Source organism: Pseudothioglobus sp. nBUS_23, from assembly GCF_051201565.1.
In the GTDB taxonomy this organism is placed as follows: domain Bacteria; phylum Pseudomonadota; class Gammaproteobacteria; order PS1; family Pseudothioglobaceae; genus Pseudothioglobus.
Genome location: NZ_CP179200.1, coordinates 916,550 through 971,429, shown reverse-complemented (window position 1 = coordinate 971,429; position 54,880 = coordinate 916,550). Strand labels below are relative to the sequence as shown.

Annotated in this window: 73 protein-coding genes, 2 tRNA genes and 1 riboswitch (2 of these 76 cut by a window edge); of the genes, 13 read left to right on the top strand and 62 right to left on the bottom strand. The window is 36.5% G+C overall.

Annotation, left to right across the window (positions count from 1 at the left end; all coding sequences use genetic code 11):
* From tolB to ACMAZA_RS04960, 3 genes are all read right to left on the bottom strand, one after another.
* On the bottom strand, positions 1–448 hold the 5' portion of the coding sequence (gene tolB, locus ACMAZA_RS04970; RefSeq protein WP_435187530.1) for a Tol-Pal system beta propeller repeat protein TolB. 830 nt of this gene lie to the left of the window's left edge; the window shows 448 of its 1,278 coding nt (coding positions 1–448); the start codon lies at positions 446–448; the stop codon falls past the left edge of the window.
* Positions 445–642 carry a Fe-S cluster assembly protein IscX gene (gene iscX / locus ACMAZA_RS04965; protein WP_435187528.1) on the bottom strand — a complete coding sequence of 66 codons (198 nt, stop codon included), beginning with the start codon at positions 640–642 and terminating at the stop codon, positions 445–447. Before iscX ends, tolB begins: the two co-directional genes overlap by 4 nt.
* A gap of 73 nt (positions 643–715) precedes the next feature.
* Complete coding sequence (locus ACMAZA_RS04960; RefSeq protein ID WP_435187526.1) at positions 716–2,821, bottom strand: RelA/SpoT family protein; 2,106 nt, start codon at positions 2,819–2,821, stop codon at positions 716–718.
* 141 nt (positions 2,822–2,962) lie between these two features.
* On the opposite strand from ACMAZA_RS04960, the gene ACMAZA_RS04955 reads away from it, so the two are divergent.
* The 3 genes from ACMAZA_RS04955 to ssb are packed head-to-tail and all read left to right on the top strand — an operon-like array spanning position 2,963 to position 5,396.
* A complete protein-coding gene (locus tag ACMAZA_RS04955; RefSeq protein ID WP_435187524.1) occupies positions 2,963–3,733 on the top strand; it encodes an outer membrane protein assembly factor BamD in 771 nt (256 codons plus the stop codon).
* Between the two features lie 20 nt (positions 3,734–3,753).
* On the top strand, positions 3,754–4,923 hold the full coding sequence (locus ACMAZA_RS04950; protein WP_435187522.1) for an MFS transporter: 1,170 nt from the start codon (positions 3,754–3,756) through the stop codon (positions 4,921–4,923).
* Positions 4,924–4,928: 5 nt separating this feature from the next.
* Positions 4,929–5,396 carry a single-stranded DNA-binding protein gene (ssb, locus tag ACMAZA_RS04945; protein WP_435187520.1) on the top strand — a complete coding sequence of 156 codons (468 nt, stop codon included), beginning with the start codon at positions 4,929–4,931 and terminating at the stop codon, positions 5,394–5,396.
* Between the two features lie 14 nt (positions 5,397–5,410).
* Here ssb and acpS read toward each other — a convergent pair whose 3' ends face one another.
* From acpS to ACMAZA_RS04905, 8 genes are all read right to left on the bottom strand, one after another.
* The gene (gene acpS, locus ACMAZA_RS04940; protein ID WP_435187518.1) at positions 5,411–5,806 is read right to left on the bottom strand and encodes a holo-ACP synthase; all 396 of its coding nucleotides are present in this window, start codon (positions 5,804–5,806) and stop codon (positions 5,411–5,413) included.
* A complete protein-coding gene (gene pdxJ / locus ACMAZA_RS04935) occupies positions 5,803–6,534 on the bottom strand; it encodes a pyridoxine 5'-phosphate synthase (RefSeq protein WP_435187516.1) in 732 nt (243 codons plus the stop codon). Before pdxJ ends, acpS begins: the two co-directional genes overlap by 4 nt.
* An 8-nt stretch (positions 6,535–6,542) precedes the next feature.
* Positions 6,543–7,226: a DNA repair protein RecO gene (gene recO / locus ACMAZA_RS04930; protein ID WP_435187515.1), complete on the bottom strand. Its 684-nt coding sequence runs from the start codon at positions 7,224–7,226 to the stop codon at positions 6,543–6,545.
* On the bottom strand, positions 7,219–8,103 hold the full coding sequence (gene era, locus ACMAZA_RS04925) for a GTPase Era (protein WP_435187514.1): 885 nt from the start codon (positions 8,101–8,103) through the stop codon (positions 7,219–7,221). The genes recO and era overlap by 8 nt, the downstream gene beginning before the upstream one ends.
* Positions 8,103–8,765 (bottom strand): ribonuclease III, encoded by a 663-nt coding sequence (gene rnc / locus ACMAZA_RS04920; protein WP_435187512.1) that lies wholly within the window; start codon positions 8,763–8,765, stop codon positions 8,103–8,105. The genes era and rnc overlap by 1 nt, the downstream gene beginning before the upstream one ends.
* Positions 8,766–8,768: 3 nt before the next feature.
* Complete coding sequence (locus tag ACMAZA_RS04915; protein ID WP_435187511.1) at positions 8,769–9,563, bottom strand: thymidylate synthase; 795 nt, start codon at positions 9,561–9,563, stop codon at positions 8,769–8,771.
* Complete coding sequence (gene lgt / locus ACMAZA_RS04910; protein ID WP_435187509.1) at positions 9,560–10,348, bottom strand: prolipoprotein diacylglyceryl transferase; 789 nt, start codon at positions 10,346–10,348, stop codon at positions 9,560–9,562. The genes ACMAZA_RS04915 and lgt overlap by 4 nt, the downstream gene beginning before the upstream one ends.
* 113 nt (positions 10,349–10,461) lie before the next feature.
* Positions 10,462–10,938, bottom strand: coding sequence for a DUF1643 domain-containing protein (locus ACMAZA_RS04905; protein WP_435187507.1), 477 nt, complete (start codon positions 10,936–10,938; stop codon positions 10,462–10,464).
* Positions 10,939–11,000: 62 nt separating this feature from the next.
* On the opposite strand from ACMAZA_RS04905, the gene ACMAZA_RS04900 reads away from it, so the two are divergent.
* Positions 11,001–11,984: a D-cysteine desulfhydrase family protein gene (locus ACMAZA_RS04900; protein WP_435187505.1), complete on the top strand. Its 984-nt coding sequence runs from the start codon at positions 11,001–11,003 to the stop codon at positions 11,982–11,984.
* A gap of 9 nt (positions 11,985–11,993) precedes the next feature.
* Here the strand turns inward: ACMAZA_RS04900 and ACMAZA_RS04895 are convergent, their stop codons facing one another.
* The 40 genes from ACMAZA_RS04895 to ACMAZA_RS04700 form a co-directional block, all read right to left on the bottom strand.
* Positions 11,994–13,490, bottom strand: a complete 1,497-nt coding sequence (locus tag ACMAZA_RS04895) for an ABC transporter permease (protein WP_435187503.1) — start codon at positions 13,488–13,490, stop codon at positions 11,994–11,996.
* On the bottom strand, positions 13,483–14,547 hold the full coding sequence (locus ACMAZA_RS04890; protein WP_435187501.1) for a quaternary amine ABC transporter ATP-binding protein: 1,065 nt from the start codon (positions 14,545–14,547) through the stop codon (positions 13,483–13,485). The genes ACMAZA_RS04895 and ACMAZA_RS04890 overlap by 8 nt, the downstream gene beginning before the upstream one ends.
* Positions 14,548–14,615: 68 nt before the next feature.
* Positions 14,616–15,578, bottom strand: a complete 963-nt coding sequence (locus ACMAZA_RS04885; protein WP_435187499.1) for an ABC transporter substrate-binding protein — start codon at positions 15,576–15,578, stop codon at positions 14,616–14,618.
* 155 nt (positions 15,579–15,733) lie between these two features.
* Positions 15,734–16,486, bottom strand: a complete 753-nt coding sequence (locus tag ACMAZA_RS04880; protein WP_435187497.1) for an alpha/beta fold hydrolase — start codon at positions 16,484–16,486, stop codon at positions 15,734–15,736.
* Positions 16,487–16,519: 33 nt separating this feature from the next.
* The gene (locus tag ACMAZA_RS04875) at positions 16,520–16,897 is read right to left on the bottom strand and encodes a (deoxy)nucleoside triphosphate pyrophosphohydrolase (protein ID WP_435187495.1); all 378 of its coding nucleotides are present in this window, start codon (positions 16,895–16,897) and stop codon (positions 16,520–16,522) included.
* Positions 16,898–16,926: 29 nt separating this feature from the next.
* Entirely contained in the window at positions 16,927–17,448 is a 522-nt protein-coding gene (locus ACMAZA_RS04870; protein WP_435187493.1) for a cytochrome b, read from the bottom strand.
* Positions 17,449–17,474: 26 nt separating this feature from the next.
* A tRNA-Arg gene (locus ACMAZA_RS04865) sits at positions 17,475–17,551 on the bottom strand.
* Positions 17,552–17,782: 231 nt separating this feature from the next.
* Positions 17,783–18,190: a hypothetical protein gene (locus ACMAZA_RS04860; protein WP_435187491.1), complete on the bottom strand. Its 408-nt coding sequence runs from the start codon at positions 18,188–18,190 to the stop codon at positions 17,783–17,785.
* A 24-nt stretch (positions 18,191–18,214) separates the two neighbouring features.
* The gene (locus tag ACMAZA_RS04855) at positions 18,215–18,811 is read right to left on the bottom strand and encodes a hypothetical protein (protein ID WP_435187489.1); all 597 of its coding nucleotides are present in this window, start codon (positions 18,809–18,811) and stop codon (positions 18,215–18,217) included.
* Between the two features lie 13 nt (positions 18,812–18,824).
* Positions 18,825–19,328, bottom strand: a complete 504-nt coding sequence (locus ACMAZA_RS04850) for a tetratricopeptide repeat protein (RefSeq protein WP_435187487.1) — start codon at positions 19,326–19,328, stop codon at positions 18,825–18,827.
* Positions 19,318–19,524: a hypothetical protein gene (locus tag ACMAZA_RS04845; protein WP_435187485.1), complete on the bottom strand. Its 207-nt coding sequence runs from the start codon at positions 19,522–19,524 to the stop codon at positions 19,318–19,320. The genes ACMAZA_RS04850 and ACMAZA_RS04845 overlap by 11 nt, the downstream gene beginning before the upstream one ends.
* A gap of 536 nt (positions 19,525–20,060) precedes the next feature.
* Complete coding sequence (locus ACMAZA_RS04840; RefSeq protein ID WP_435187483.1) at positions 20,061–21,542, bottom strand: hypothetical protein; 1,482 nt, start codon at positions 21,540–21,542, stop codon at positions 20,061–20,063.
* 160 nt (positions 21,543–21,702) lie between these two features.
* Positions 21,703–22,332 carry a hypothetical protein gene (locus tag ACMAZA_RS04835; protein ID WP_435187482.1) on the bottom strand — a complete coding sequence of 210 codons (630 nt, stop codon included), beginning with the start codon at positions 22,330–22,332 and terminating at the stop codon, positions 21,703–21,705.
* A gap of 373 nt (positions 22,333–22,705) precedes the next feature.
* Entirely contained in the window at positions 22,706–23,002 is a 297-nt protein-coding gene (locus ACMAZA_RS04830) for a hypothetical protein (protein WP_435187480.1), read from the bottom strand.
* Positions 23,003–23,004: 2 nt separating this feature from the next.
* On the bottom strand, positions 23,005–23,442 hold the full coding sequence (locus ACMAZA_RS04825; RefSeq protein ID WP_435187479.1) for a hypothetical protein: 438 nt from the start codon (positions 23,440–23,442) through the stop codon (positions 23,005–23,007).
* The gene (locus ACMAZA_RS04820) at positions 23,439–24,038 is read right to left on the bottom strand and encodes a hypothetical protein (protein WP_435187477.1); all 600 of its coding nucleotides are present in this window, start codon (positions 24,036–24,038) and stop codon (positions 23,439–23,441) included. Before ACMAZA_RS04820 ends, ACMAZA_RS04825 begins: the two co-directional genes overlap by 4 nt.
* A gap of 4 nt (positions 24,039–24,042) precedes the next feature.
* Positions 24,043–24,489, bottom strand: a complete 447-nt coding sequence (locus ACMAZA_RS04815; protein ID WP_435187475.1) for a hypothetical protein — start codon at positions 24,487–24,489, stop codon at positions 24,043–24,045.
* A gap of 16 nt (positions 24,490–24,505) precedes the next feature.
* Entirely contained in the window at positions 24,506–24,901 is a 396-nt protein-coding gene (locus ACMAZA_RS04810) for a hypothetical protein (protein WP_435187474.1), read from the bottom strand.
* 1 nt (position 24,902) lies between these two features.
* Entirely contained in the window at positions 24,903–25,328 is a 426-nt protein-coding gene (locus ACMAZA_RS04805; RefSeq protein ID WP_435187472.1) for a tetratricopeptide repeat protein, read from the bottom strand.
* Between the two features lie 45 nt (positions 25,329–25,373).
* Entirely contained in the window at positions 25,374–25,670 is a 297-nt protein-coding gene (locus ACMAZA_RS04800; protein WP_435187470.1) for a hypothetical protein, read from the bottom strand.
* A 1-nt stretch (position 25,671) separates the two neighbouring features.
* Positions 25,672–25,887 carry a hypothetical protein gene (locus tag ACMAZA_RS04795; protein WP_435187468.1) on the bottom strand — a complete coding sequence of 72 codons (216 nt, stop codon included), beginning with the start codon at positions 25,885–25,887 and terminating at the stop codon, positions 25,672–25,674.
* Entirely contained in the window at positions 25,884–26,108 is a 225-nt protein-coding gene (locus ACMAZA_RS04790) for a hypothetical protein (protein WP_435187467.1), read from the bottom strand. Before ACMAZA_RS04790 ends, ACMAZA_RS04795 begins: the two co-directional genes overlap by 4 nt.
* A 14-nt stretch (positions 26,109–26,122) precedes the next feature.
* The gene (locus ACMAZA_RS04785) at positions 26,123–26,386 is read right to left on the bottom strand and encodes a hypothetical protein (RefSeq protein WP_435187466.1); all 264 of its coding nucleotides are present in this window, start codon (positions 26,384–26,386) and stop codon (positions 26,123–26,125) included.
* 255 nt (positions 26,387–26,641) lie between these two features.
* On the bottom strand, positions 26,642–26,827 hold the full coding sequence (locus ACMAZA_RS04780; protein ID WP_435187465.1) for a hypothetical protein: 186 nt from the start codon (positions 26,825–26,827) through the stop codon (positions 26,642–26,644).
* Between the two features lie 15 nt (positions 26,828–26,842).
* Complete coding sequence (locus tag ACMAZA_RS04775; protein ID WP_435187463.1) at positions 26,843–27,025, bottom strand: hypothetical protein; 183 nt, start codon at positions 27,023–27,025, stop codon at positions 26,843–26,845.
* The gene (locus tag ACMAZA_RS04770) at positions 27,025–27,294 is read right to left on the bottom strand and encodes a tetratricopeptide repeat protein (protein WP_435187461.1); all 270 of its coding nucleotides are present in this window, start codon (positions 27,292–27,294) and stop codon (positions 27,025–27,027) included. Before ACMAZA_RS04770 ends, ACMAZA_RS04775 begins: the two co-directional genes overlap by 1 nt.
* 134 nt (positions 27,295–27,428) lie before the next feature.
* Complete coding sequence (locus ACMAZA_RS04765; RefSeq protein ID WP_435187460.1) at positions 27,429–27,623, bottom strand: hypothetical protein; 195 nt, start codon at positions 27,621–27,623, stop codon at positions 27,429–27,431.
* A gap of 326 nt (positions 27,624–27,949) precedes the next feature.
* The gene (locus ACMAZA_RS04760; RefSeq protein WP_435187459.1) at positions 27,950–28,375 is read right to left on the bottom strand and encodes a DUF1810 domain-containing protein; all 426 of its coding nucleotides are present in this window, start codon (positions 28,373–28,375) and stop codon (positions 27,950–27,952) included.
* A 72-nt stretch (positions 28,376–28,447) separates the two neighbouring features.
* The gene (locus tag ACMAZA_RS04755; RefSeq protein WP_435187458.1) at positions 28,448–28,690 is read right to left on the bottom strand and encodes a hypothetical protein; all 243 of its coding nucleotides are present in this window, start codon (positions 28,688–28,690) and stop codon (positions 28,448–28,450) included.
* Positions 28,690–29,202: a hypothetical protein gene (locus ACMAZA_RS04750; protein ID WP_435187456.1), complete on the bottom strand. Its 513-nt coding sequence runs from the start codon at positions 29,200–29,202 to the stop codon at positions 28,690–28,692. Before ACMAZA_RS04750 ends, ACMAZA_RS04755 begins: the two co-directional genes overlap by 1 nt.
* Before the next feature lie 169 nt (positions 29,203–29,371).
* Positions 29,372–30,505 carry a hypothetical protein gene (locus ACMAZA_RS04745; protein WP_435187454.1) on the bottom strand — a complete coding sequence of 378 codons (1,134 nt, stop codon included), beginning with the start codon at positions 30,503–30,505 and terminating at the stop codon, positions 29,372–29,374.
* Between the two features lie 48 nt (positions 30,506–30,553).
* On the bottom strand, positions 30,554–31,555 hold the full coding sequence (locus tag ACMAZA_RS04740; protein WP_435187452.1) for a tyrosine-type recombinase/integrase: 1,002 nt from the start codon (positions 31,553–31,555) through the stop codon (positions 30,554–30,556).
* A 106-nt stretch (positions 31,556–31,661) separates the two neighbouring features.
* Positions 31,662–31,738: transfer RNA gene (locus ACMAZA_RS04735), tRNA-Arg, on the bottom strand.
* Positions 31,739–31,811: 73 nt separating this feature from the next.
* Entirely contained in the window at positions 31,812–32,258 is a 447-nt protein-coding gene (locus tag ACMAZA_RS04730; protein ID WP_435187450.1) for a DUF4396 domain-containing protein, read from the bottom strand.
* Positions 32,259–32,266: 8 nt separating this feature from the next.
* Complete coding sequence (locus tag ACMAZA_RS04725) at positions 32,267–32,671, bottom strand: c-type cytochrome (protein WP_435187448.1); 405 nt, start codon at positions 32,669–32,671, stop codon at positions 32,267–32,269.
* 23 nt (positions 32,672–32,694) lie between these two features.
* Positions 32,695–33,285, bottom strand: coding sequence for a hypothetical protein (locus ACMAZA_RS04720; RefSeq protein ID WP_435187447.1), 591 nt, complete (start codon positions 33,283–33,285; stop codon positions 32,695–32,697).
* A gap of 79 nt (positions 33,286–33,364) precedes the next feature.
* A complete protein-coding gene (locus ACMAZA_RS04715) occupies positions 33,365–33,556 on the bottom strand; it encodes a CPXCG motif-containing cysteine-rich protein (protein ID WP_435187446.1) in 192 nt (63 codons plus the stop codon).
* A gap of 76 nt (positions 33,557–33,632) precedes the next feature.
* On the bottom strand, positions 33,633–33,920 hold the full coding sequence (locus tag ACMAZA_RS04710) for a hypothetical protein (RefSeq protein ID WP_435187445.1): 288 nt from the start codon (positions 33,918–33,920) through the stop codon (positions 33,633–33,635).
* A gap of 58 nt (positions 33,921–33,978) precedes the next feature.
* Positions 33,979–34,761 (bottom strand): surface-adhesin E family protein, encoded by a 783-nt coding sequence (locus tag ACMAZA_RS04705; RefSeq protein ID WP_435187443.1) that lies wholly within the window; start codon positions 34,759–34,761, stop codon positions 33,979–33,981.
* A 1-nt stretch (position 34,762) separates the two neighbouring features.
* Complete coding sequence (locus ACMAZA_RS04700; protein ID WP_435187442.1) at positions 34,763–35,194, bottom strand: thermonuclease family protein; 432 nt, start codon at positions 35,192–35,194, stop codon at positions 34,763–34,765.
* Between the two features lie 150 nt (positions 35,195–35,344).
* Here ACMAZA_RS04700 and ACMAZA_RS04695 point away from each other — a divergent pair, with 150 nt between their 5' ends.
* Entirely contained in the window at positions 35,345–36,715 is a 1,371-nt protein-coding gene (locus tag ACMAZA_RS04695; protein WP_435187441.1) for a S41 family peptidase, read from the top strand.
* A 36-nt stretch (positions 36,716–36,751) separates the two neighbouring features.
* Here ACMAZA_RS04695 and lepB read toward each other — a convergent pair whose 3' ends face one another.
* From lepB to pheA, 5 genes are all read right to left on the bottom strand, one after another.
* Positions 36,752–37,666, bottom strand: coding sequence for a signal peptidase I (gene lepB, locus ACMAZA_RS04690; RefSeq protein ID WP_435187439.1), 915 nt, complete (start codon positions 37,664–37,666; stop codon positions 36,752–36,754).
* Between the two features lie 64 nt (positions 37,667–37,730).
* A complete protein-coding gene (aroA, locus tag ACMAZA_RS04685; protein ID WP_435187438.1) occupies positions 37,731–39,035 on the bottom strand; it encodes a 3-phosphoshikimate 1-carboxyvinyltransferase in 1,305 nt (434 codons plus the stop codon).
* Positions 39,036–39,042: 7 nt separating this feature from the next.
* Positions 39,043–39,894 (bottom strand): prephenate dehydrogenase, encoded by an 852-nt coding sequence (locus ACMAZA_RS04680; protein WP_435187435.1) that lies wholly within the window; start codon positions 39,892–39,894, stop codon positions 39,043–39,045.
* Positions 39,891–40,955 carry a histidinol-phosphate transaminase gene (gene hisC / locus ACMAZA_RS04675; protein ID WP_435187434.1) on the bottom strand — a complete coding sequence of 355 codons (1,065 nt, stop codon included), beginning with the start codon at positions 40,953–40,955 and terminating at the stop codon, positions 39,891–39,893. Before hisC ends, ACMAZA_RS04680 begins: the two co-directional genes overlap by 4 nt.
* The gene (gene pheA, locus ACMAZA_RS04670) at positions 40,952–42,031 is read right to left on the bottom strand and encodes a prephenate dehydratase (protein ID WP_435187432.1); all 1,080 of its coding nucleotides are present in this window, start codon (positions 42,029–42,031) and stop codon (positions 40,952–40,954) included. Before pheA ends, hisC begins: the two co-directional genes overlap by 4 nt.
* A 133-nt stretch (positions 42,032–42,164) precedes the next feature.
* Positions 42,165–42,273, top strand: a riboswitch (cobalamin riboswitch).
* Between the two features lie 87 nt (positions 42,274–42,360).
* On the opposite strand from pheA, the gene ACMAZA_RS04665 reads away from it, so the two are divergent.
* Positions 42,361–44,358, top strand: a complete 1,998-nt coding sequence (locus tag ACMAZA_RS04665; RefSeq protein WP_435187430.1) for a TonB-dependent receptor plug domain-containing protein — start codon at positions 42,361–42,363, stop codon at positions 44,356–44,358.
* Between the two features lie 22 nt (positions 44,359–44,380).
* Positions 44,381–44,974: a cob(I)yrinic acid a,c-diamide adenosyltransferase gene (cobO, locus tag ACMAZA_RS04660; RefSeq protein WP_435187428.1), complete on the top strand. Its 594-nt coding sequence runs from the start codon at positions 44,381–44,383 to the stop codon at positions 44,972–44,974.
* Between the two features lie 4 nt (positions 44,975–44,978).
* Here cobO and radA read toward each other — a convergent pair whose 3' ends face one another.
* From radA to glyA, 3 genes are read right to left on the bottom strand one after another with little or no spacing between them, the layout of a single operon-like run.
* Positions 44,979–46,340 (bottom strand): DNA repair protein RadA, encoded by a 1,362-nt coding sequence (radA, locus tag ACMAZA_RS04655; protein ID WP_435187426.1) that lies wholly within the window; start codon positions 46,338–46,340, stop codon positions 44,979–44,981.
* Positions 46,341–46,344: 4 nt separating this feature from the next.
* Positions 46,345–46,797: a transcriptional regulator NrdR gene (gene nrdR, locus ACMAZA_RS04650; RefSeq protein ID WP_435187425.1), complete on the bottom strand. Its 453-nt coding sequence runs from the start codon at positions 46,795–46,797 to the stop codon at positions 46,345–46,347.
* A 5-nt stretch (positions 46,798–46,802) separates the two neighbouring features.
* On the bottom strand, positions 46,803–48,056 hold the full coding sequence (gene glyA / locus ACMAZA_RS04645) for a serine hydroxymethyltransferase (RefSeq protein WP_435187423.1): 1,254 nt from the start codon (positions 48,054–48,056) through the stop codon (positions 46,803–46,805).
* A 268-nt stretch (positions 48,057–48,324) separates the two neighbouring features.
* Here glyA and ACMAZA_RS04640 point away from each other — a divergent pair, with 268 nt between their 5' ends.
* The 5 genes from ACMAZA_RS04640 to ACMAZA_RS04620 are packed head-to-tail and all read left to right on the top strand — an operon-like array spanning position 48,325 to position 52,561.
* Positions 48,325–49,611, top strand: a complete 1,287-nt coding sequence (locus ACMAZA_RS04640; protein ID WP_435187421.1) for a D-amino acid dehydrogenase — start codon at positions 48,325–48,327, stop codon at positions 49,609–49,611.
* Entirely contained in the window at positions 49,604–50,683 is a 1,080-nt protein-coding gene (gene alr, locus ACMAZA_RS04635) for an alanine racemase (RefSeq protein WP_435187419.1), read from the top strand. Before ACMAZA_RS04640 ends, alr begins: the two co-directional genes overlap by 8 nt.
* 52 nt (positions 50,684–50,735) lie before the next feature.
* A complete protein-coding gene (locus ACMAZA_RS04630) occupies positions 50,736–51,551 on the top strand; it encodes a phytanoyl-CoA dioxygenase family protein (protein WP_435187418.1) in 816 nt (271 codons plus the stop codon).
* A gap of 23 nt (positions 51,552–51,574) precedes the next feature.
* Complete coding sequence (locus ACMAZA_RS04625; protein ID WP_435187416.1) at positions 51,575–51,928, top strand: cupin domain-containing protein; 354 nt, start codon at positions 51,575–51,577, stop codon at positions 51,926–51,928.
* An 18-nt stretch (positions 51,929–51,946) separates the two neighbouring features.
* Entirely contained in the window at positions 51,947–52,561 is a 615-nt protein-coding gene (locus ACMAZA_RS04620) for an amino acid synthesis family protein (RefSeq protein WP_435187415.1), read from the top strand.
* Positions 52,562–52,564: 3 nt separating this feature from the next.
* On the opposite strand, the gene ACMAZA_RS04615 is transcribed toward ACMAZA_RS04620, so the two are convergent.
* Positions 52,565–53,818: an MFS transporter gene (locus ACMAZA_RS04615; protein WP_435187413.1), complete on the bottom strand. Its 1,254-nt coding sequence runs from the start codon at positions 53,816–53,818 to the stop codon at positions 52,565–52,567.
* A gap of 88 nt (positions 53,819–53,906) precedes the next feature.
* Here ACMAZA_RS04615 and ACMAZA_RS04610 point away from each other — a divergent pair, with 88 nt between their 5' ends.
* A complete protein-coding gene (locus ACMAZA_RS04610; RefSeq protein ID WP_435187411.1) occupies positions 53,907–54,203 on the top strand; it encodes a GIY-YIG nuclease family protein in 297 nt (98 codons plus the stop codon).
* Here the strand turns inward: ACMAZA_RS04610 and ACMAZA_RS04605 are convergent.
* Complete coding sequence (locus tag ACMAZA_RS04605) at positions 54,175–54,699, bottom strand: peroxiredoxin (protein WP_435187409.1); 525 nt, start codon at positions 54,697–54,699, stop codon at positions 54,175–54,177. The two genes, ACMAZA_RS04610 and ACMAZA_RS04605, sit on opposite strands and share 29 nt — an antisense overlap.
* 29 nt (positions 54,700–54,728) lie before the next feature.
* Positions 54,729–54,880, bottom strand: partial view of a hypothetical protein gene (locus ACMAZA_RS04600; RefSeq protein WP_435187408.1) — the 3' portion only. It continues 100 nt past the right edge of the window; the window shows 152 of its 252 coding nt (coding positions 101–252); its start codon lies off the right edge, out of view — the gene reads right to left on this strand; it ends in the stop codon at positions 54,729–54,731.

Below are 54,880 nucleotides of genomic sequence, written 5' to 3'. Positions count from 1 at the left end.
GCCCAAGAAGTACATAGTAAATCTTATCACTTAAGAAATGTGCTATTCTTCTAAATCCACTGTTATGAACTCTGATTTTCTTTTGATAGAGGCTTTTTTCTGAAAACACATCGTAGATATAGATGTAAACATTGTAGACGTTAGAGCTAACCTGCTCAATTTTTCCAAAAACAACAGCATCTTTTTTATGCTCTTGCCAAAAATTAAAGTCAATTTGATTCGTTATAAGGGCTTCAGTACTTAAAGCATTGAATTGACCAGAGCGATTTAGGTTATTTCTGATAATCTTTGCTATATCTACATCATTTGAACCTCCTACTACTTCAAAGGGGGCTATGACAATTGGAAATGCAGCCTCACGTGTTTTAATAATATTAACCTCGAGAAGCGCATGAGCTGAATAGGCAATAAAAACAGAGAGAAGTATCGATAATTTAATTAATTTCATTCTACCTCTTCAATCCAGTTCATTTGAATTGCCTCAAGAACCCTTTCTCCACATTTACTATCACCTTCTTCGAATTCATCAAGTTGCATCACCATGTTTCTTAAGTCAACAAAGTTGATAGTCTTTGGGTCTATGTCAGGGTACTTGTCAGATAGATTGATTGCTATTTCTAAAGAGTCGGTCCAACAAATCATTATCAAAATAGGACAGTTATTTTAATGGTCTAATTTTAATCAATTAAGTGGCTTGAATTAAACATTTTTTCAATTAAAGTCTTCCAGCTGATATTACATGTGGAAGGTTGTTTAACTTGTCTAGAACATTATTTAATTCAATGATATTTGTCACAGCAACGACTATATGAAAAAGTCTTGATGAATCTGGCCTACTCTGTTGTTCAATGTTTTCAATATTGACTCCAAGGTTAGCTACAGTATTTGCTATTGCAGCCAATCTTCCACTTCGATTTTCGACTAAACAACTAATTCCTACCTCAAATTGCTCATTTTCATCAGAATGCCAATCAACCTCCATCCATTGAGCATTTTTTTCCTTTATGTGCTCTAGCTGAGTGCAATTAGATCGATGAAGTACTAAGCCTCTCATAGAGGTCAAAACACCAGTAACTTCGTCTCCAGGAATAGGGTAACAGCAGTGAGCAAAATTAATTGCCATGCCTTTAGTTTGGCCAATAGTCAAAGTATTGACTGTTTCATTATTGATGTCTTGTAATAACTTATTCACAACTACGGCAACAAAAATCTCCGATAATCCAACTTTGATATACAAATCCTGAAAATCAGCACAATTAAGCTCTTTAAAGCATTTATTCCATTTATCTAAAGGAACATCATTAATTTTTATTTTTTGAAATTTGAGAGCATCTGATATTAAAAGCTTTCCTAGTCTTGCTAGTTCAACCTTAGAGTTGTCTTTTAAGTGGGCTTTAATGGCAGTTTTAGCTTTAGAAGTCACTACAATGTCAAGCCATCCAGGCTTAGGTTTTACAAATCTACCAGTTATAATTTCAACAGTTTGACCTGACTTGAGACGTGTTGAAAGTTCTGATTCATTCCCATTAATTGTTGCTTTTTGAGCTTTTTTACCAATATTTGTATGGACTGCATAAGCAAAATCGAGCACTGTTGATCTGAGAGGGAGTTGAATAATTTTCCCAGCCGGAGTAAAAACAAAGACCTCATCTGAGAATAAGTCTGACTTTGTACTCTCTAAAAAGTCAATTGAAGTATCTGTATTCTGCTGAATATCTAGCAACGAACCCATCCAGTTTCTAGCAAGTTTTTTAGATGGCTTATCAGTATTTTTGTAATGCCAGTGAGCTGCAATACCATATTCTGAAATAAAGTCCATTTCTTGGGATCTAATTTGAACCTCAATAAACATATTTCTTGGCCCAATTAAAACAGTATGAAGTGATTGATATCCATTAGGTTTTGGTGCAGAAATGTAATCTTTGAACTTAAGAGGTATTGGTTTATATAAGCTATGAATATGGCCTAAAGCTTGATAACATGCATTGGTATTCTCAACAACTACTCTGAATGCATGCATATCGAGAACTTCAGAAAACTTACGTGATTTGATTTTCATTTTGTTATAGATGCTTGAAGGTTGTTTTTGCCTTCCTTCTACCGTTGCAGCGATCTGTTCAAACTTTAATCTATTTTCTATTTCAGTTTTGATAAGGTTTATTGTTTTCTTTTGGTTTCCATACTGCTTTTTTATTTTTCTTTCAATCACTAAATGCTTTCTTGGGTGAAGTGTTTTAAAGCATAAATCATCAAGCTCTACACCAATGCTATGAAGCCCTAATCTTCTAGCAATTGGCGCATGAAGCTCAGAAGTTTCCTTGGCCTTAAGAAATTTTTTCTCTTCGCTCATTGAGTCGATAGTTCTCATATTGTGCAGCCTATCAGCAAGTTTTATGATCATGACTCTCATGTCTTTTGACATGGCAAGAATGAGTTTTTGAAAATTTTCAGCTTGTTTCTGAGAGCTAGAGGTAAATTCAAGGTTTGTAAGCTTTGATACACCTTCAACTATATGAGCAACCTGTTCTCCAAATTGATTTTTAACATCATCTTTTGTGACTGAAGTATCTTCTATACAATCATGAAGAATTGCTGCAACAATACATAAATAGTCAAGCTTTAGATCGGCAATTATTAAGGCAACTGATAGCGGATGACTGATATAGGGTTCACCTGATTTTCTGAATTGACCAGAATGCGCTTTTTCGGCAATCTTGTGGGCTTTTTTAACCAATTCAATCTCTTCATTAGACATGTATTCTTCTAAAACACTGCAAAGATAGGATATTTGAGACTTAATTTGAAATAAGTTTGTTGCCATTAATGTTTTTAGTCATTTTTTTAAAAAATATTTATAATTATATAATCATGCTGATGCTACCTTTAAGTTCTTTATATAAAGGTTTCCAGACAAAGTGCACGATAGTATAATTTGCTTACTAGTTATAAATCAGAACTTAAAATGAAATTTAGATTATTCTTTGCATTTTCTTTAGTATGTTTTTTGTCAGGCTGTTCAGTTTTTGGGGGCAACAAAGATACTAAAAATCTAGTTGCCGATGGCTTAACACCAAAAGAACTTTACGAGCAAGCTGAAGATAAGGTTGATGCAGGATCAATTGAGCAAGCAATTGATCAGTATGAAATGATTTTATCTTCCTATCCTGGATCAAAGTATGCAATTCAAGCCAGACTTGATATAGCATTCAATCTTCTTAAGCAAAAAAAATACAATCGATCAATAACTACACTTAATCAATTTATTAATAAATATCCTGATATTCCTGCTACACCCTATGCCTACTATCTAAGAGGTGTTGCTGCAGAAAAAAAATCAAGCTCAATCCTTGATAAACTAATAACTGATAGTGCACAAAGAGACGTCGAAAGTGTCAGAGATGCATATGGGTATTTTGTTGAACTGATAGAGACTTTCCCTAACTCAAAGTATGCTGAGGACGCTAAATTAAAGTTAGCAGTCTTAAGAAATACACTTGCCAGACATGAATTTTATGTTGCTCTATACTATACTGATATAAACTCTAATGTTGCAGCCATTAATCGCTGCAAATATATCATTGAAAATTATCCAAATAGTGCGCCAATACCAGATGCGCTCCATCTTATGGCGTTCAACTACAACCTAATTAATGCTAATGATCTAGCAACTGATGCTATGGAGATATTAAACTCGAGTTATCCAAACTACTCTCCTAGCTACTCTCTTAAATAGACAGTTTAAGCATTTAATCTATGAATTCTGTAGAGAGAATTTTTGCTTTAAAGGTATCCCTAGTCATGTCAGTTAGAATGCTGGGGTTGTTTATGCTGTTCCCTGTCATGAGCGTTTATGCAGTTGAATATGACAATGCTTCAGCTCTGCTAATAGGCATGGCAATTGGTATTTATGGATTAACTCAAGCGCTTTTACAAATTCCTTTTGGCTATCTTTCTGACCGATTTGGTAGAAAACCAATTTTAATCATCGGTATTGCAATCTTTTTTTTAGGGAGTGTTCTGGCAGCGAACACCTCAAATTTAATCATTGTTGTTTTAGGAAGAGCACTTCAAGGAGGAGGAGCAATATCTGCAGTTTTAATGGCATTTCTTGCTGATTCGGTACATGAAGAAAATAGAGCGAAGGCAAATGCTTTTGTTGGTTTTCAGATAGGAGTAGCTTTTATGCTTTCTTTATTGATTGGGCCAATAATAAGCTCTAGGGTTGGCCTTGAAGGCGTTTTTTGGACAATTGCTCTTTTGTCTTTATTAGCAATGTTAATTGTGATTTCTCTTGAACACTCAAAACCTATTGCCTACTACAAACTTTCTTTTAAGTCTCTTAAAGAGTCTTTAACAAAAGAATTAATTACATTAGATGTAAGTATTTTTAGCCTTCATTTAATTCTTGCAGCTGGATTTATTGTCATGCCAATTTTGATAGTAGAAAATCAGATTGTAAGCATGATTGATAACTGGCGCCTCTATCTCCCAGCTATTTTTTTATCTTTTTTAGGAATGATTCCACTAATTGTAGTTTCAGAAAAATTTAATAAAACAAAATACATTTTATTGCTTTGCATTCTCTTATTGATTGTGAGTCAATTTGTTTTTTTTAATGCCTCATTAAACTTTCAAATATTTCTAATTACACTAACAATTTTTTTTACTGCATTTAATTCAATTGAAGCCCTTTTGCCCTCACTTTTATCTAGAACAGCAGATGCTGAAAAGAGAGGATTAGCTATGGGTGTTTTCTCCACATCTCAATTTTTAGGGACTTTTTTTGGAGGGGCAATTGGGGGATTGATTTACGACATTTACGATCTAAATAGTGTATTCTTATTTACAATATTTGTTGCATTCATCTGGTTGGTATTGATACTCTTAGTGCCACTGAAAACTATAACATTAAAGGAGAGATAATTACAATGGCAGGGATAAATAAAGTAATTTTGGTAGGAAATTTAGGCGCTAAACCAGAAATTAAATATGCATCAAATGGAAACGCTATTAGTAATTTATCCGTTGCAACAAGTGAATCTTGGACTGACAAAAGCACAGGTCAAAAACAGGAGAGAACTGAATGGCATAGAGTTAGTCTATTTGGTAAAGTAGCTGAAATTGCTGGACAGTATCTAGATAAAGGCTCTAAGGTCTATGTAGAAGGCAAGCTTCAAACACGAAAATGGCAAGATCAGAATGGTCAAGATCGCTATACAACTGAGGTTGTCATTAGTGGCTATAGTGGAACTCTGCAAATGTTAGATCGTCGTGATGATATGAATTCAAATGCTGTTTCTCAGCAAGCACAGCCCCAAGCTCAAAATTCAAATCAGCCGGCCCCGGCAATTACACCCGTTGCTTCAGATGAGTTCGAGGATGATATCCCCTTCTAACTGAATTAAAAAGATTATTCTTTAGTAATATCTTCAGTTTCTAGAACAACAAAAGCTACTGCATTTGAGCTCTCATCAGAGATACTTAAATGTCCTTGCTTAATTCCCTTTTCCTGGAGATATAATCTTAGCTTTTCACTTGGCATAAAGTAAGGCTTGCCATTTTCATTGTTCCTTACCGTCAAGTCCTGAAAGCTTACAACTCTTCCAATACCAGTTCCCAAAGCTTTAGAAAATGCCTCTTTGGCCGCAAACCTCTTGGCACAGAAAGCTGCACTATCAGCTTTGTTTGCAAATAGAGCTCTCTCATGCTCAGTTAAAACTCGATTGATAAAACCTTCCCTATTTTTTTTTAGGATTTTTTGAACCCTTTCGATGCTTACTATATCTGTACCAATACCATAAATCACAAGTTTCTTGCCTCTTGGAGGAGTTTTTTCATTTCTGACGTCGCATTTGCGAGACCAACAAATAAAGATCTCGCAATGATTGAGTGCCCAATATTAAGCTCAACCATCGTATCAATAGAAGCAATTGCTTGTGTATTTTCCAAGGTTAATCCATGACCAGCATTCACCTGTAATCCCAGGCTATGTGCATACTCACTTGCCTCGATAATCCTTTTAAGCTCAGCATCTATCTGTTCATTATTAGAAGCATTTGCATAGTGCCCAGTGTGAATTTCGATGATTGGTGCGCCGCTCTCAACACTGGCATCAATTTGATCCTTGTCAGCATCAATAAATAAAGAGGTTTTAATATTGTTTGAGCTAAGTTCAGCACACACTTCTTTCATTCTGGATAGCTGTGAGACAACGTCTAACCCCCCTTCTGTAGTCAGTTCTTGTCTTTTTTCTGGAACAAGGCAGCAGTCCTCAGGTGATATATTAGAAGCTATTTTGAGCATTTCAGCTGTAGCCGCCATTTCAAGATTCATTTTTGTTGTGAGTGAATGCTTTAAAGCCTCAACATCATAGTCCTGAATATGTCGTCTATCTTCTCGCAAGTGAAGCGTGATGCTGTCAGCACCTGAATCTTCACAAATTCTAGCTGCGTCTATTAAGCTTGGATATTTGGTACCCCTGGCTTGTCTTAGCGTAGCTATATGGTCAATATTTACACCTAAAAATATACTCATAAATATTCCTATTTAACAAAAAATAACTCTTTACTTTTGAGTGGCTTGTCTCCAAGGAGTGATTTTAGTCTTTTTCGATTCATTTTTTTTAAAATAGTTAACTGAATTGGATCAGTAATTATTTCCTGTTTTGAAAGGCTGACAAGAGCTTTTCCTGAAACCGCCCCATTACTGTTTTTATTAAAGCCTTGATGCTCAATAAATTCATACTGCAGATCTTCTTTTATGCGCTCATCATTGATATCAAAACTAAAATCTAAACCATATCCCAAATCTTCCAGCATTTGGTTTTCAAAGTTTCGAAGCGCGTATTCTTTTTCGCTGGAATCTAAAGCATTCAGATTTGCTAAGAAAGCCCAGTATGAATTAAAAGTCTCTGGATACTCATCGTTTTCTGGAAGAAGTCTAAGAATGAGTTCGTTTGCATACATTGCTAAAATTAAGTCATCCCCAAGTAATCGCCTTGGCTGGTCATCTACTTCCCATTGTGAAAGGCTTTTTAGCTCACCCTTCCCTTTGAATGAGATACTTAGGCATTGGAACATTTGTAATGATGTTTTACTTTTCCTTGCGCCTCTAGCAATGAGCCTCAATCTTCCAGAGTCTTTAGTAAAAAAGTCCAGTAACAGGGAGCTTCCCTGGTACATCCTGCGATGAATCAAAAAAGCTTGAGTATTGTCAACTCTAGTCATAGCCTAGAGACACTAAAGCTCTCTTGTCATCAGACCATCCTTGCCTGACTTTGACCCATAGCTCTAAAAAAACTTTTGCCTCTAAAAATCCCTCGATTGTACGCCTTGATTCCTGGCCAATTTTCTTGAGCATTTCTCCATTTTGACCAATAACAATGCTTTTTTGAGACGCCTTGTCAACAAAAATGCGCGCAGCAATTCTGTAAAGCTTACCATCAAGCTCAAACTTTTCAATTTCAACGGTGATATCGTATGGCAACTCATTAGATAAATTTCTCATGAGTTTTTCTCGGATAAATTCAGAGATGACAAACTTTTGAGATCTGTCTGTTATGTAATCTTCGTCATAAATTGCCTCTTGCTGGGGCAAATATTGGAGTATTAGACCTCTCAACTTTTTGATATCTTGTCGATCAAAAGCTGACAGTGGAAAGACTTCATTCGCTTTAAATTTCTCACCTAAAGATTCAAGAAAAGGGAGGATTTTTTCGACTGAACTAGCCTTATCTATCTTATTAATGCACAATAAAACTGGAATATTTACCTTGCTGAGATGCTCTAAAACTCTTGCATCCTCTTTAGTCCATTTAAAGACTTCAACAATCCAAATAATTATATCAACCTCACCAAAGCTTGAGCTAGCCGCCCTATTCATATAAGAATTAATAGCTTTGTTGTTTCCAATGTGGATTCCGGGTGTATCTACAAAGACCATTTGATAGGATTCTTGAGTATCAATTGCATTGATACGATGTCTGGTTGTTTGAGGACGATGTGAGGTAATGGACAGTTTCTGACCAATTAATTCATTTACGAGTGTTGATTTTCCAACGTTTGGACGACCTACAACTGCAATAGAGCCAGATTGAAAATTCATTAGCTTTTGATCTCTTCTAAAATTGACTGAGCACAAGCCTGCTCTGCTCTCTTAATGCTTTTTGCATTTTTCTCTACCATGATTTTTAGTTCTTCAATGTGACAGCTGACATAGAAGACAGCATTATGATCTTTGCCCTTAGTTTGCAATAGTTCGTATTTTGGCAGAGAGTGGCCTTTTTTTTGAAGTAACTCCTGAAGCTGAGTTTTAAAATCCTTAAGCGAGTCTTCTGATTTAGCCTCATTTAAAAGATCACTAAACAGAAATAAAGTAACCTTTTTAACGGTCAAATAATCGGAATCTAAAAAAATCGCCCCTAAGATCGCCTCAAATGTATCAGCCAAGATTGATTCACGTCTAAATCCGCCACTTTTAAGCTCGCCATGGCCAAGTCTAAGGTTTTCAGCAATATTTAGTTTTTTAGCTAAATTTGCCAAGGTGTTACCTCTAACTAAATGAGATCGAAGCCTTGATAATTGCCCTTCATCGATGTTTGCATGCCGGGAGTATAGCTCTTCAGAGATGATAGAACCTAAAACGCTATCACCTAGAAACTCAAGTCGCTCATTGTTACTTTTGCTAACGCTTCGATGCGTTAGCGCTTTTTTAAGTAAATCAATGTCACTAAATTGATAAGAGAGATTTTTTTGAAGTTTGTCCATTAATTAAACTGCAACTGGAGCTTTGATAGGGTCATCATGTACATAGTCAATTAACTCAAAATCATCATATGTGTAGTCAAAAATACTCTTGGGTTTTCTCTTAATTGATAGAGTTGGGAGTTTTTTTGGTGTCCTTGTAAGCTGCGTATCAACCTGTGTAAAGTGGTTAGTATAAATATGACAATCACCGCCACTCCAAACAAAATCACCAACACCCAAATTACATTGCTGAGCAATCATGTGAGTGAGAAGCGCATAAGATGCAATATTAAAGGGCACACCTAGGAAGATATCGGCACTTCTCTGATATAGCTGACAGGAAAGTTTGCCATCAGCAACATAAAACTGAAAAAGTGCATGACAAGGCTGAAGAGCCATACTTCCAAGCTCACCAACATTCCAGCTTGACACAATAATTCGCCTCGAGTCTGGAGCGTTGTTGATGAGATTAATGGCCTGCTTAATTTGGTCAATTTCATCACCATCAGCATTTTTCCACTTTCTCCACTGAGCACCATAAACTGGCCCTAAATCACCATTTTTATCAGCCCATTCATTCCAAATATTTACCTTATTTTCAGTGAGATATTTAATATTAGTATCTCCTTTTAAAAACCAAAGAAGTTCATGAATAACAGAGGGAACATGCACCCTCTTCGTTGTAACGATTGGAAAACCTTCTGAAAGCTTAAAGCGCATTTGGTGACCAAAAATACTTTTGGTGCCAGTGCCAGTTCTGTCCGTTTTTTCTGACCCGTTATCTTTAACAAGCTTTAAAAAATCTAGATATTGCCTCATGTTTTTCCTTCTAATCGATAAGATTTAAATAAAAAATAAATTCCAACGATAACCATTGGAAGACTCAGCAGCTGTCCCATAGTGAGCCAATCAAATGCAAGGTATCCAATATGAGAGTCCGGAGCCCTGACAAATTCAATTATAAATCTAAAAGCGCCATAAAAAATTAGGAATAACGAGGATATTGCCATGAGTGGTCGCTTTCTATTGCTAAAGATCCATAATATAAAAAATAATACCAAACCCTCCAAGAAAGCCTCATACAGCTGAGTTGGGAAGCGTTTTTCCCAAAACCCACTCTGATCGGGCGCGAATACGCCCCACGAACTCTCAGTAACCCTTCCCCAGAGCTCACCATTAATATAATTACCTATCCTTCCAAACCCTAGACCTAGAGGAATCAGAGGAGCTATAAAATCTGTAGTCTGAAAGAAACTAAACTGATGCTTCTTATTAAAAGCCATCATGGCTATTAAAACACCTAGAAATCCTCCATGAAATGACATTCCACCATTCTGAAAATTGAAAAAAGTGAATGGATTGGATATAAAGATTGACCAGTTATAAAACAGTAAATACCCAAACCTGCCTCCCAGAACTGCTCCTAAGGCGCCATAAAAAATAAGGTCATCGACATGCTTGATATTCCATAAAGATTCTGACTTAATTCGATATCTTGCAAGCAAGTATGCCGAGAGAAAAGCTAAAAGATACATCACTCCATACCAATACACTTTAACAAAACCTAAGTCAGCTATTACTGGGTCAATAACAATGTATTTCATAGATTAAAGATTGACACTAATTTTAAGTTGATAAATCAGTTGTTTAAGGATTAATAAATTATATGCATTATTAATAAATTAATGTGCCTAACTCTATAGATATAGATAATTAATCAAATACTATAAGGTTTTGGTTTGATGTCTTTTTTTTGATAGAGCGAATGTGCTGGTTTCCCGGTTTTATTAACTTTAAGGCACATTGGATTAGAAATTATTTCTAGCACCTCTTGATCCCTATTGTAAAGACCTCCATCATTACCCCATGCTGCTATAGTCATTGAGGCTTCTTTGTGAGCATCAACAATAAACTGATTATTGTCCCTGCCTACTGGATGCTTTGAATTTTTTAAATCTTTTGGCAGAGTTGCCCTAAAAGCAAATAAATTGACCATGATCAAACCCCCAAATCCCCACCTAGATGAGTAGAAGAGGCATCTTCTAATTGTTGGGTCGTCATGTGTCTCATCTGCCGTTGAAGGATTTAAACCAATAAATAAAATTATTTTTTGATTGATATTCCATGTTCTTGATAGAGAATATCTGTATTTCCGACAGGGTGAGAAAACGGCACTTTTTATAATATTTTTCATTTATTAAAAAGTTTAACTATAAAATCAATTTAAAAAATAGTTATTCCAAAGAATCTCTTAATATGATTGAAAATTTTCAAAGACTAAGCCTAGGGCACTTCCCCACTCCCATTGAGCATTTAAAGAGTATTTCTGCCTTTCTAGGCGGGCCTCAGATATATATCAAAAGAGATGACTGTACTGGCCTGGCAACTGGTGGCAATAAGACAAGAAAACTTGAATTTATCCTTGCTGATGCTCTTGATAAGAATGCTGATCTTGTTGTGACCGTTGGAGCAATTCAGTCAAACCATGCTAGACAAACAGCGGCTGCATGCGCAAAGCTAGGTCTCAGGTGTCTTATAATCCTTGAACACAGGCTAAAAGGCGCTCCAGAAATTTATAACAACTCTGGAAATGTCTTCTTAAATAAAGTTTTTGGATCAGAGATGATTATGTGCCCAAAGGATAGAGTTGTCGAAGACTATGCAGATGAAATTATTGAAGAAAGAAGGCAAAGTGGCGAAAACCCTTATTTTATTCCAGTAGGTGGAAGCAATCATCTTGGAGAGCTTGGCTATATTGAATGCTTCCGAGAAATTACTAAGGATCAAAACTCAGAGTCTTTTAGTCACATCATATTGGCAACCGGAAGTGGCGGAACTCATGCTGGTCTAATTGCAGGTAAAACAATTTTTAAAAGCGATATAAAGGTAATTGGAGTAAGCATTAAAGGTACTAAAAAAGAGCAAGAAGAGAAAGTCTTTCAATTAGCTATTAATTCTCTCGAATACGTCAGGGGTCCTTCCCCTTCTAAAGAGGATGTTATTATCATAGATGACTTCGTTGGGCCTGGGTACGCAGAGCCTACGGACGGCATGAGAAAAGCGCTCAGTTTGATGGCAACCAAAGAAGGAATATTATTGGACCCTGTATACTCTGGCAAAGCTTTCGATGGACTGATTGGATTAATCAAGTCAAACTTCTTTAAGCCTTCTGACAAGGTTCTGTTTCTTCATACTGGAGGATCTGCCGCGATTCCTGCATTTGAATGGGCTTTTGAATAAGAAATTAACTTAGTCCTTTTTCTTTCCTTGTATCACTCTATCAAGTATTAAAGCGCAAAATAAGATTGCAATCCCAGCCAGGATTCCTTGGCCAACATTAGCGTACTGAAGAGCTTCTAAGACATCCTGGCCTAAACCTTTGGCGCCAATTAGTGAAGCAACTACGACCATCGCAAGGCTCAGCATTACGGTTTGATTGACTCCTGCGAGAATAGTAGGCATCGCTAAAGGCAAGTCAACCTTGGTTAGTAAATACCATTTAGAGGCGCCATAAGCAATTGCAGCCTCCCTAATTGACTCGGGAACTCCTTTCAATCCGAGTACTGTAAGTCTTACAACTGGAGTCCCTCCAAAGATCATCGTAATAATGACTGCAGATACCTTTCCAGTTCCAAAAAAAGCAATCACTGGAATCATAAATACAAACGCAGGCATTGTTTGCATAAAGTCCATAATAGGTCTAATAAAAGCATAAAACCTCGGTCTTGTAGAGCAATAGATTCCCAGTGGTATTCCTATGGATATGCTAAGGATTGCTGCTGTACCTAAAAGAGCCAGTGTGGTCATAGCTTTAATCCAGAAGCCTAAAAAACCCATATAGGCTAAAAATGATAGAGAGTAAAGTGCTGCTCGAGGTCCAGCCGAAAGCCCTGTCATCAAAACAATTGCACTTATTACCACAATCCAAGGAGTTGTAACAAAGAGCATTTCTAGAGAGTCAAGAACTGAGCGAATACCAACAGTTATTGCACTAAAGAGGACATCGCCCTTGATAACTGCATAATCAAAAGTCCTTTCAACTCCATCAATGGATGCAAGCCTGATATCGGGATGTGTTGGAAAGTCAGCAAACATTTGAATGAGTGTGGGGAAGCTATAGTGAATAGCTGAAAAAACAATAATAATAAGGGCAAAAGAGATACTCAATAAATAATTCTTAAACTGCATTCCAGGACTAATTAATTTATTAGACAGCCACTCAGAGAACCGTTTTTCTAAAATTGAATTAGCAAGTATGCCCTGAGCAAACCTAATCAATAGAAACAATACAATACCACTTATTGCAATCCAAACACCAGAGGCTTCAATAGCCTGTGCTTCCTGCAAATACCCGTCAATAGAGTCTTCAAGAGACTTAATAGTTCTCTTAAACATTTCAACTTTGTCTGAGTTCTTTTCAATTGCTGCTTGAAGCTGCTTTTCACGAAAATCTATTGTTGATTGGATCTTTTCTATTTTGATGTAGGCCTCTGCACTAATATTGCCAAAGAAACCTCGAACTATTTGAACGATAGCAAATGTTTCAATAATGAGAAATGCAAGAGCCCAGTTCCAGATATTTCTAATGCCAAACCAGATAGAACCAAACAAGAACGCAAAAAGATTAAAAGATATGACAAACTTAGAGTTATTATTTATTTTCTCAAATTCATGGATATAGTAATCATGACTTGTCTTTACAAAGCTTTTAATTTGATCAGAATTGATATATTTGTCTTTATTCATCTTGACCCTCAACTATGGATACAAGAAGGTCTTTTTGGGTAACCACGCCCAACTCATTACCTTTTTTATTGCAAATGACTATAGGCTTATTGCTAGATACGGAATGCTCTATGAGACTACTTAAGTCATCATTCTCATTCATCCTTACAGCGTCAGATGGAATCTCACCGTTGTCATTAGTGAACTCACCAATTGACTTCATAATTGATTTTGCTTTAACAACCTCCAGCCTTGAGATGCCTTTAACGAAGTCAGCAACATAATCATCCTCAGGGTTCATAACTATCTCTTCAGGAGTTCCAACCTGAATAACCATGCCATCTCTCATAATGGCTATTCGGTGACCTACCTTTACAGCCTCATCTAAATCATGAGTAATAAATACCGTTGTCTTCTTTAGTTGTTTTGATAATTTGATGAACTCTTTTTGGAGTTGCCTTCTTATCAGTGGATCAAGCGCACTAAAGGGCTCGTCCATCAACAAGATTTCTGGATCCGCGGCAAGAGCTCTTGCCAAGCCAACGCGCTGCTGCATTCCTCCAGATAGCTCATGTGCATACTTATTTCCCCAGCCCTGCAACTCAACAATATTTAATATTTCGTTAGCCTTGCCGTATCTATTGTTTTTATTGATACCCCTAATTTCAAGTGGCATAGCGATATTATCTATCACGGACCTATGAGGCATCAATGCAAAGTTCTGGAAAACCATACCTATCTTTTTGTTTCTGAAATCTTGAAGGTCTTGTTTTTCAAGCGCCATTACATCTTGTCCATCAATGAGAATCTTTCCCATAGTTGGCTCTAAGAGTCTGTTGATATGCCTTACAAGGGTTGATTTTCCACTTCCAGAAAGACCCATAACACAGAAAATTTCACCAGGATTAATGTCAAATGAAACGTCAGAAACACCAATTACTGAATTGTATTTTTCTAAAGCTTCTTGCTTTGTCACAAGCTTGTTTTTAATAGCATCTAGTGCTTCTTTAGAGGTATTTCCAAAGATCTTTGAAACGTTTTGAATCTGTATAGAGCTACCTGAATTTTCTGTAGACATGGTAATTTAATTATTTGAAAAAAAACCGGCGCCTAAAAAAACGCCGGTTCTAGGTTGTACTAGTTAGATTATAGTCCTAACCAGCCATCAACTGTTTCTTCATTCTGAGACATCCAGTCTCTAGCTACTTCAGCAGGATCTCTTTGATTAACTGATACTTCATAAGCTAACCAAGATACGTCGTCTGACGTCAACTGAAAATTGTTAAAGAATTCAACAATTGCTGGTGACTTGCCCTCAAGTGAAGTGCCCCATCCAATCTGAATATTCTTTAATGCGTCTTTAGATGCAACATAAGATTTCTCGTACCAGTCAGCGTCTTCTGAAGGTTGAATCATCTTATATGCAGCTGGGTCATGAGTTGGTTCAGTTAGCATTACAACATCAGCCATACCCCAAATTGCGTGTGGCTTATAGCAATAGAACGCATAACCTTCACCTTTTTTGATAGAGTCAAGTACACGAGCATTCTTCACAGCTTCAGCAGCTCTAATTGGCTCAATACCCGCATCTAACAACTTATAGTCTCTAACCTTTACTTCATTTACATTTGCTGATGCCCATCCATCTGCACCAATCCAAAATTCACCTTTTCCGTTACCATCACTATCCATAGCGGCCACTACTTCAGGACGTCCAAGATCAAAAATTGATGTAATATTCATTTCGTTAGCAAAAGCTTGAGAAACGCAGTAACCTTGGTTACCCTCATAGCTCTTGTCACTGAGCTTTAAAGTTCCTTTAGGAACTAGATCATTTGTATAGGCTTGTTGATTGGGAAGCCAAATATCTGGATGGACTTCAATCTCACCTTTACTTCTGTCAATTGCTCCATAGATGGCGGTATTGTTACCAGGGACTAGGTCAACCTCACCACCCATTTTGTCAGTAATAACAGCAGAAAGTAGATTTGCAATTGCTGTTGCACCTGTCCAACCCGGATCACCAATATTAACTTTTTCAGCATAGGTTGTCATTGAGGCAGAAAGAGCAACAACAGCTGCAATAGCTGTTTTTTTCATTATTTTCATTATTTTCTCCTTTGATAAACGTAATTTTTCAACCTGAGCATCATAAAATTTTGCAGATTGAAGACATCGAGTATACATCAATTAATATATATGTTTCAACACTATTTGTACATTAAAAATCGAATGTAATTCAAAATGGAACTTATCTCAGGAAATTACTCCAAAAGAAACTTTCTAATAGCATTATTGACTAGTTGAGGTTTTTCCATATGAGCATTATGAGCGCAACCCTCAATGATCTCTAGTCTTGAATTTTTAATTCCCTTATAAAGAATATCTTGCTGATTTTTATCATAAGAGCGATCTCTGTTGGACCAGAGTATCAGTGTTGATGGTTTTATATCTTTTAACTGCTCTCTCCCATCCCAGCAGTCCCACGCATCAAGGCTAGCAAGGGCAGCCTGTGTTGTGGCTTTGGCAGCTTCCTCCAGACATAGCTGATATCCATCACCTATCTGGTGATCAATGAACCAAGTTTTCGCTATGTTTTCACGCGTTTTTTTTATACCTATAGTTCTGATTTTAGTTCTGGATTCTTCTATAGTTTCAAACCTATTTGGTAATACGCCAATGGATCCTGTACCAAGACAGATTAACTTTTCAACTCTATTAGTGCTCATTGCTGCCATTTCTTGAACAATCATGCCGCCCATAGAATGACCAAGCAAATAAAAAGTATCAATATTTAAATGATCAAGGAGATCAAATACTTGCTCAGCATTTTCCCTAATTGTTGAAGGGGCAGTCATTTCAGCGCTCTCTCCATAACCTGCCAGAGAAGGCATAATTAATTCAAAATTACTATTTAAGTCCTCTTGAAAACGCCACATGTGTTGTCCTCCAAGATAGCCATGAACTAAAACAAATGGCTTGCCTTTTCCTATTTTTTTATAAGATAAATATTTCATAAGCTTAGATGATAAGGTATTTAAGGGAAAGAATTATATAAGTGATGTAATGTCGCCATCTCCAGGCACAAATTCATACTTTAAAAAGTCTTGTTTTTTGACCCATTCAACTGCTTCATGCTCTGACAAAATAATATTGGTATCAATCAATGTACAAAGATAGTAATGTAAAACAATATTTATTTCCTCATCCTGATACCTCTCCTCTGCGACTTTATTATGAATCTCTATATTGACATTGAGCTCCTCAAGAATCTCTCTGGATAAGGCATCCTTAAAGGTTTCATTTTGCTCAACTTTGCCGCCAGGGAACTCCCATTTAAGTCCCATGTATTTTTCTTTACTCCTTTTAGCAAGGAGATAGTGATCTCCCTTTTTAATAATTGCAGCAACAACGTCGGTAGGATTCATAAATTGATTACAATATAAAGCTTATTGAATTATTTTTCATAGCTTTTTTCCTTTAAAAATGGCACCATCGAAGACCATACTCCGTCATTTTTTAAGCGGTGAAAGATCGCAGCCAAAATGTGCAAACCAATAAGCCAATAGATAACAGAGACTGAAAACTCATGGACTTCCACCACTGTGTTAATTAAAAAGCCATCTTCAAATCCAAGCCAAAATAGCAAACCAATTAATAAACCAGTCAAAGGAATTAATGTAAGACAAACATACATTCCGTAATGAACAACTCTAGCAGCTAAAATTTGTGACTTTGGAGTAGAATCAGGAAGTGATGATTTTTGTGTTGTTTTCATGTAAATAAATCGAATCAAAAGCAATAACACAAAAACTGTGGCAAAAATTACTTCAAATTTAAGAAGTGCTTTGTTTTCTAATTGATTAAGTTCATCTATTTGCTTAAGTAAACCATAGATAAACAAAAGCACAAAACCCCAGTGCATGAACTTAGCTATAGAGCTAAAATTCGATTTGCTATCTAGATTTGTATTATTCATAGTCTATTAAACTTAATTTTAAAAAATGGTGCGCTCGAGGTGATTCGAACACCCGACATTCGGCTTCGGAGACCGACACTCTATCCAGCTGAGCTACGAGCGCAATGTTTGCTATATACGCCGCAGACCAGCAATACCAAGGGGTTTATACAAATTAATCATTACAAACGCCGTATCTAGTGCAAGAGCGATTATAAGCATATTTAGGTAGTTTTGAGACTAAAGTGCACGAAATTTGCACGAAATTCTAAGGCCGAAATTGGCTCAAAATAGACCCCCACCCCACCCCTTTTGAATCACTAGCCAATCGGGGAAACTGAGTTAGATGTGAAATTTAGAAAATTACGTCACCATAAATCAAAATACCAAGGCCAAGAATTAAGAGAATTCCATACCAATATTTATAAAAATGTTTTCCAGCGTGTGAATTATCAAATTCTGCATCAAACTCAGCTCTTTTTCTAAGCGCTTCAGCCTCTTCTGTTGCCTTCCTATATCTTTCTTTTTCAGCAAGCTCTATGCCTAGTTGTTTAGCTTTCAATCTTTGTTCATCTACTAAAGATTGAACTCTATATTTAATATAAAGAGACTGTGCTTTACCTTCATCTCCCAAACCATCAGCTAATGCTTTAGCGTAGATTCCTTTCCGCATTACACCTGATTCAACTTCATCAAGAACTTGCTTATATAATGCTTCTTCTTCAGGTGAAGGTGCTTGATTGAATACGTCTTTAATTCCCATATTTCAACTATATCAAAATTCTACTTAATTATCATCAAGCTGCTTTGTTCTTAATTCTACATACAGAGCTTTTTGTTTGACCTCATCGCCTTCAGTTTCAGCAAATGCTTTGGCCCATAATTCTGGACTTTTAATTTTCCCACTCTCAACTTCTTTATAAGCTATTAGGTAATTCTTTTCTGTATTGACCTTGGCTTTTTTTGCACTAGATTTATAATTTTTACCTGCGCCTTCAAGCACTCTTGTAAGCCAAGGTAAGACATAGTTAAGACCAATAAAGGGTACTAATAAAATAAACAAATACTCTGTTGCCCTATGACTTTTTCCAGGCTCACAGTTCAAAAATGTTCCCTCGAGTGTATGTTTTCTATAACCGATAACTGTGCGTTCAAAAGGGAAGTTTGTTTTTGCTATACACGCAGCTCTATTGTTGGAGCTTAAAGACTTTTGAACTGAATAAGGTAAGAAAAGGTTTATATCTGCAAATTTTGGGGACCACCAACTGTATTTAGCTTTGCTGTTCTGAATAGAATCTGCATAGGTAATTGCCAAAATACCTATAAATCCTATGAGCCAAATCACTGCAAACCTTTTTGACCACTTGTTTATAAAATTAATCATAAGATATAGTAGTTTAATTTCCAGTAAAAATACCAAAGATTGTAGAGGCTCCTAACTTTTGTTTCTCCCACCAAGACATTTGATTCTTTAGGAATTCTCTTGAGCGGCTCGCAATTGTTGGATTACTTCCTTGCGAAGCTAATTTAGCCCAATATTTTGCTTGACTTAGGTCTTTTTTAACTCCTAACCCCCTGTAATAAATACCAGACAACTCAAATTGTGAATTTTGGTCTCCCTGAAGTGCTGCTTGGTTAAACCAATATGCCGAACTTGAATAGTTCCTTTGAAGTCCATTTCCTCCATTTTGAAACATCATACCTAGGTTGAATTGTGCTTCAATATAGCCCTGAGAAGCTAAAGGCTGAAGTATTCTATATGCCTCACCATAATTTCCATCAAGTGCTTTATTGTATCCTTTTGTGAGTAATGCTTCTGAAGAGTGGACAAATGAAGAGCCAAGTAAGCTTATTAAAAGAGCAAATACGTAGACATATTTTTTCATATTGTTAATCAACATAAACACATTCCCCAGTTCTATAATCTGAGTCATATACTGTAGGAGGGTCGTATGGCTTTAAAAAAAATGTCATCGACTTTATAAATTTCATTTCAGATTTATTTATAACTACTGCCATAATACCTGCACCATAATCCTCATCAAGAGTGTTGTACGACATAGACAAAAGATGTTCATTTTCTCTCACATTAAACATATCACCTCTTTCTTTATCTAAGTAACCATTACTAGTTTTTTGATACACATTAATCGTAGTACTATCATCAAAAAAACTTGGGGAAGTACAAACATAACCCCCGGCATAAGAACTTAAACTTAAACCTAAGAATATGCCACAAAGTAGTATTTTTTTCATAATTAAACTATACCTGAATAAGACTTAATTTGAACTCCTTTTTGTACTAAATAAGGCCAATACTTTCTGAGTAATTTAAGTGCTCTAAAATAATGAATATGGAGTCCTTAGAGCCTTAGTAAAGGCTTTCTTCACTTGCTAAAGTTCTTATATTATTCAGCCAAAGTAATCCAAAATAAAACCTTAAGAGTAGTGCTTATTAATAGAATAAATACTGCATAGCTTGCATAGGCAAAAACATACCAAACTCTCTATTTTTATTAAAGTGCTTCAGGGTGCGTTTTTGGTGCATTAGTATTTATTTATTTTAAATATTTAAGCTATTTTGGCTATGCAAGCTATGCACATAAGTACACAACTTGCATAATTTTTATTTATTAAAAATCGTAAATAGGGGTTGTTGGCTCACTAGATGAGTTTATAAACTCTAAGTCACCTACTTTAACAAATGTCTTATTTGTTCTATCTTTATACTTTTGATAATAAATACCAATAGATTCAAGCGACTCCTCATTTCTATCGAGTTGTTCAATAACACCTTTAGCAGTCTTAACCCAAGTCACTGAGTGGGTAATTTTTGTAGAAGAATATTGGGATTCAATTTCCTCTAAAAGCTCTAATGGCCTTCCGTGAAAGAAGCTGCCATCTTCACACATCTTAACTATAGAAGAAGCAAAAGGGGAGGATTCCAACGAGTCAATGTGAGATTCTTTTACATTCTTTGCATAGGCGTTAATAAAGGTGGTTTTATCCCAACCATAAGCAGTATGTGCAGCTGTAGCCCACATACAGAAATCGGCCATTCGAGTCATATCATTTATTTCAGTATGCTCTAGGTTTGCTAAAGCCCTACTAAGCCCAGTAAGTAAGCCCTTTAAAATACTTGGTGCATCTTCATTAAAATCAGCCCAAGCCTCTTTTTCTGTTTTTCTGTGCTTAACTTTTTGTAGTGTCAGCTTTAGACTTCTACTTGCCAAATCACTTCGTTTTGCAAGCTCGGGAATGCCATTCAAAATAGTTGGCTTCTTAATTGAAACTGTCATCTCTCCATTGGTTGTATATAGCCTTCTAATAGATTGATTATCACCCGTTGAAATTTTACAAATAGCATCACTAAAAGTTGGACTAACTTTACTAATGTTATCAAAAGCAAGTATGTGGTTATTCATTCCAACAATTCTTAAATCACTGATACTTGGTTGAGTCAATAAATCTGCTTTATTTGGGTCTATTAAAGACCTAATCATTCGGCAAGCTGTTGATTTTCCAGAGCCAGCTGGCCCATTTATCAATAAAGAAGGATAAGCCCCCTCTCCAGCCTGTAAAGCCATTAAAAGCCATCCAGTCAGTAAAGGCAATTCTTCTTCTTGTATATTTATGTGCCTTAGTAAATACTTCACGCCATTTCCGCCTTTTGGATAAGGAAGTGGCTTCATATTATTGGTTCTAGTAAAAGCTACAGGAGCAATATCAATGACAGACCATCCTCTATTTGTCACCTCGATAACACTCCAGTTTTTATCACAGATATCTATGTATATTTTTTCTTCTATTTGAGCAACACGAAGATAAACATCTTCCCGATGGCCATCATAATTAGCAATTGCTGAAATGGTCATTATTGCACTGTCTAATTGGCTTTGATTAACTCCTCTTTTAGTCTTTTTAAAATACCAACTTCGCAGCAAGTCTCCAAAACCCTGGGAGTGTATCCCCCAAGTTTCGATATGTCTATCAACTAGAATTTTTGCATAAGGCTCATTTTGATTATCACAAAACAACCAACACTCTTTTTTTGCGTACTCAATTAGCATAGAGTCTGCTGTCTTTATTGTGCTTTTTTTGTTTTCTATGGTCATACTTTAACTCTCCCTAAATTGTCTGATGCGTTATGCAATCAGTAAGGAAATTATCTCAGTAAAGTGATGTTTTGCAGTAATTGGATTGGGACACAGAACACTCTACAGACACCACTAATAAAGCATTTAGTGGGACATTTTGGGAGCTTTGGGACTCTTGTTAAAAGTTTGGGTATTTAGAAAGATAATTCTTACGAATAGTTTCAAATTTTGGTGGATTTAGATGCATCTTATCTTTTTCAAGTAAGTCGGCAATTTCCTCGGCAAGGTTATACTTTGGTGTTGTTGGATATGTATCCATTATTTCTTTTGCAATCTTGTTAATCTCTTCTTGAATTGCTAGTGTTTTAGCTTGCTTCTTAATAAGTGGTTCTTCAGCAGCTAGTTTGGTTGTTTCTAATTTATAGTCAAAATCACCTTTATACATACTCAATCTTTCATAGCAAGCCTCTGTAGCTGCAAATAAGAACTTACTTACAAGAAGTTTGTATTCATTAGAGTTTCTATCAACTTTAATATTGGCGGATTTAAGTGCTTTCTCTATGTCTGCCTCAACTTCTTTGTTTTGATAACCAATTCTAAAGTCATCTGCTAGATGAGAGCACTGAGATTCTAGACCATCCATAAAATCATAGTAGTCTTGGCCAACCCCCGGCTTTCTAGTGGCAAATTCTACTTCATTAGCTCTTTGCAGTTTAGAGAGGTATTCTTGAGCCAATATAACTATCTGTTCTTCACTTATTGTCATAGTATTAAAGTGACCTACAGTACTCCATCCTTTCTGCAGCATTCGAGGTACCTCTAAACATACAATCAAGATAAGAGAAATCAATAAACCAATCAGCAATTAGAAAAAGAATTATAGGAATAGAGAAAATAATTAAATATGAAATACCTAATTTACGTCTATCAGTTCTTATTAGGCTGATGCCATAAAAAAGAGTGAATGCCCAAAGGACTAAGAAGATTATTAAAAGCATTTAGTTCTCATAGTTGATAAACCTTGGGTCAAAAGCTGCAAAGGATATAAACAAAACTAAAGCAAAAAGTAAGAAGATTGATACAAGGACTATTCCTGACTTTTGACGATTAGAACGCAGCCTCTGAATCCCATTAATTAGACAGAAAATCCAAAGACCTAAAATTATTATTCTTAGCATTTATTAATGTAAATTACTAGATTCGTGATTGAATCTGTAATCCTTATCTTCCCAAACAATTATTGGAATCCCATCTTCATTAAACTCACCAATCACTATAGGTGCATATGAGTCAAATACCAATCCACTTCCTTCTACTGCTCGTACTATTCTAGATGAAGTTATTTCGTCAGTTTCAACATCACCAATAAGATTAAATAGTTCTTTCAGGTCATTAGCTTCCATCTCAATACCAACTGTATCCTCGTGGTAAAACTTATCGTCTTGACTTAAAAGAAAAGTAATTAGATACTTACGCATAATTAGTAGGAAAAGAAGTTATCAAAGGACTTACTAAAACTCACAAAACCCGAAGATGTACACTCATAAACTTCAGAAGAATTTACCATTTCACCTTCGTCGTCATCTGAGAAATCCCAATATCTTCCAGTACCATCAGAGTCAATTTTAATTTTATAGTCTTCCCAATTCCATTCGTGTTGAACACCTCTCATTTGGTAGATTGTATCGATTGGAGATTCAGCATCTTTCAAGAATAACTTACCAGCATAATAGCCATCTTGTTCAAGTTCAGGGATATAACCAATAGACAAGATGAACTCTCCAGCATAACCATAAGCGAAGCAATCCCACTTCTTCCATTGGTAAGACTCATCATCAAACTTTACTTGTTGGGGTGAAGTTTCAGAACAACCAACTATGCCAAGAGAGATAAATAAGATTAGGAGTAGTTTTTTCATATAGTTGAACATCTTCCAAAGGCTATATACATAGAGTCTTTGTAGTCAGGAGGAATTATGGTGACACCATTATCTATAACACCTTTAGGACTTGATTCTAAACTACCAAGATTGTGGACGTGAATCAATCCATTTGGTTTAAACCTCACTTCAGGGTTACCCCACACGGAGCAATCTACCTTATCTAATTTCAAAGAGCCTTGACTATCTTTACTCCACCTTTCACGGCATAATTTGGAGTTAAATGCGGTTGATTCTTCACCAAATTCTTTAATCATATAACAACCATCTCTAGTAATGTAACTGGCATTATCGGACTCTGCCTCCTGACCATAAGAACAGAACATATTCTTTACTTTGGCATAGTCATAATCATCAGCATCTTCGCTTTTTTCATCATCCTGTTTTTTTATAATATATTTTTGCCCTGCTTTAAAATTGGCTTGATACCAATTACCATTAGACCAATTAAACCCAGTTGAATCTTCAATTTCACATAGCAGAGTAAAGCGTTCATCAAAAGATGTTATCTCAGCATTACTATAGTTAGAAATAAGAACTAAACTGGCAAATAGAGAGAGGAGAAGTTTCTTCATAAAATTAATTTCCTACTAAAGCACAGTTATTCTTTAAATACATACTTCTAGATGTTGTATCTCTTATTGAAGCATCGCCAACTTTTTCATAAACTTCCAACAACATCTCTTCATTAAGTCCGCCAAGAATGAAGTCGTTACTAAATAAGCCTCCACTATCAGATATTCTTAACACCAACCTATATGGAATATGCTTATTCATAAAATCACGAGTAATAATTCCACTTCTCATTGCCTCTAACAACTTTGTTCCACTGTTCATTCCAATGTTGAATAAACGATTCCACTCAACAGCAACTTCTTCAGAGTAATCGTGATGAGTAACGATATTGGCACACTTGAAAGCAACGACAGTTTTTTGACCAAGAAGTTTATACTCAGATAAATCCTCCTCACCAAAAGAATTAAAGGAAAGCATTAAAGAGAAGAGCAATAGGAGTAGTTTTTTCATTTTGAATTCAATTTGTCTAATACTTGCCGCATCTTGCTATCATTGTTTTTGTAAGAGGTCCTTCAACATAGGTATAGTTAAAGTGACCTTCATCATAGACACTAATCACTCTCCAATCATCTCTGTTGAGAAAGAAAGATTCTCTAGGATATTCGTCAGAACCAAATTCCCTATAATCAGACATCTCCAATTCAAAATATTCACCAAATCCAGCAAAATAACCCTTTTCTACAGTAAATACAATCTTGTCTGCTTCCATTCGAAAAGTAAATTCTTCTAATGGCTTTTCATATATTTTGTCTGGAGTAATATCCATAAATTGTTTCATCAGACAAAAGTAGTTGTCACCCACCTTTGCTAAACTGTGCGATGAAAAAGAAAATAATAATATTAGTAGGAGTATTTTCTTCAAATCAATACTTCCAAAGTTCTAACTCATCCCAAGCAGCTTTTGCATCTTCCCTTATCCAGGGGTCATCATTAGCGTATGCCATTTGAAACCAATATTTAGCTTGCTTATAGTCTTTAAGAACCCCTTTTCCATCAATATACATCCAAGCTAAATGTTTTTGGGACCAGGCATTACCTTGTTCAGCTGATTGTTTGAAGAACTTAAATGCCTTAAAGTTGTCTACCTCAACCCCATCACCATTTCTATATATCACTCCCAAGTATAGCTGAGCTTCATCATCACCTTCAGCAGCAAGAGGACTTAGTATTTCAATTGCTTCTGTGAATTTAAACTCCATATATTCTTTAATGCCGGGCTTGTAGGAATCAGCATTTGATGAATTAATTAAGCCAAGAGATAGTAACAAGATTAATAGTAGTTTTTTCATACATCGATTATATTTCAGAATGAACTAAAGTCAAACTTTGTTTCTTTAATCAATCCATCGGCAGACATAATCATAAGTGTCATATAAGCTCTGCTCTATATTTTCACAGAAGTTTAAATATTCAATAGTAGTGAAATCTTCACTTAGATATCCTCTTTCAATTAATTGCTCTATTTGTAAATGATATTCTGGGGGTTCCATAAACCAATGGTGGAGAATGTAGCCAAATGCTGCCATTAAAGCAAACAATATTATAGGAATGCTTGGAATTGCGATTAATAGGGCTTTCTTTTGCCTCCTTACAGATTCCTTTGTTTGTTCTTCTGTCCAGGCATTGTTCATATTAATCTACTATGCTCCATTCCCTCATAAAGCAGTTCTCAACTCCAGTTTTAGAAGTTTCACAATAGAGTTGCTGTCCATTCTCATCTGCAGAGATTCCAGCCATAGTAAAAGTCCAGAGCATAAGTATGACTGCAAAGAAACTCATAACAGAAAGAATTATTGCTTCTGCTATAGATACTAACCAGACAAAAGCTGTCGTTATGATTGTAATCAAGGTGTATATGCCTCCCCACCTGGAAAAACTCCTGGATTAGTCTCCATTAGCCATATCCCAAAAATCGTTGAGGCAACAATAAACAAAATAGGGATAGAAAATATAATTAGGATAACTTTTCCTAGCTTACGATGCTTTGTGAGTTTTATGAAAAATAACCCTGAAAAGAAGATAAATAGCCATCCTGGATAAAGCGGAACTGAATTGAGAAAGTTAATCATTTTGGTTATTCATATCAGGTCCAGCCACCTCTTATCATACAAGTCCAAAAATAATCAGGAGCTTTTTCAAGAGCTACCTTTTCTTCATCCGTCTCAGGGTTACATAATTTAAATATATCTTCGTGCTGATAGTCAGAAGGAAGATAACCCTGCTTTATAAGTTCTTTTATTTCTTTTGAATCTTCAGCCAACCAGTCCCAAAAAGAAGAAGTAATAATAAATAGAAAAACTAAAATAAGTCCAACCTTAATTATTTTAAAAAGTCTAATGCTATCCATCTTTATAAAGTTTTGATAGTAGTAGTTTTTTCATATCATCTAATCGTACAACAAACTTAACAAACTTCCAGATATATAAAAGCTAAGAGGAATCAGCACAATAATAAAAAACAATCTTAATGCTCTGAACATATTCTTGTACTTTTCATTTGAATAAAAACGAGGGATTAAAATGACACCAATTATTGTCATAATTGGTAAGCCTAAAACTAAATATATAAAGAGCACTCCTGAAAGGTTATCTAAATTCATTTGTTAGTCTGTTGATTCAATTTTAGATTCACCAGGAAGTGGCATTCCTCCTTCTGCCCAGTAATCATCTCCATCTGCCATAGCAAAAGCGATAACCACTATGATTATGCCAATGAAGCTAACAACTGCATAAATAATTGCATCAGCTATAGAAACCAACCACTGTAAGATTAATACAGGAATATGCATTATTCTAATGATGAGTTATCTTGATTCACAAACCTCTTCTTCTATAGCTGATTTTTCACAATAGATTTGATGTTGATTCACATCTGCATTGCTTACAGCAATAGAAAACAGTAATAAGCCCAAAACAGTACTAAATCCATAAATAATTGAATTAACAACAGTTAAATATAGCTTAAAAATTAAGATAGGAATTAGCATTAGTATTTATCGAGTTCGTGGATTGCATAAAGAACTTTGGCTGACTCACTAAACTCCTCATAGGTGCTATCTATTGCTCGTTGAAGCCAGTATTTTGCTTTTGATAAGTCTTTTTCAATGCCTGAACCAATAAGATAAGCAGCACCAATATTAAACTGGCAAGGGGCATACCCCATTTCTGCTGATTTAAGCCACCAGTCAGAAGCATCTTTGTCACTCTGAACAATCCAGTAGCCTTCTTTCTTATACATTGTGCCAAACTCACACATCGACTTGGGTTGTCCTTCCAGTGCTCTTTGGCTAATGTTATAAAGTTCTATTTGTCCATTTCTAACATCACCTGCTTCAGCATAGGCAATAGCTTGGTCTAAGTCAGCAAAGACTGATTGAGAGCAAAAAATAACTAGAAGTAAGAGCTTTCGATAAATAATCTTTCCTCCTCAGTTAATTCCCATCTGCATACCGTGGCTTGAAGTATTTCTTTCAAATACTCTTCTTGAGTCATTTCAGCTATATTATTGATAGTTGACATCATTTGTTCTTGACTGGCTGATACGCTTAAAGAAGTTAGACAGAAAAGTAGTAGTAGTCGTTTCATTAGTTACCAAATTTATAGCGAACACTCAAAGGAAATTAGGAGAGGCACCTTTGATGTGAGAATGTCCGCTATTCAATCTAATCTCACTTTAGTGTTTTAGGAGAACAACACTACTATTCTATGAAGTAAGACGAATTGATTTATGTTTTGTTGATGAATTTATGGTGTAGATTAACCCATAATAAAATAAATGCTAATTGTGCAGCGGAGTTTGCTACTTTGCCCAGGTGGCTATTATTAATACAATTGCCTCAAGTCTGATTATATATTTTTTTGTACTTCTTAAGTCTGCACCTAGTAAGCACTTGGTTTTAACTTCACTTCCATCACGAAACATCAATAATCTCTAATGTATTCTCATCTCGCTCATCATCAAAATATGCCTCAATAATATTAGTAAAGATAGAACTTTCATCCAATATATACTCAAACAAGGTCATTGAGGATAGAAGCTTCAAATCATCTGGAAATCCCATAACTTTATTCATTGAAGCATCTTTAAGGCTAAGCAGTATTTCGCAAGCCTCAAAGAGTCTTGGACCTAGCACAGGATGCTCAAGATAAGCCCTGCCCTCCTCTAAAGTTTTAATCGAGTAAAATTTGGCTGTATCTGATTTACCAAGTCCCTCGATTTGAGGAAAGACATACCAGACCCAATGACTCTCTTTTCTGCCCCGAGCAAGCTCCAACATAGCACCCTCATAGGTTGTCTCTTGAGCCTCTATGAAGCGACTTAAGTTATATTTATCCATTAAATTCAATTAATAAGTAAATACAATTTAATATACCTATTTGTATCAATTCACATAATCATTATGCAGAGTTTATTCTTTCAAAAAATCGCCAAACGACTTTAAGTATTTAATATCAGCATTGTATTCGGCTTCTAGAAACTCAGTCATCTCATTAACGCTATCGATGTGTCTCTGAATCTCAGCCTGTCTTTCAGATTCAGTTAAAGAAACAAACCACTCAGCATCTGCACCACGTGGACGTGAACCACGACTATCTTTAACCATCTCTGAATAAAAATAAAAAGCTGCTTGAGTATTTTTATCAATTTGCATTATTTAGCCCCCTTTTTTATGGACATATAATCATATGAAATAGTCACATACGCCCAACTCGCATTAAATATAAGCATAAATAATTCTTGGAATTGTTTCCTCCTGTCGGAATCAAATCTTCTTATATTGATTGGATTGCCATTAACATCAAGCAAGTTCTTAGCCTGAAAATTAAGAGCTGGTGCTGTATATTTTTGTCTATCCTCAGGATTTTTGATTCTAGCCATTAGCATCCCATTGGCAGAAAAAGCATAGTAGTGACTTAAAAAGTAATCCTGAACATAAATCTCCTCTCCTAGAAAAGCGGTAAAGATATCGCTAAAACTATCAAAGCTTAAAAAAGGCTTCATAAGATTATCAGCTCTATTTTCTACGTGCTTTGACCAGGCTTCATCAATAGTCATATTATGCTTTTCAGCACAACGATAAAGGGAGTCGATGAGTCTTTCCTGTCCAGGTGGACCTATGATGATATCTAAGTGGTCTTTATTATATTGGTTTTGGTATGACATTGCTGTCTCCTTTTTTGAGTACTTAAGGGAAAATCCCAAGGCGTACAATAGAGGTCAACCGCCTAGTTCTTTGAGTGAACAAATCTTTTATTTCTTACACTTAAATCATATATTATTTAGCTTAAAAGTCAAGTGCTAAAGCCCTGAAAACTTTTTAGAATAGGGTTTTTTAAAACCACCTTTTGTCTCTTTTGTCCATATCTGCAATTATTTTCATTATTCCCTCAGGCATAACTGCACCAGCATCTGTCAACAAAGCTAGTTCTTTTTTTACATCCCTTTTCCATAGCATTTGTTTTTTTTGTCTAATAGCAAAATAAAAATTCTCCATATTTCTAATCATCGTTAATGTTGGAAAATATTTTTTAGGATTATCCAGTTTCTTTTGAGCATTAGAACCAAGAACAAAGCTTACTACAATATATAAGATAAACATAGGAAATAAAGACCCAATTCCATAGGCATCAGGTAGGATTCCATTTACCTCCAAGCTTGTAGCTATTAATAATACAATTACAGTAGAAATAATCCATAATGCAATATATTTGTAACTTCCAAAACTATTATTACTAAATACTTTTTCAGCTCGAAGTTTTGATTCCTCCTCCCTTTCTAATGAGGTTGAAAAATCTGAGTTAAATAAGCTTTTCATAGAATGTTCATCTTTAAAGTATTTGGATTTTCCTGCTGCGTCTATATAAGCGATGATTTCTTGGTCGGCATAAAGCGTAATGAATAACAGGTCAATTCCACTATGTCTAATTTCAGATTCTAAATAAATACTCAATGCAGCATCTATATCATCTAGATAAATTAGCATTCTTGAGTCAGAATACTTTTTTCCAGCAATTTGGGTTTCAATTGGTCTAGAATAATTCGATGTGAGCCGAGTAGCCTCTTCAATAACTTCCCTAGTTACATCATCATCATTTAATGATTTTCTAGATAGATATTTAATATCCGCTAATGCAAGTGCTAGTTCAAAATAAATATCTGCATCAGAGGTTTTTTGTAAATCTGAAAATTTAAGTTCTTTTTGACTAAAGTCTTTAATGAGCATCTTTAGGAAGAGGATTAAAATCCCAGTTCTTTCGCTATGAATCTCAGTTTTTATAAAATCTTCAATATCACCATTGTAAAGCATTTGCTCACCAAGCCATTTGGTGACATAATCTTGCCATTCCCCCTGAAACTCCTCATTGCTTGCGATAATTGGTTTAAGAATCCTTTTGCTTCGTATTTTTTGTCTTACAAAATATTCTTCCCACTCATCAGGAGAATTAAAATTTTCCCATTCTTCCATTTAAAATATTAATTTATACGTATAAAAACATTGTAGTTTATTCTGATACTAAATACTACCCATCACTCTATTTATAAGGCTCGACTTATGCTCAATGCAGAGATGAGCATAACGCTTTGTCACCTCTATTTGTTTATGACCTAAGACATCTGCTATCTCAAGAAGAGTTGCACCATTTTGAGCTAAATAGGATGCTGTAGTGTGCCTTAAATCGTGGAATCTAAAGTCTTCAAGATTTGCTTCTTCCACTGCCTTCCTCCAAGGTTTATAGAAGACATAAGGTTTTGATGGAGTAATCTTTGAGCCAAATATTAGAGAACTATCATATTGATTAAAAAATTGAAGCTGATTAATAACATCGGGCGTTAAAGGCAATACTTTAGCTTCTCCATTTTTAGAAATGTTGACATAAGCAGCTTGTTTCTCAAAATCTATGTCATTCCATCTCAAACTTTGTAGCTCTCCCCTCCTCGCTCCTGTTGTGATTGCCATTAAGACAAGTAGATAGAGCAACTCCCATTTTGAAGTCCTACAAGCTCTAAATAGGCGTTTTCTCTCATTATCTGATAAATATCTTGTCCTTCCCTTCTTTTCAGGCAGAGAGCGTATATATCGCGTCGGGTTCTCGGTTAGACCTAGCTCTCTGATTCCATAGTTAAAGACAACGGATGCCAACTTCTTGTATTTATTAACGGTGGCATTGCTAAGCTTTTTAGGAAGCGTATCCAAGCCTGCAGAAATATCTTCTTTATGGATATCAATAATAGGCATCTCGCCCATATGATTAAGCCAGTGTTTCAGCCTGCTTCTTTGCATCTGCGGCTTAGTCCCTAGGTACTCGTTACTTAGATACATCCCTGTAAGAGTATTAAAGTTCATCTTAGAGCTGAAGGCTCTGTGACTTATCTCACTTTCCTCTATCTTTAAAATAAAGTCTCTTGCTTCCTTCTTATAAGGAAAGGTCTTATTAATATTGGGTAATCCCTTTCTTCGGATATAAACTCTATATGAGACGCCCTTCTTATTCACTACTTTTTGTATGCTTGCCATATCAAATCTCCATTAAGTGCACGAAATTTGCACGAAATTCGTCGTTTGGAGGATTGATTTGGATTAGGGCAAAGCCCTGAAAGCCTTATGGTATATGTAGAAAATTTGGTGCGCTCGAGGTGATTCGAACACCCGACATTCGGCTTCGGAGGCCGACACTCTATCCAGCTGAGCTACGAGCGCAATGTTTAGTTGATTCGCCGCAGTTCAATTGTTATCAAGTAATTTCTCTCGATTTCTAATGCTCTATTCATAATTAATGACAAGCTATGCCATACTTCTTTAGGCGCCAGTAATTGTATGGCAAAGGTGTAACAAATCCAGCCAATAGCATAAAAGGAATCACCCACCAAGTGAGCACTGCACCGCCTGTAAGCAGAATATCTGTCAAATTCATTGCGAGTTCCATAGCAATCATTGAAATAAAACTCATGCCGATAGCTGTTTTAAACGCCAATCTAATTGCCATTTGTTTACTAAGAATTAGTGTCTCTAATGCAATACTTGTGATCAAGCCGTTAACTATTGCGAGTGCCATTACTTGCCAAACTGACCAGCTATGCTCTATATTCTGAAAAGCAAAGATAGTTCCAAAATCACCAATTGAGCAGCCAAGCAGGCACCACAATGTATTTACTCTGCTCCGTTTCCAGGTATGCTTACAAAGCCAAAAACCATCATTAATTGCTGGAATGAATTGCATTTTGTCTCCTATTTGAATTTCTGATCATATCTTGTTTGAATTTCTTTTGGCCACAGATTATACATATAGTCAATTAAAGCCTGCTTTTCTTCGTTCGACAACCTCTTTTCAAATGCAGGCATTTGTCCACCCATTTCAGTACCACCCTTATTAATGGTATAAAGCAACTGCTCAGGCGAATGATGCCAAGTATGAGCAGTGCCATTAAGTGGTGGTGGAGGATAGTTACCATTTGCATCTTTAACCTTCCAGTCTTCAGCAAGGCCTTGGCCATTAGGACCGTGACAACCTATACAGTTTTTTTCATAAACGCTCTCACCTAAGGAAGTCATAGAGTTTGAATTTTTATTTTTTTCTTCAGGACTACACCCTACCAATAAAATTAATGTGGATAAGAGTAATAGTTTATTCAATGACAGAAGTCTTGATTGAGTCACTATGAGCTAGAGGGGCAAAGGTTTGGGTCCCAATATTCATCTTCGATATCCCCCATCGAAAACAACAGTCCAACAATATCGGTAAATGAGAACTTTTCAATATCTCCAACAGCCATAATATATTGCCCTGTGTTGGACTCATTAAAGACTCTTATGAAGTATGTTCCTGCATCATAAACTCTATTAGACAGGAAGTTTTCACCAATTTCTGGGCCGTTCCAATACCACTGCTTTCCATATTCTTCATACCAAGGAGTCCACTCAAAGTTTTCACCATCAGCAAGACTTATTCTATGAAACTCAGAATCCAAGACTTCAAATGAAAACTTTTGCTCTAAAGCACATTCTCCAACTTTAGCAGCTAGGATTCCCGCATAGAAGTCAAAATCTATCTCAGATTGAATTCGATAGTAGTGAGGATCACCAGTCAGGGTTGAGTAAATTGCTTTTGAAATTTCAGGCTCCTCAATTTCATAAGGCGCATCTGCAGGATAGGTAGAATTTTCATTGAGAACCGGCTTATGTGCAAAGGCATGCGTAATAAAAATAGAACAAAATAGAAAAGTAATGATTCGTCTCATAAGTTTCATAATAGACCTAAATAATGCAGATATTCCATATTTTTTTATGGTTTAATAAGAGTTCTATCTGGTGAAGTTTTAAAAAAACTCATTCGTTTCCATCACTAACATGAGTGATTGAAATTTCGCCATCAAAAGCTTCGTAATCTAACTTATTCGGGTTGCAACAAATTTCGCAATCATAAATTTCGGTATTGTTCCCAGCAAAAGATGAATCAACTTCTAATGAAACCTCAAACTCTTCAAAGCAAAAGAAGCATGTAATGAATTTATAGGTCATCTTTCAAAAGACCTGAATGTGCTTTTAATGTTGTCAATGAATTTTTTCATGATTAATAAAATTCTTTTCATAATATTTAAGACAAACAGGTCTCTTCATTCTCGCAGCTGAAAACATATATTTCACCCTGATTTTCTATTTGTATGCTGTTAATGTCACAAAAACTAGATGAATGAAATTTAATGTAATCAGAATCATGGCAAAACTCTTCTATGGCGTCTTGCATATTGCTGACAAAGTACTTGTCTTTCAGGCTGCCTATATAAAGGAATAAAGCAACAATGACTGGCAAGAGAATAAACAGAGCCTTCTTCTGCTTTGTAACAGATAGTTTTGTTTGTTCTTCTGTCCAAGATCTATTCATTAATAAATGTTATTTTATGCATTATGTCAAGGCACATCCCGAAGATTCATACCTTAAGTCAATCTAAAGTAAATCTAATCATTAACTCATTCTCGAACAAAGCCTCATCTGGTGGCAAAGGAATAGGAGACGATCTAAAGATAGCTCTTCTAATCGAGTTACCAAAGGGTTGAGCCACACTTTTGGGCATTACTTTATTTGAAGTGTTACCTGAGCTACAGCCTAAAATCTTAACGGCTTCAACTGCACCATTGTTAGCCTGATTAATTAAAACATCACAAAACCAGGATTCTTCTGCATCTTCATAACTCCAAAACGACTTAATTTTTTCTTGAACAGTATTGATATATTCTAATTTTAGAGTTTTTAACTCAGGAGTGATCTCTTCATTTTTTGTCTGAATTGCACTCAGTCCACTCTCTTTTTCAAGAGCTTCATTTCTTTTTGTTAATGCCTCAATTCGTTGGCTTTTCTCTTCGGAATCAAGCCTTGACATTTGGCAAATAAAGTTCAGCAGAACCTCGAAACCAGTATTGGGCTGGTAGTACTCCCAAGCGCCATTAATTTCTCTTTCTACACCCTCTCCCTCACCCATTGGAAAGGAATATCGAATGCGTCTTTCAACTCTGAAGCCTTTCAAGTTGCAGTCACCTTGGGCGTACGTTTTTTCACTCCCCTTTCCCCAAGAATCTAAATACCACCAAAAAATATATCCATCCTTTTCAATGAGCGTATCAAAGTCGATATATAAGGAGGCATTATTACCTGGAAGGACCTTGGTCCAATCGGCATAGACATTGAAAGATATCAATAGGGAAACGAATAGTAATATTTTTTTCATTTTATTTGCACCAACTTGTTTTTTTGCCGCCGTTATATCTGTATGCTAGTTCATTTTCTAGGAGCTCTTTTTCAAGGCTCACTCCATCAATAAATACCTTGGCGACAACTCGAAAGTACTTACCTCTTTGGATATCATTCAGTTTAATTTCTTTGGCGTTCCTCAGTTTATCCCTAACAAAATCCCTTGCTAAAAGTGCCAAATCATTCTCATATTGACACTTGCCTCTAATTTCAGGCGTATCAACCCCTTCTAGCCTGATGGCTATATTCTTGCCAACAATGGGTGAGAGCGAATCAATATCAACTCTAAATGTATCACCATCATAGACACTTATGACTCTAGAAACGATTACAGATCCGTATTGAGTAGCAGACAGAGTGGACTGCCCAAAAAGAAGTAAAGCTATCAATATCCAAATTTTTCTAATCATTCATTTATTTAAAAATATTTTAATTTTGTGATTTTATCCAACTCTATAAAAGTTACAATGCTCTTCATAAAAACTCTATTATTTCTTCATAATTGAGAAATAATATATTATTACAATTCACTCTTTATTAAATAACTTATCAATCATCAGATGAATCATTTAAAGTCAATTTCCAAAATATTATGTTTTGCCTTAAGTTCACTCTTGTTATTTTCTTCACCATCCATAGCAGATGAAGACAACTACTCCCCTCTCGATTCCCCCTCTTTCTTCGAGGGGCTAAATACTTTTACTGCTGTTTTTTCACAAATTAAACAGATGTATGTTGACGAAATCGATGATGAAACTTTATTTAATAACGCTATAAGAGGTCTCATTGAGGGTTTAGATCCTCATTCCAGCTATCTTGAACCAGTGGATCAATCCAAGGTAAGTGAGAGCACCATGGGCAAATTTGGAGGTCTTGGCATAGTAATCGGAACCAAAGGCGATTATATTGAGGTAGTTTCTCCTATAGATGATACTCCCGCATATAGAGCTGGTCTGAAAGCAGGAGACATTATCTTACAAATTGGTGATCAAAATGTGAGTCAAATTAATCTTGAAGAAGGCGTAAAGTTAATGAGAGGAGCGCCAGGAACAACAATTAAACTGACCATAGGAAGGCCAGATATTGCTCCATTTGTTGTTGAAATCACGCGTGAGATAATCACGGTTACTTCTGCAAAGGGTCTTCTCCTTGAGGATGGTATTGGCTACCTTAGAATTGCTCAGTTCCAAAGACCTACAGCTGAGGTGGTAGAAAAGATTATTGGAGATTTAGTTGAGAAGAATGAATCAGACCTAGATTCACTTATTATTGATTTGCGAAATAACCCTGGAGGTTTATTAGATTCTTCAATCGACATATCGAACCTGTTTATCGATGAGCCGGGTATTGTAGTTTACACAGAAGGCAGAACCCCTAGCTCAAACATGTCGTTCCCAACCAAACCTGGAGATATTTTGAATGGTGCACCTATTGTGGTGCTTATGAACGTAGGCTCTGCATCTGCTTCAGAGATTGTAGCTGGCGCCCTTCAGGACCATAAACGTGCAATTATTATGGGAGAGGAGTCCTTTGGTAAAGGGTCTGTTCAGTCAATGATGGGCCTTCAAGATGGTTATGGCCTTAAATTAACCACAGCAAGATACTTTACTCCTTCTGGAAGGTCAATACAAGCCAAAGGAATTTCGCCTGACATTGCGCTTGATAATATATCTCTGAAGAGTGAGGATGAGGAAGAGTCAATTGATTTCAGCTCTCAGGAAAAAGACCTCAAGAATTCATTGTCAGCTCAGGATGAAGAAGAGACAACTTCAGAAGACCCAACTGAACTTACTCCAGAAGAAATTTTAAAGTCTCAAGATGAGATTACGGATGCACGTGACCAGGAGTATGTAGACTTGTTAATGGAAGATTACTATGTCCACGAAGCGGTCAACGTACTGAAAGCTTTAAAGATATATAAAAAGAATTAACATCAAAGCCCTCTAACTAATAAGTAGAGGGCTTTCTTAATTGAATCCACCTATTCTGCTAAATTGCATAGTGTTGTAATTCCAGTCCCAGTGCATCCAAATTCCGATTGCTCTTCCAATAATATATTCCTCTGGGACAAACCCCCAAAAACGAGAATCACTGCTGTGTGCGCGATTATCACCCATGACAAAATAATGACCTTCTGGAATTGTAATTTCAGGAATGCCTTTTGAGTGACCTTTTGGATTAATCAGTATTTGATGAGGCGTGGACTCATTAAATTCCTCAACAAGCAAATAATTGTTCATTGCTTTCCCAGAGTCAACCCCAAGATATTTACCCATACTTTTAATATTTAGTGGCTCACCATTAACTACCAGTTGATCATTGCTATAAGAAATAATATCACCCGGAGATGCTACAATGCGCTTAATAAAATCGACCCCTGAGTACCCAGGATTTTTTTCATAATTAGGGTATCTAAAGACAATGACATCTCCTCTGCTTGGTTTTGAGAACTCAACAAGCTTGGTGTTTGTAATTGGGAGCCTAAAGCCATAGTCAAATTTATTAACGACAATAAAGTCTCCAGTCAAAAGTGTAGGCATCATAGAATTTGATGGAACGCGAAAAGGCTCAAAAATAAAGCCTCTAAAAACAAATACCAAAAGCAGAACTGGAAACAGCTCAATCGACCACTGGACAAGCTTGGGTCTGTGATTGTACTTTTCTGCTTTAGAAAACTTTAAAAAAATTATAAAGTAGGCTATTTTTCTAAATTTTGATTTTTCTTCAATGACATCTGTAGACGAATCTGTATTTTCTTTAGATAAAAAAAGGTCAATTAAAACAATTAAAATTGCCAGAATCATCGCAATAAAGAGCCAAGATAGTACGTCCCAGGCGAAGAAAGGCTCTGCGTTTTTTAATACTGCTTCGTATATAGACATAAATTAGTGTTTTTTAAAAGGGCGTATTATAACAACCTAGTGTTTTTACTGCTTGCTATAGTATTTATCCTTCTTGCTTAATCTTCATTCCAATTGAGTTTGCTAATTCAACAAAGTTTGGAAAAGAGGTTTTAACGTTGTCAACTCCTTCAATCTCAATATCAAAATTTGATCTGACAGAAGCAATTGCAAACGCCATAGAAATACGGTGATCGTGATGAGACAGGATTGAAGAGGTTTGTTTAGTGAATTCACCACCTGTAATTCGAATGCCATCTTCTAGAACTTCATTCTTAATCCCCAATGAATTGAGCCCATCAGCCATAACTTGTATTCGATCCGATTCCTTAACTCTGAGTTCTTTTGCGCCAGTAAGGACTGTTTCGCCATCTGCACAGCTTGCGGCAACAAACAGAACAGGAAACTCATCAATCGCAAGTGGAACAAGGTTTTCAGGGATTTGAATTCCTTTAAGGTTTGAGGAGGATACCTTGATATCTGCAATCAACTCACCAGCTTGAAGTCTTTGATTAAGTAGCTGAATATTTCCACCCATTAATTTAAGAATCTCAATAACACCAGTTCTTGTAGGATTAATATTGACTGAATTAAGAATTATGCTGGAGTTTTTAGAGATACAACCGGCAACCATGAAAAATGCTGCAGACGAAATATCACTTGGCACTTCAATGTTACATCCCTTAAGCGAGCCACCCCCCAATACAGAAATTTTATTGTTTGATGTTGTAACATCATACCCAAAGCCTTTAAGCATTCTTTCTGTATGATCACGCGATATACCATTTTCGATAATTGAAGTCATCCCCTCACTGTATAGACCAGCTAATAATAGGCACGACTTAATTTGAGCAGAGGCCACAGGCAGTGTGTATTCAATAGCGGTTAACTTCTTACCACCTATAATGGTTAAAGGGGGCTTTGAGTCATTTCCAGAAATATCTGCTCCCATCTCTCGAAGCGGCTTAATGACCCTTCCCATTGGCCTTGTGGATAAAGACTCATCACCGCATAGCTCTGAGTCAAACTCTTGTGCACTTAGTAACCCAGACATCAAACGAATTGAAGTTCCAGAATTACCCAGATTAAGAGGGTTTTTAGGTTTCTTTAGACCTCTCATACCAACACCATGAATAACAACACTGGAACCATCTCTTTCAATATTAACTCCCATTTCTTTAAAGGCATTTAATGTTGCAAGGCTGTCCTCTCCCTCTAAGAATCCTGAAACTCTAGTTACACCATCCGCAATAGAGCCAAGCATGATTGACCTGTGCGAAATTGACTTATCCCCAGGAACCTTAATCGTTCCTCTTAAGGACCCAGAGTTTGACGTTACAAAGTTTGACATTCGAGAGTTATCCTAACCATGAATCTCGGGTTTTTTTAGCTGTAGTGAATAATTGACCTAACTTTGCACTATCCTCATCATTTATAGCCTTTAGTAAGTCATCTAGAGTTGACTGATAACCTTTTATGTGACTCATAATTTGATTTTTGTTTTGTAGACAAATATCTCTCCACATGATTGCATCACCTGAGGCAATTCTTGAAAAGTCTTTAAATCCTCCACCTGCATAAATCGATGCATTCGGATTTTGATCTACAAGGTAATTTACCAAAGAAAATGCCAGCATGTGAGGAAGGTGTGATGTCATTCCAAGTAAGTTGTCGTGAGACTCTGCACTCATAAAATCCACATCTGCACCTACATTTTTCCACATCTGACCTATCACTTCGATAGATTCAGGCGAATTCGTTTCTTGCGGAGTTATGATGACCTTCTTTCCGTCATAGAGCTTTGAATCACTAACTTCAAAGCCGCTTCTTTCCTTTCCAGCAATTGGGTGCGCTGGAATAAAGTAGCTTGACTTATCTCTCAAAACATCATTAACAATATTAACAATATTTGATTTAGTGCTACCTACATCAGTAATAATGACATTACTTGAGATTAACGGCTCAATTTGATTAAGAATGTCCTTAAATGTGCCCACTGGTGTTGCAATGACAACAATATTAGCCTCATCGATAGCCTCTTTAATATTAGTTGAGAACGTATCAATAATGTTTGATTTTTGGGCTTCTTCAAGACGTGATTGGTCTCTCCCATAACCAAAGACAACTTTAGCTAAATTCCTCTCTTTGAGAGCTAGTGCAAGTGAGCCACCGATTAGTCCAACACCTATAATTGTAATTTTGTTAATCATAGGACTTTTCCAAGCGCTTCAAGCAAATGGTCGTTTTCATTTGGAGTACCAATAGAGATCCTGAGGTAATTCTTCATTTCAACTGGGCGAACTATAACCCCTTCTTTGAGAAGATTGTTATAAGTGCTCATGGCGTCCTTAAACTCTACTGCTATAAAGTTAGCGTAAGAAGGGATGTAGTTTAATTTGCACGCATCAAAGCCTTTCACTAGTTGGTTATAGCCATCAGAGTTCATTTTTACTGAGTCTAAAAGGTATTTATCGTCACCAAGTGCAGCGATTGCAGCCATTTGGGCTGTGTGATTGACATTAAATGGCTCCCGCACTCTGTTTATGTAGTCTGCAATTTGTGCACTACAAATTGAGTACCCTACACGAAGCCCAGCAAGGCCATAGGCCTTTGAAAAGGTTCGAGAGATAATAAGATTTTCAAACTCATTGAGCCAGCCAATGGCTTGATCATCTATATTCAAGTATTCAAAATAGGCTTGATCTAGAACGACTGGAATATTACTAGGAACTTGTTTTAGAAAGCTATAAACATCTTCATCACTTAAAAGAGTGCCAGTTGGGTTGTTAGGATTAGCAACAAAAATAAGCTTTGTTTGATTAGATATTAGGCTCAGCATTGCATCTAAATCATGGCCAAATTCATTTGCAGGAGAAACCACAGCAGTTGCCCCTAGGGCTTGAGTCACTAGAGGATAAACAACGAATGCATATTGAGAAAAAATGACCTCGTCAGTGTGTTCTGAAACAAAGACCCTCGCTATGAGCTCCAAAAGCTCATTTGAGCCATTCCCTAAAGAGACCATGCTTGATGAGACTCCATGTTTTTTAGCAATCGCTTCTTTTAGCTCAAAGCAGTTGCCATCAGGGTAGCGGTTTAGATTGGACAAAGAGTCATTGATGGCTTTCTGCACTTTCTGACTAACACCTAGTGGATTTTCATTCGAGGCCAATTTGGAAATTTTTGAAAGACCAAGCTCCCTAGCAAGCTCTTCTATCGGCTTTCCTCCTTGATATGGACTCAAGCCAAGGATTGATTCACAGGCGTTCATAAAACAGCAACCGGGTAGGACCCAAGTATCTCCAGCTTAGAAACTCTAGATTCAATTTTTGTGATGGCATGTTTGACGTTATCTTCATCTTGATGCCCTTCAATATCAATAAAAAAGAGGTACTCCCATTTGACTCCTGGGATTGGATGCCTTGCCAATTGAAGCATATTAATCTTGTTTTCTTTGAAGGGCTCTAATAAATCAAAAAGCGCGCCTGACTCATGTTTTGTAACTACTAGCAAAGAGGTTTTGTCATTACCACCTTTTGGAACTGCGTCCTTTCCAATGACTATAAATCGAGTCACGTTCCCTGCATTATCCTCAATGTTTTTGGCAACCCTTTGAAGTCCATAAATATTTAAGGCAACTTTTGATGCAATAGCAGCTGCATTGGGCTCATCCTTAACCATTCTTGCTGCTAACGCATTAGAGGCTACAGGCCTGAGTTCAGTATTTGGGTAGTGATTTGCAAGCCACCTGTGGCATTGATCCAGAGCTTGCTGATGAGCATAGATTACTTGAATCTCCTTTGATTGGTCTTGCATCATCAAGTGATGCGCTACAGCAATCTCAACCTCACCACAAATATTTAAATCATGACTATAGAGCATATCAAGAGAAGTACCAATCACACCATTAGAGGAGTTCTCTATAGGAACAACACCGTATTGAGCGTTATCTGTCTCAACCTGATGGAAAATCTCATCGATTGTCCCGCAATCTAATGGCGAGACACCGTGACCAAAGTGCTTAAGGGCAGCTTCTTGAGTAAATGTTCCTTCTGGGCCAAGAAAAGCAATTTTTAATGGCTGCTCTAATGCAAGGCACGCTGACATAATCTCTCTAAAGATGAGCGCAATATCTTTGTCCTTTAGTAAGCTTTTGTTTCTCTGAATGACTCGGCTTAAAACCTCAGCCTCTCTCTCTGGTCGATAAAAAGCAGTTTGAGTGTTTGATTCTTGTTTAACTAGAGCAACTTGTGCAGCAAGATCAGCACGCTCAGATATTAAAAGCTGAATCTTTTGGTCCAGCTCATCAATCTGTAATCTCAAGTTTTCAAGCGAATTACCTTTCATAAGTGTAGATTTAACTCAATCTTTTTGGCATATTTTACCTAAGACTTATTGCCCTTTAAGTATTGTTAATGTTAAGTTTCTGGAAGATCAATTAGAATTCAAGAATTAACTATTGCACAGTCAGTAAAAAAAGATATAATTCACATAAATTTGTTGATGGAAGTTGGTGTGAATCCAACACTGCCCTCGCAACGGTATTTTTCTCAATCAGTCCGATACATCGCAAATTTTGTTTAGCTTAAAACTACGATGGGTGGTGAGTTAGGGTCTTGTTTGCGCATTCCTTTTTCTCTAAATCCCTCTTTTAATTTTATTTATTAGGGGTCATAATGTTTAATAAAAAATTATTTCTTGCTGTCTCTTTTTCAGCACTTGTATTATCGCAGCCTTCAAAAGCTGTAATCGGTCCAATCAAAATTACTTTAAATCCTACTGAGCTGTCTTCAAATTACTTTAATGAAGTAGATACCTTTGCTCCTTTCTCATCGGAAGTCTATACTCAGGATGATATAAAAAATTCGAAAGCTACTAATATTTACGATTTTTTATCACAAAATACCTCTCTATCTCTTGCTGCCTCAAGTGGAAATAGGTTTTCTAAGAAGATTTCAGCTCGCGGGTATGGTCTAACAGTTGGTTCTCATAATCTTGTTGCTACCCTTAATGGCAGAAGGCTAAATAATATTGATACCAGTGGACTAGAAATCGCTGGAATTAACATTAATGATATCGAAAGAATCGAAATTACTAAAGGTAGTGGATCAGTCATTTATGGTGACAGCGCAATGGCAGGCGCAATTCATTTCTATACAAAAAAAAATATACAGACTAAAATATCAACTACTTCTGGCAATTATGGCACCACCCAGACTTCTGCATCTGTCGGTATTAATGATGAAAAAATTGACTTAAATATTTCTATAGATAACTCTAAACATGATGGTTTTCATAAGGCTGCTACTGATGGAATTAAAGATAAAGGTGAAGAAACCAAATCAAGTATTGGTGGAACCTACACTACTGAGGGTGGAACTGAGATTTCACTAGATATATATAGAACTAATTCTGACATCAGATATCCAAATTATCTCACTGATGATCAATTCGATGCTGACCCAGCTGGCAATGGTTCAGGAAGCAGATATACTTATCGTGACGCTGAATCTAATACAACAAATTTCAAAGTAAAGCGTATTTGGGGAGAGAATTTTAAATTCACTACTAACAGATCCAGTATCAATAAAGAAAGTAAGAATTTATATAGTTGGTCAACACCTCCTCTTGACAATTATGTTTATGACTATGATAGTTCGGATTACTTGCTTACGTATTCAAATAATAATATTAAAATTGATAGTGGGGTATCAATTTTTGATGGTGCAAGGAAAATTGAGTCCACTTCAGCAAGTACGCGAAATACTACATCAAAAGATAATTTAGGCATATTTTCCCAACTTCAATATTCTAACGATGATTTAATTTTTACAATTGGAGCTCGAAATGAAAAAGTGGATTATACATACGATCCAGAGGTTGGAACCAAACTTACTGGAAAGCACAATTTAAATGCATTTGACATAGGAGTTAATACAAATTTAACTCCTAATATTACTGTATTTACTAATTATAATCAGGCATTTCAAGCGCCGTTAATTGATAGATTTTTCACATCAAGTGGAGCATTTAATGGTTTTATGAAGCCTTCAAAAAGTAAGACGCTCAATCTTGGATTGAATCATCTAACTGAAAATTCAAAGACTAAGGTAACCATCTATAGATCGAACATCACAGATGAAATGTTTTTATGTAAGCCAAATGCAGCTTCAGATTGTACTGGTAATTGGGGCTTGGGAGAAAATCTTAATCTTGATAAGTCACACAAACAAGGATTAGAGCTTCAAAATAAATATGTTTTTAGTCCTAAATGGTCGACCGATTTAAATTATGCCTACACAATTGCTAAGATAGATTCTGATGATAAAGGCAATGGAGCGCTTAATGGAAAAACTAATCCAATGACCTCTAAGCATAATATCTCAGCCTCTGTTATCTTCAGCTTTAGTGATAAGACTAATATGACACTCACTCAAAAATATCGTAGTGAGGCTTTTGCACAAGAAGATTATGCAAATATATTTACAAAAAAACAGCCGGAATATAATTCAACTAACTTTAATTTTTCTTTCAACCCCAATGAGGATCTAAGCTTTACTTTCGATGTTGAAAACTTATTTGAAAATAGCTATGGTACTCGTTTAAGAGATAATGTTATATATCCAGATAACTCGACTAGAAATATTAAAGCAGGTCTTACTTATAAATTTTAATGAAGTATGATGAGTTATTAATATGAGTGAAAGTAGTTATAAAAAGCGTATGCAGCGCAAAAAGGAATATATTGATTCTAGGATTGATCAAGCCAATATCGATAAGGGAATCATTGTTCTTCTAACAGGCAATGGCAAAGGTAAATCATCCTCGGCAATGGGGATGATTTGCAGAGCCCTAGGTTATGACATGAAGGTTGGGCTAGTTCGTTACTTGAAAGGAGACCAACAAACAGGAGAAGACTTGTTTTTGGAGAATCACCCCAATATTATTGCTGCTCATATGGAGAGTGGCTTTACTTGGGATACTCAAGATAAGGAACAAGATAAGATAAAAGCAACTGCGACTTGGTATGAAGCAAAGCAATTTCTATCTAATCCAGAAATTGCAGTTGTAGTTCTTGATGAAATCACTTACATGATTAACTATAAATATCTTGAAGAGTCTGATGTATTGGAAGCCTTAATCAATAGACCAAAAGATCAACACGTTGTTATCACTGGAAGAGCTGCCAGTCAGGGCTTAATTGATATTTCAGATACAGTGAGCGAGGTTGAAGATATAAAGCACGCTTTTAGAGCTAACATCAGAGCTCAAAAAGGAATTGATCTATAGATAATTAGCTATTTTCAAGCAAATATTGAATAGCTTGATATAAGTAACCTATCGGTACAATTTTCATTCCTTTTAAGTTATTCTTTGGTGCGTTACCCTTAGGAATAATTGCAACCTCAAATCCTTGCTTTTGAGCTTCAGAGAGCCTTTCTTGTGCGTTATAGACTGGCCTTACTTCGCCCGTCAACCCTACTTCACCAAACGCAATCCAATTACTCGGAATTACTTTATCTCTTAGGCTTGAAACAATAGCAAGCATAACAACTAGGTCTGATGCTGTCTCGCTTACCTTAATTCCTCCAACCACATTAATAAAGACGTCTTGGTCAAATGTTGAAATTCCAGAATGTTTATGAAGAATAGCTAGCTGCAGAGCCAGTCTGTTCTGATCAAGACCCACACTGACTCGCTTAGGAGTGCCGTTAGATTGGTCAACAAGGGCTTGAATTTCAATTAAAAGTGGTCTTGTGGCCTCTCTTGTGACCATCACCATAGATCCTGAGGATGGATTTTCTTGATTTGATAAAAAAATTGAGGATGGATTGCTTACTTGCTGAAGCCCCTTCTCACCCATCGCGAATACGCTGATTTCATTCACTGCACCAAAGCGATTTTTTACTGCTCTAATGATTCGATATCGACCACCTGCATCCCCCTCAAAATAAAGAACTGCATCAACCATATGCTCCAGTATTCTTGGTCCCGCAAGCGCCCCACCCTTTGTTACATGGCCAATCATGAGTAATACCGTATTAGTTTGCTTAGCGTATTGAGTGAGCTGTGCTGCACAGTCTCTAACCTGAGTTACTGATCCAGGGGCTGAGGAAGATAAATCAGTGACCATGGTTTGAATAGAGTCAATAACAATAACTTTAGGCTGAACATCTTTCGAAAGTTTAAGAATTTTTTCTAAATGCGTTTCACCAATAAAAAGAACATCTTCCTTGATTCCAAGTCTAACTGCCCTCTCACTCACCTGTTCTGCAGATTCTTCTCCGCTCACATAGAGTGTTGTGTTTTCTTTATTTAGGGTTGATAAGGCTTGAAGAATCAATGTCGATTTGCCAATTCCAGGGTCACCACCAATAAGGACAACTGATCCATCAACGAGGCCTCCTCCAAGAGTTCGATCTAGCTCAGTGAGTCCTGTTGATAGTCTGTCTTTGTTTTGAGATTTAATTTCTGACAGGTGCTGAACTTTAGATGCTGGAAGATCTTTAAGACTCTCAGGCTTAGAAGCTGTTGCCTGGGATATGACAATCTCTTCAAGCGTGTTCCATGCTTTGCAATCTAGACACTGACCAGCCCATTGATGATGAGAAGCACCACACTCTCGACATACAAACTCGACTTTAGCTTTTGCCATAAGATTACTTATTCATTAATTTGTCAATTTCACTCTTGAACGCCTCAATATCTTGGAATTGTCTATAAACTGAAGCAAAACGAATGTATGCAACTTCATCGAGTGCTCTGAGCTCCTCCATAACCCATTCACCCAAAATTGAAGACGGCACTTCTCTGTCATTTTGTGCCATCAATCTTCTTTGAATTTTTTGGATTGCAGTCTCTATTTTTGAAATTTCTACAGGTCTTTTTTCAAGGGCCTTCAAGAGTCCCAAGCGAAGCTTGTCTTCACTAAAGGTTTGCCTTGAATCATCACTCTTAATGAGTCTAGGAAGATTTAAATCAACTGTCTCTCTCGTAGAATGCCTTTCTCCACAAGCAATACACTCTCTTCTTCTTCGAACCTGAGAGCCATCATCAAGTAGCCTTGTATCTAAAACCTTGGTGTCATCAGATTGACAAAAAGGACAGCGCATTTAGATTATTTATAGACTGGAAATCTTGAACAAAGTTCTTCAACTTTAGCTCTAACTTCGTTAACAACAGCTGGATTTTCGATGTCATCACAAATATCACATATCCAATGAGTAATATCTTTACACTCGCTTTCACCAAAACCACGAGTAGTTGCTGCAGGTGTTCCAATCCTGATACCGCTTGTAACGAATGGAGATTGAGGATCGTTAGGTACAGAGTTCTTGTTGACTGTTATGTGGGCTGAGCCTAAGGTTGCATCAACTGCTTTTCCTGTAAGTCCTTGCTCAATAAAGCTAACAAGAAATACGTGGTTATCCGTACCACCTGAGACAACATCGTATCCCCTTTCCATAAAGACACTGGCCATTGCTCTTGCATTTTTAACTACTTGCTTTTGGTATAACTTAAAGTCGTCGCTCATTGCCTCTTTAAAAGCAACCGCTTTTGCTGCAATAATATGCATCAATGGGCCTCCCTGAATACCAGGAAAAATGGCAGAATTTAATTTTTTTTCAATTTCCTCATTCGCTCTTGCAACGATTAATCCACCTCTTGGTCCCCTGAGAGTCTTGTGAGTGGTTGTCGTGCATACATCAGCAATTTGAATGGGTGATGGATAGTCTCCAGTAGCTATAAGACCCGCTACATGAGCCATATCAACAAGAAGATAGGCTCCAACCATATCAGCAATATCTCTAAAGCGCTGCCAATCAATAATTCTTGAATAAGCAGAGAATCCAGCAATCACCATCTTTGGTTTATGTTCTAGTGCTAATCTCTCAACCTCGTCATAATCAATTTCGCCCGTATCTTCATCAAGACCATACTGAAAAGCCTTGTAATGCTTACCTGAAAAGGATGGTCCTGCGCCATGCGTCAAGTGGCCTCCATGTGCAAGACTCATTCCTAAAATAGTATCACCAGGAACTAATAGTGCTTGAAATACAGCTGCGTTAGCAGTTGATCCAGAATGGGGTTGAACATTGGCATAGGCTGCGCCAAAAAGCTCTTTTGCACGGCTTATTGCCAGGTCTTCAGCAACATCAACGTGTTCGCAACCTCCATAGTATCTCTTTGAAGGATAACCTTCTGCATATTTATTAGTAAGTTGAGATCCTTGTAAAGCCATGACTGCAGGTGAAGTATAGTTTTCAGATGCAATTAATTCGATATGCGCTTCTTGTCTTGCTTCTTCTGCCGCAACAACATTTGCTATGGCAGAATCTACGTCATTTAGTGTGAGATTTTTATTAAACATGGAGACTTCCTAGAAAAGATAAAAAATGGTATTTTAATGTAAATTTTTTTTAGCAAGAATATACCTTATTGATACTCTCATTCTAAATGATTTTGGATGATAATTCTATGATTTTATTTAATTTTTTTTGAATAATAAAAATCATCTTTCAATCGCATCACTGATAAGAAGAAATTAAAAAATATTATCTATCATTTAAGAAGATTTATAAGAATAAAATAAATCATTTCAGGTGGTAAAATTTGCGCTTTAACCTAGTATATATTTGATGAAAGTAGTTGTTTTGGGTGCTGGAGTAATCGGCACCACATCCGCTTATTTTTTAGCAAAACAGGGGCATGAAGTCACTGTTATTGAGCGCCAGAATAGCGTTGCAATGGAGACTAGTCATGCCAATGCTGGCTGCCTATCTTACGGCTTCACTTCGCCTTGGGCTGGCCCCGGACTTCCATTAAGTATCCTGAAATGGACTCTAACTGGTCGCTCTCCCCTCATCATTAATCCAAACATGAGTATTGAGACTGTCAAGTTTTTATATCGCATGTATAAAAACTGCAACGCTCGAAGCTACGAAGTCAATAAAAGTCGCATGCTTAGAATCGCCAAATACTCACAAAAAGCATTAATCGAGATTGAGTCCGATTTTGATTTTAATTATGAGCAAAGAAAGCAAGGGTCTCTTCAACTTTTTTGGGATACAAAAGAGATTAAGAAATCAAACAGAGATATTGCAATTTTAGAAAAGTTCAATATCAAATCTGAACTCCTGAGTACTGAAGACTGTGTCAAAACTGAACCTGGTCTCAAGTATGTAAAAAATAAGCTTGCAGGCGGTATACATTTCAAGGACGACTTTACCGGAAATTGTTTCATGTTCTCTAATGAAATCTATAAAAAATGCGTTGAAATGGGTGTTACTTTTGAGCTCAATACGGATATTAAATCGATACAAATTAACAATAATATGGTTTCTTCAGTTTCAACAAACCGAGGCGAATTTAATGCAGATGCCTACTCAGTTTCACTCGGAAGCTACTCTTCAAGAATTCTATCTAAAATAGGCATTCAAACGCCCATTTATCCAGTCAAAGGTTATTCAATTACTCTCCCAGTTTTGAATGATGGAGATGCGCCTCAATCAACCATTATGGATGAAAAGAATAAGATTGCAATTACAAGGCTTGGAGATACAATAAGAGTTGCTGGAATGGCTCATTTAACGGATTTTGATAAAAACTTGAGAACAAAGTCATTAGATTCATTGATGAGAGGGCTTGATTTGATATTTCCAAAAAGTTATGTCCCATCTGAAGATGTTCAATTTTGGACTGGTTTTCGTCCTAGCACTCCTGATGGTCCACCTATTATAGGCCCCACTCCCTTCGCTAACTTATTTCTTAATACTGGCCATGGAACCCTCGGATGGACAATGTCCGCTGGTTCTGGCAAACTGATAGCAAACCTGATCTCAGGTATTAATCCTGATATCTCTACAGAAGGTATAGACATGAGTCGTTATAGTTTTGCAAACAAAATAAGAAAAAATCATGGCTAGGAATTGTGTTGCCTCAATTAATCTTAATGCAATTACTAATAACTACCTTTATGCTAAATCATTAGCTCCAGAATCTAAAGCTATAGCTGTAATTAAAGGTAATGCATATGGACATGGCGCAGTCAAAGTGGCCAGTCATCTTGAGCCATTAGCGGATTGCTTTGGAGTGGCATGTATCGAAGAGGCTTTAGAATTAAAAAGTGCAGGCATCTCTCGAACACCTATTTTACTTTTAGAGGGGGTTTTTGAAAAGTCAGAGCTTGCCTTAGTTGACAAGTACGAGCTCTGGATGGTGGTCAGCAATAACCTTCAAATTGAATGGATTCTGGAAAGCAGTCCAATTAACAAATATAATATTTTTGTCAAGATAGACACTGGAATGGGTCGACTGGGTTTCAAAGAAGATGAATCTCCTAAAATCATAAATGATTTAGAAAATTGTGACCATATAAATAAAATAACTTTAATGACACATTTTTCTAGTGCGGATAATCATGATAGCGCCTTTACAGAGGTTCAAATTGACAAATTTAACAATATCGTTGGAAACAAACAAAACGATCAATCACTAGCGAATTCTGCCGCCATAATGGCATGGAATAATAGCCACAGTGCATATACTCGACCTGGAATTATGCTTTATGGGTCATCTCCATTTCCATTAAATGAGCCATTAAATAATTTAACTCCAGCTATGACGCTCGAAACCTCACTAATCTCTCTAAAAAAATTTAAAGCAGGAGATAAAATTGGATATGGCAGGAGGTATGTCTGCAAGCAGGACACTTTAATTGGTGTCGCTGCAATTGGATACGCTGATGGCTACCCAAGAAGCGCAAAAGATGGCACCCCTGTATTTATTAATGGTGGTATTGCTAGACTTGCTGGAAGAGTCTCAATGGATATGATAACCGTAGACTTAACGGGAATTAAAAATCCAAAAATTGGAGATCGATTAGAGCTCTTTGGTTCAAACGTTTCAATCGACGAAGTTGCAAATTATTGCGATACAATCTCCTATGAAATTTTTACTCAAATTACAAGTCGAGTTTATAAAACTTATGTGTCATAGTTTTTAAATACTAATATAATTTGAATCATATTCTTCAATTCATAAATTAGGCATGTTGTCGCAAACTCAAATTTCTTCATTCAATAAAGATGGCTATCTCGTTGTAGAGAATTTTCTCGAAAAAGAACAGAGAAAACTACTTATCAATCGAGCTAAAGATATGATTGATGATTTTGACCCTACCTCAACAAGCTCCATCTTTACTACAAACGAACAAGAGAGAGCAAGCGATGAGTATTTTCTAAAGTCTGGCAATCAGATTAGATTTTTCTTTGAAGAAAAGGCGATAGATAGCAGTGGAAACTTTACAGTTCCAAAACAACAATCAATTAATAAAATTGGTCATGCGCAGCATGCTTTAGACCCTGTATACAAGAAAGTCATCAATTCACTTGATATACCCTCGATGGGCAAGCAGCTTGGTATAAAAAAGCCTAGACAGCTTCAATCCATGCACATTTTTAAGCAGCCCAATATAGGCGGCGAAGTTGGGCTTCATCAAGACTCAACGTTCCTTTACACCTCACCAATGAGCTGTATTGGTTTCTGGATGGCTTTAGAGGATGCAAACATTGAAAATGGCTGCCTTCAAGCTATGACAGGAGGTCATACATTGCCTCTTAAAAAGCGCTTTAAGTTGGCTCAATCAGGCGGCACAGAATTCGAAATTTTAGATGAAAGTCCTTGGCCAGATCATGAGCTAGACCTTTTAGAGGTTAAAGCGGGAACTCTTATTATTCTTCATGGACAGCTGCCACACTACAGCGCTGAGAATACTTCAAACAAGTCGAGACAAGCTTACAGCATTCATCTGGTAGACTCAAATTGTCATTATGCAGAAGACAATTGGTTGCAATCTGAAATCTAACAATAACAATTTATTACCAAAACATGAAAGATAGACAAGTAATTGATATACACAATATAGAATTTAAGCCGTTTGACAGGTATGGCTCACCCGTTCCAAAAATGAGCTGGCACATCATAAGCTACAATCAAACAAGTGGACATGGAAGTTATGTCCTTAAAATGGAGCCAGGGGCTCAAACCGTACCGCACATGCACATGGGCTTTGAAGAATTTTTAATGATTGAAGGTGAACTGATTGATGCTGATGGGACTATCTTTAAAAAAGGTGAATTTGTTTCCTTTGAGCCTGGGAGTAAGCACTCCTCATCTTCCAAAACTGGGGCTTTAATTGTAGTTTTTCAAAGAGGCCTCAATCAGGCCATTGATCAAGATTAAACTCAAGGGAGTCAGATAATGCCAGCAGAGATAAGAAAAACGCTTTTACATGTTGAAGAAACCATGGTTGAGGGTAACAAAAAAGCTACTAAGCCGCTCAAGCTAATTGCTGCCCTTGCAGTCATTAAAAACCCATGGGTTGACTTGCACAGTCCAAATAAATTTGTTGATGACCTTAAGCCAGGAATTTTAGATGTTGCGCCAGGTCTTGGAGAATTACTTACTTCTATGATTATAAAAGAGGCTGGCTCAGGTGAAAATGTTGAGGGTTATGGAAAATCAGCGGTTGTGGGATTAAAAGGCGAAATTGAGCATGCCTCAGGCATTATCCATACGCTTCGTTTTGGCAATTTTTATCGGGAGGCGGTGGGAGCTAAGTCTTACCTCTCTTTTTGTAACACACGTGCTGGTGCCAATGCTCCTATTATGATCCCACTGATGGATAAGAATGATGCTGGACGACGGTCTCACTACTTAACTATTCAGCTGGCTATTCCAGATGCACCAAATGATGATGAAATTGTAGTTGCACTGGGTGCTTCAATTGGCGGTAGACCTCATCATAGAATTGGTGATCGCTATCAAGACCTTAAGGATTTAGGACACGATTTAGATAATCCAGCTAGCGTCTAACAACTAATTCTCTGAATCCAGTTGAGATTCCAAAGCCTCTTCAGCGATAACCTCCATTCCAACAACGCTTGGCCTTTGCGTCATCACCTGGAAGTTAGCTTGATCAGACTCATCTACATCATCAGTAATAAACATCATTGAAAAAACAATAGCTGCAATCAGCAAGTGAACTAAAATCAGGTAAATTAAAAACCCTGAGCTTTCAAATAAGTCAATAAAGTAACTCATTGAGAGCGGCCCTAATGATGCAAAGACACTATATACCAACACAATGGTTCCACTTGCACTGACCATTTGACTGGGCCTTAAGCGATCATTTGTTTGAGCAACACCGAGAGAATATAAAGGTAGCGTGCTTGCCCCGATGAGTCCATTTAGAATCAGAAAAACAGTTTTTGAAAATTCAAATAATGACAGCAAAATACAGATCACTGTTACCAAAGCACAGCAAAGTAAAATCACTTTACGACGATCAATCTTATCAGACAACCACCCAAGAGGCCACTGAGAGGCTGCCCCAAAACCAATAAATAAGGTCATAAACAGAGCAGTTTCGGATACGCTCAGTCCTGATTTAATGGCATAAATTGTACCGACACCAAAGAAACCAGCGGAAGCAAGACCTGAAACTCCAATTGTAACTAAGCCTGATGGAGAAGCCTTCCATAACGCACCAATTCCAAGAGACTCCTGCACTTCAGTATCTGGAGCTTTGATTTCCGTTAAAAGGATGGGAATTAACGAAACTGAAAGCAAGATTGAGGCCAAAAGAAATAGCTGAAAGCCTGAAGGGTCATCAATTGCAAACAGGCCTTGACCAAGAGCAAGTCCACCCCAAACAACACCCATATGAATTGAGAAAATTTGACCCCTATTTTCATTTGAAGAAATCGAGTTAAGCCAACCCTCCACAATAATCATAATGCCAGCAATACAAAATCCTGATAAAAAACGAGAAACAAACCAAACAGGTGGCTCAATAAATAATATTTGCATAAGGATTGCTGTTGATGCGATCGATGCATAGGCAGCATAAGTTCGAATTTGCCCTGTTTTTTTAATTTGTTTTGGAGAAATCATAGAGCTCACAAAGGCTCCTATGAAATAACCCGACATAACCAATCCAGTTGTCAAAACTGAAAAACCTTCATAGTCTGCTCTCCAGCTACTCAGAGTCCCTTGAAGACCGTTACCCAGTCCAATAAAAAGGATGCCTAGAAATAGAGGCCAAATTGTTCGCATAACAACTGTTAACATATTCTATTGCCTAAAGATTGGTTTTAAAAAAACGCGAATTATAGAGCAATTTATGATTCTAATTTAAAAATATACAAAAATGTTTTTAATGATTGATAATCCTAAAAAAAATTGGACTATATACCTTCTAGAATGTGGTGATCAATCACTATATTGTGGAATCACTAATGACTTAGATAATCGATTAAAACAACACAGAGGTGAAATCCCAGGTGGTGCGAAGTATACACGCTCTAGATCTCCATTAAAGCTTGTATATAAGGAAAAATGCGGCTCAAGAAGCGAGGCGCTAAAAAGAGAGCTGATTATAAAAAAATTGACGAGAAGCGCTAAACTTCAATTAATTGAAGATAGAATTAATTCTGAAGCTGATTTAAGTCATTAAGAACCATTTGTGAATGAGTGCTGGGCTTAACCGATAGATATATTTTTGCGATATTTCCTTCAGGATCAATAATAAAAGTATTTCTTTTGGAAGCCTTGAAACTTATGAAGTTGCTTAACGAATCATAGGCCTTGGATACAACGCCACCTTCATCAGAGAGAAGCGAAAAAGGCAAATTATTTTTTTCAGCAAAACGCTTGTGGGATTCAACACTATCCAAACTAACGCCAAACACAGTCGATCTGCTAGCAATAATTTTTTCAACCGCATCTCTAAAATCACAGGCTTGAGTCGTACAACCTGGCGTGTCATCTTTAGGATAAAAATACAAAATTACCCAGCTTCCCCTATAGTCGCTTAAGTTATGAGTAATATTGTTTTGATCATTAAGGATAAAGTTTGGTGCTTGGTTTCCAACACTGAGTGAGGCAAAACTAGACAAAGAGATAGACAAAGTTAGGACTGAAACAAATAATTGTTTTGTGAATCTTCGCATCTGTAAAAAAATCTTATTTAAGCTATCTGTTACTTTGTGAAAGAAGCCATATCTGAGTAATCTTTGCTGCTTTGTTTTGCACTTAGATACCAGTTCATAGCCTTTAAAAGTTGCTTTTCATCAATATTGTTTCTTCTACAATATGATATGGTTGATTTTTTTAGCGTATTTTTTGTCATTG

Coding starts and splice junctions, on each gene's coding strand:
- iscX (WP_435187528.1), bottom strand. CDS start 642: ATGATTTGTTGGACCGACTCTTTAGAAATAGCAATCAATCTATCTGAC.
- ACMAZA_RS04960 (WP_435187526.1), bottom strand. CDS start 2,821: ATGGCAACAAACTTATTTCAAATTAAGTCTCAAATATCCTATCTTTGC.
- ACMAZA_RS04955 (WP_435187524.1), top strand. CDS start 2,963: ATGAAATTTAGATTATTCTTTGCATTTTCTTTAGTATGTTTTTTGTCA.
- ACMAZA_RS04950 (WP_435187522.1), top strand. CDS start 3,754: ATGAATTCTGTAGAGAGAATTTTTGCTTTAAAGGTATCCCTAGTCATG.
- ssb (WP_435187520.1), top strand. CDS start 4,929: ATGGCAGGGATAAATAAAGTAATTTTGGTAGGAAATTTAGGCGCTAAA.
- pdxJ (WP_435187516.1), bottom strand. CDS start 6,534: ATGAGTATATTTTTAGGTGTAAATATTGACCATATAGCTACGCTAAGA.
- recO (WP_435187515.1), bottom strand. CDS start 7,226: ATGACTAGAGTTGACAATACTCAAGCTTTTTTGATTCATCGCAGGATG.
- era (WP_435187514.1), bottom strand. CDS start 8,103: ATGAATTTTCAATCTGGCTCTATTGCAGTTGTAGGTCGTCCAAACGTT.
- rnc (WP_435187512.1), bottom strand. CDS start 8,765: ATGGACAAACTTCAAAAAAATCTCTCTTATCAATTTAGTGACATTGAT.
- ACMAZA_RS04915 (WP_435187511.1), bottom strand. CDS start 9,563: ATGAGGCAATATCTAGATTTTTTAAAGCTTGTTAAAGATAACGGGTCA.
- lgt (WP_435187509.1), bottom strand. CDS start 10,348: ATGAAATACATTGTTATTGACCCAGTAATAGCTGACTTAGGTTTTGTT.
- ACMAZA_RS04905 (WP_435187507.1), bottom strand. CDS start 10,938: ATGAAAAATATTATAAAAAGTGCCGTTTTCTCACCCTGTCGGAAATAC.
- ACMAZA_RS04900 (WP_435187505.1), top strand. CDS start 11,001: ATGATTGAAAATTTTCAAAGACTAAGCCTAGGGCACTTCCCCACTCCC.
- ACMAZA_RS04895 (WP_435187503.1), bottom strand. CDS start 13,490: ATGAATAAAGACAAATATATCAATTCTGATCAAATTAAAAGCTTTGTA.
- ACMAZA_RS04890 (WP_435187501.1), bottom strand. CDS start 14,547: ATGTCTACAGAAAATTCAGGTAGCTCTATACAGATTCAAAACGTTTCA.
- ACMAZA_RS04885 (WP_435187499.1), bottom strand. CDS start 15,578: ATGAAAATAATGAAAAAAACAGCTATTGCAGCTGTTGTTGCTCTTTCT.
- ACMAZA_RS04880 (WP_435187497.1), bottom strand. CDS start 16,486: ATGAAATATTTATCTTATAAAAAAATAGGAAAAGGCAAGCCATTTGTT.
- ACMAZA_RS04875 (WP_435187495.1), bottom strand. CDS start 16,897: ATGAATCCTACCGACGTTGTTGCTGCAATTATTAAAAAGGGAGATCAC.
- ACMAZA_RS04870 (WP_435187493.1), bottom strand. CDS start 17,448: ATGAATAATACAAATCTAGATAGCAAATCGAATTTTAGCTCTATAGCT.
- ACMAZA_RS04860 (WP_435187491.1), bottom strand. CDS start 18,190: ATGGGAATTAAAGACGTATTCAATCAAGCACCTTCACCTGAAGAAGAA.
- ACMAZA_RS04855 (WP_435187489.1), bottom strand. CDS start 18,811: ATGATTAATTTTATAAACAAGTGGTCAAAAAGGTTTGCAGTGATTTGG.
- ACMAZA_RS04850 (WP_435187487.1), bottom strand. CDS start 19,328: ATGTTGATTAACAATATGAAAAAATATGTCTACGTATTTGCTCTTTTA.
- ACMAZA_RS04845 (WP_435187485.1), bottom strand. CDS start 19,524: ATGTTTAATGTGAGAGAAAATGAACATCTTTTGTCTATGTCGTACAAC.
- ACMAZA_RS04840 (WP_435187483.1), bottom strand. CDS start 21,542: ATGACCATAGAAAACAAAAAAAGCACAATAAAGACAGCAGACTCTATG.
- ACMAZA_RS04835 (WP_435187482.1), bottom strand. CDS start 22,332: ATGCTGCAGAAAGGATGGAGTACTGTAGGTCACTTTAATACTATGACA.
- ACMAZA_RS04830 (WP_435187480.1), bottom strand. CDS start 23,002: ATGCGTAAGTATCTAATTACTTTTCTTTTAAGTCAAGACGATAAGTTT.
- ACMAZA_RS04825 (WP_435187479.1), bottom strand. CDS start 23,442: ATGAAAAAACTACTCCTAATCTTATTTATCTCTCTTGGCATAGTTGGT.
- ACMAZA_RS04820 (WP_435187477.1), bottom strand. CDS start 24,038: ATGAAGAAACTTCTCCTCTCTCTATTTGCCAGTTTAGTTCTTATTTCT.
- ACMAZA_RS04815 (WP_435187475.1), bottom strand. CDS start 24,489: ATGAAAAAACTACTCCTATTGCTCTTCTCTTTAATGCTTTCCTTTAAT.
- ACMAZA_RS04805 (WP_435187472.1), bottom strand. CDS start 25,328: ATGAAAAAACTACTATTAATCTTGTTACTATCTCTTGGCTTAATTAAT.
- ACMAZA_RS04800 (WP_435187470.1), bottom strand. CDS start 25,670: ATGAACAATGCCTGGACAGAAGAACAAACAAAGGAATCTGTAAGGAGG.
- ACMAZA_RS04790 (WP_435187467.1), bottom strand. CDS start 26,108: ATGATTAACTTTCTCAATTCAGTTCCGCTTTATCCAGGATGGCTATTT.
- ACMAZA_RS04785 (WP_435187466.1), bottom strand. CDS start 26,386: ATGGATAGCATTAGACTTTTTAAAATAATTAAGGTTGGACTTATTTTA.
- ACMAZA_RS04780 (WP_435187465.1), bottom strand. CDS start 26,827: ATGCATATTCCTGTATTAATCTTACAGTGGTTGGTTTCTATAGCTGAT.
- ACMAZA_RS04775 (WP_435187463.1), bottom strand. CDS start 27,025: ATGCTAATTCCTATCTTAATTTTTAAGCTATATTTAACTGTTGTTAAT.
- ACMAZA_RS04770 (WP_435187461.1), bottom strand. CDS start 27,294: ATGTGTGAGTTTGGCACAATGTATAAGAAAGAAGGCTACTGGATTGTT.
- ACMAZA_RS04765 (WP_435187460.1), bottom strand. CDS start 27,623: ATGAAACGACTACTACTACTTTTCTGTCTAACTTCTTTAAGCGTATCA.
- ACMAZA_RS04760 (WP_435187459.1), bottom strand. CDS start 28,375: ATGGATAAATATAACTTAAGTCGCTTCATAGAGGCTCAAGAGACAACC.
- ACMAZA_RS04755 (WP_435187458.1), bottom strand. CDS start 28,690: ATGCAAATTGATAAAAATACTCAAGCAGCTTTTTATTTTTATTCAGAG.
- ACMAZA_RS04750 (WP_435187456.1), bottom strand. CDS start 29,202: ATGTCATACCAAAACCAATATAATAAAGACCACTTAGATATCATCATA.
- ACMAZA_RS04745 (WP_435187454.1), bottom strand. CDS start 30,505: ATGGAAGAATGGGAAAATTTTAATTCTCCTGATGAGTGGGAAGAATAT.
- ACMAZA_RS04740 (WP_435187452.1), bottom strand. CDS start 31,555: ATGGCAAGCATACAAAAAGTAGTGAATAAGAAGGGCGTCTCATATAGA.
- ACMAZA_RS04730 (WP_435187450.1), bottom strand. CDS start 32,258: ATGCAATTCATTCCAGCAATTAATGATGGTTTTTGGCTTTGTAAGCAT.
- ACMAZA_RS04720 (WP_435187447.1), bottom strand. CDS start 33,285: ATGAAACTTATGAGACGAATCATTACTTTTCTATTTTGTTCTATTTTT.
- ACMAZA_RS04715 (WP_435187446.1), bottom strand. CDS start 33,556: ATGACCTATAAATTCATTACATGCTTCTTTTGCTTTGAAGAGTTTGAG.
- ACMAZA_RS04710 (WP_435187445.1), bottom strand. CDS start 33,920: ATGAATAGATCTTGGACAGAAGAACAAACAAAACTATCTGTTACAAAG.
- ACMAZA_RS04705 (WP_435187443.1), bottom strand. CDS start 34,761: ATGAAAAAAATATTACTATTCGTTTCCCTATTGATATCTTTCAATGTC.
- ACMAZA_RS04700 (WP_435187442.1), bottom strand. CDS start 35,194: ATGATTAGAAAAATTTGGATATTGATAGCTTTACTTCTTTTTGGGCAG.
- ACMAZA_RS04695 (WP_435187441.1), top strand. CDS start 35,345: ATGAATCATTTAAAGTCAATTTCCAAAATATTATGTTTTGCCTTAAGT.
- lepB (WP_435187439.1), bottom strand. CDS start 37,666: ATGTCTATATACGAAGCAGTATTAAAAAACGCAGAGCCTTTCTTCGCC.
- aroA (WP_435187438.1), bottom strand. CDS start 39,035: ATGTCAAACTTTGTAACGTCAAACTCTGGGTCCTTAAGAGGAACGATT.
- ACMAZA_RS04680 (WP_435187435.1), bottom strand. CDS start 39,894: ATGATTAACAAAATTACAATTATAGGTGTTGGACTAATCGGTGGCTCA.
- hisC (WP_435187434.1), bottom strand. CDS start 40,955: ATGAACGCCTGTGAATCAATCCTTGGCTTGAGTCCATATCAAGGAGGA.
- pheA (WP_435187432.1), bottom strand. CDS start 42,031: ATGAAAGGTAATTCGCTTGAAAACTTGAGATTACAGATTGATGAGCTG.
- ACMAZA_RS04665 (WP_435187430.1), top strand. CDS start 42,361: ATGTTTAATAAAAAATTATTTCTTGCTGTCTCTTTTTCAGCACTTGTA.
- cobO (WP_435187428.1), top strand. CDS start 44,381: ATGAGTGAAAGTAGTTATAAAAAGCGTATGCAGCGCAAAAAGGAATAT.
- radA (WP_435187426.1), bottom strand. CDS start 46,340: ATGGCAAAAGCTAAAGTCGAGTTTGTATGTCGAGAGTGTGGTGCTTCT.
- nrdR (WP_435187425.1), bottom strand. CDS start 46,797: ATGCGCTGTCCTTTTTGTCAATCTGATGACACCAAGGTTTTAGATACA.
- glyA (WP_435187423.1), bottom strand. CDS start 48,056: ATGTTTAATAAAAATCTCACACTAAATGACGTAGATTCTGCCATAGCA.
- ACMAZA_RS04640 (WP_435187421.1), top strand. CDS start 48,325: ATGAAAGTAGTTGTTTTGGGTGCTGGAGTAATCGGCACCACATCCGCT.
- alr (WP_435187419.1), top strand. CDS start 49,604: ATGGCTAGGAATTGTGTTGCCTCAATTAATCTTAATGCAATTACTAAT.
- ACMAZA_RS04630 (WP_435187418.1), top strand. CDS start 50,736: ATGTTGTCGCAAACTCAAATTTCTTCATTCAATAAAGATGGCTATCTC.
- ACMAZA_RS04625 (WP_435187416.1), top strand. CDS start 51,575: ATGAAAGATAGACAAGTAATTGATATACACAATATAGAATTTAAGCCG.
- ACMAZA_RS04620 (WP_435187415.1), top strand. CDS start 51,947: ATGCCAGCAGAGATAAGAAAAACGCTTTTACATGTTGAAGAAACCATG.
- ACMAZA_RS04615 (WP_435187413.1), bottom strand. CDS start 53,818: ATGTTAACAGTTGTTATGCGAACAATTTGGCCTCTATTTCTAGGCATC.
- ACMAZA_RS04610 (WP_435187411.1), top strand. CDS start 53,907: ATGATTGATAATCCTAAAAAAAATTGGACTATATACCTTCTAGAATGT.
- ACMAZA_RS04605 (WP_435187409.1), bottom strand. CDS start 54,699: ATGCGAAGATTCACAAAACAATTATTTGTTTCAGTCCTAACTTTGTCT.